This window comes from Candidatus Enterococcus avicola, assembly GCF_047470845.1.
GTDB classification, from domain to species: domain Bacteria; phylum Bacillota; class Bacilli; order Lactobacillales; family Enterococcaceae; genus Enterococcus_D; species Enterococcus_D casseliflavus.
Map to the genome: position 1 here is coordinate 113,897 of NZ_JBLGTY010000003.1, position 57,671 is coordinate 171,567.

Sequence of the window (57,671 nt, forward strand, 5' to 3'; positions counted from 1 at the left end):
TAATGGAATTAGCTGTTATTTTTAAAGTGTCGATCACTTTTGATAGCAGCTTTTTTTATTTTTTGTTTGGTTATTCTTTGAGAAATCTGTAAGTAGTGTTATACTAATTTTAGAGCATTTTAACGGAAAAAGGAGAGGTTATTTTATGGCATGGGAACAAACATTTCATCAATGGAAAAACAGTGAACACTTAGATCCACAATTAAAAGAACAATTGACCGCATTAGAAGCAGATCCTGCGATGTTAGAAGACGCTTTTTATATGCCTTTGGAATTTGGGACTGCTGGCATGCGAGGGATTTTAGGACCTGGTATCAATCGGATGAACATTTATACGATTCGTCAAGCAACGGAAGGCTTGGCTCGCTTTATGGATACACAAGATCCCGATACAAGACGTCGTGGCGTAGCGATTGCCTATGATTCCCGTCATTTTTCACCTGAGTTCGCGATGGAAGCAGCAAAAACATTGGCAAAACATGATATTCCAGCCTTTGTCTTTGAAAGCTTACGTCCGACGCCAGAATTATCTTTTGCTGTGCGTTACTTAAAAACCTTTACTGGAATCATGATCACTGCTTCTCACAATCCAGCCGAATACAATGGCTACAAAGTATATGGGGAAGATGGTGGGCAAATGCCACCAGCAGATGCGGATGCATTGACAAAATTTGTTCGGGAAATTGAAAATCCGTTGGAGATCCCTGTATTAAGTGAAGAAGAAGCCAAAAACAGCGGCTTGATCTCTATTATTGGCGAAGAAATCGATACTGCCTATCTGAAAGAAATCAAAGAAGTCACGATCGATCAAGAATTGATCGATACGGTGGGCAAAGATTTGAAACTTGTCTATACACCACTTCACGGAACAGGGCGGATGCTTGGCGAGAAAGCGTTGAAACAAGCTGGTTTCCAACAATTCATTATTGAACCCTCACAAGCGGTTGCTGATCCAAACTTCAGTACAGTAAAATCACCGAATCCAGAAGAGCACTCTGCCTTTGAATATGCGATTGCTTTAGGAGAAAAAGAAGGTGCTGATCTATTGATCGCAACAGATCCAGATGCCGATCGCTTAGGGGCTGCAGTAAGAATGCCAGATGGCAACTACCAAGTCTTGACAGGTAACCAGTTAGGTGCATTGATGATCCGTTACATTCTAGAAGCCCATAAAACAGCTGGAACATTGCCAGAAAATGCAGCAGTCTTAAAATCGATCGTTTCTAGTGAATTGCCAACAGCGATCGCTAAATCCTACGATGTTGATATGATCAATGTTTTAACTGGCTTTAAATTTATTGCCGAAAAAATCCAACAATTTGAAACAGACCATTCTCAAACTTTCATGTTTGGCTTTGAAGAAAGCTATGGCTACTTAGTTAAACCATTCGTACGGGATAAGGACGCGATCCAAGCGCTCGTTTTATTAGCAGAAGTGGCTGCTTTTTACAAACAATCAGACAAAACATTGTATGATGGTCTGCAAGATATTTTTGAAGAGTACGGCTACTATGCAGAAAAAACGATTTCTATAACGATGAGCGGCATGGAAGGGGCAACTAAGATTGCTGCCTTGATGAAGACTTTCCGTGAAAAAGCACCTTCCGTCTTCGCAGGAACCCCTGTCGTGCAAACAGAAGACTTTAAATTGTTGACTCGTGTGGGCTTAGATGGTCACCAACAAAAAATGACCACACCGCCTTCTGATGTTTTGAAATACACCTTGGAAGATGAAAGCTGGATTGCTGTTCGTCCTTCTGGGACCGAACCTAAAATCAAGTTTTATATTGGTGTAAAAGGCGATACGGCAGAAGCAGCAGAACAAAAAATTGCTGATCTGCAAGCAGCGATCGAAGAAATCACAGGTGAATAAAGTCATCTGATGTCTTCATAATCAAAAAAATTGCAATTGACTGAATGATCCGAGTGGTAGAAAAAGAAGCGTTCGCTTCCCTCAGCAAACAGGTGTTGAGGGACCGAAGCTTCTAAAGGGAGTTTTCTGACGCTTGGATCTATTCTTGTCTTTTAGCTCGTTTCTTCTCCTTGATCGTCGAGCATTGATTGACAAGCTGTCTATCAAGGGCTAAAATGCAAAAGGAAATAAGAGAGGATGTGGCGCGATGACTACGCCGAAACTAGAAGAAATTCAGCAAGTAACACAGATTTTTAAAATGCTTAGTGATCCCACAAGACTAAAAATTTTGTTGTCTCTTCAAGAAGGAGAGCGCAATGTCACTTCGATTGCAGAACAAGTACATATGGAACAATCAGCAGTTTCTCATCAGCTGAAACTTTTGAAAGATAATCGGATCGTAAAGTCGGAAAGACAAGGAAAAACCATCCTTTATAGTCTTGATGACAAACATGTTGTGGATATTTTGCAAAAAACATTCGAACATATCCATCACCGTTAAAACTAGGGCGAGAATTTCTCAAAAGTCCTAGTTTTTTCTTATTGTTTTTGGTATGCTAGTGGAAATATTAAAATTAGATGAACGGTTTTTAATAACGTTTTCAGTTAGGGGGCATTATGGGTAAGCAATTGAACATTGGATTATTAGGAATGGGTGTTGTCGGCAGCGGGGTATGCCAAGTGTTGGCAGAGCAAAAAGAAGCCATTCTGGCACGCACAGGAGTCAGTGTGCAAATCACAAAAGCATTAGCTTCGCCTTACGAGGATAAGTCTGCGTTAGCGGCTAAGTACGGGTTTGCGTTGACGAATGAGGCAAATGAGTTGTTTGAAGATGAGACCATCGACGTAATTGTGGAATTGATCGGGAAGATCAATCCGGCAAAAGCGTTTATTTCAGCTGCTTTAGAAAATAAGAAGCACGTTGTGACGGCAAATAAAGACTTGATTGCCACCCATGGACCTGAACTGCTGGCAATCGCTGAAAAAGCCGGGGTGTCTCTTTATTATGAAGCCAGCGTGGGTGGTGGCATTCCGATCTTGCGTACATTGAGCACCCACTATCTGCCTGATACCATCACAGGGATTTTTGGTATCGTCAATGGGACGACCAATTATATGCTGACAAAAATGACGGAAGATGGCATGACCTATGAAGATGCTTTGTCACAAGCCCAAGCAAAAGGTTTTGCCGAATCAGATCCTACTAATGATGTTGACGGTATCGATGCGGCCTATAAAATGGTGATCCTGACCAAATTTGCTTTTGGGAAAACGATCCATGTTGCTGATGTGGCAACAAAAGGCATCCGCGGCTTAGCTGTGGCAGATATTAAGCAGGCACAAGCCTTTGGTTATGAAGTGAAGTTGATCGGTGCAGCACAAAAGACAGTTGACGGTTCCCTTACTGTGTCAGTTGGACCTGTATTAGTGCCGAAAAACCATGCGTTAGCGACGATCCAAAACGAGTTTAATGGCATTTTTATCGAGAGTGAAGGCATCGATCAATCAATGGTTTATGGACCAGGAGCAGGATCACGACCGACGGCCACCAGCGTGGTAGCGGATTTGACCGTTTTAGCAAAAAATAAAAGCTTTGGGATCGTTGAACCTTTTCTAACTTTTGAAAAAGAAACAGCATTAGCATCTGTAGAAGAAGTGCCTAGCCGGCATTATGTGTCTTTTTCAAGTCAAGAGATCAAAGGGAACGCTCTTCCAGAATGGTTTGCGTTTGAGCAAACGGTGTTCAACGAAGCAGACCAACGAATAGCTGGAATCACCAATCCAATGAGCGAAAAAGAGTTAACAGAAAAACTCGCAACTTATACCGATGCACAAGACATACAAATAATGAAAGTCATGGAGGAATAAACATGTATCAAGGATTATTGCATCAATACAAGGAATATCTGCCAGTCAACGAAAATACACCAGCATTGTCGCTGGCTGAAGGCAACACGCCGTTGATTCCCTTACCAAGCCTTTCCAAGGAATTAGGGATTCAATTGTATGGAAAATACGAAGGGCTGAATCCGACAGGCTCTTTTAAAGACCGAGGGATGGTCATGGCGGTGGCAAAAGCGGTGGAAGAAGGTGCCAAAGCAATCGTCTGTGCATCGACAGGAAATACCAGCGCGGCAGCAGCAGCTTATGCGACCAGAGCGGGGATCAAAGCTTACGTTGTTATTCCAGATGGCAAAATCGCTATGGGGAAATTGGCGCAAGCAATCGTTTATGGAGCCGACATCATTTCGATCCCAGGAAACTTTGATGAAGCGTTAAAAGCAGTACGAGATATTGCAGAAACCGAAGCCGTGGCACTAGTAAACTCAGTCAATCCTTATCGTTTAGAAGGACAAAAAACAGCGGCCTTTGAAGTATGCGAACAATTAGGACAAGCGCCAGATGTTCTTGCGATTCCTGTCGGTAATGCAGGAAATATCTCGGCATATTGGAAAGGGTTCAAAGAATGGCATGAGAAAAAAGGCACCGCGTTGCCAAGAATGCATGGGTTTGAAGCTGAAGGTGCTGCTGCGATCGTCCGTGGTGAAGTCATCGAACAGCCAGAAACGATCGCTACAGCGATTCGGATCGGCAATCCAGCCAGCTGGCAGTTGGCAGAAGCCGCTCGTGATGAATCAAATGGACACATCGATGCAGTAACCGATGAGGAAATTTTGAATGCTTACCGTAAAATTGCTGCGCAAGATGGTTTGTTTATTGAACCAGGCTCAGCTGCCTCGCTGGCTGGTGTCATCCAGCACGTGAAAGCAGGGAAAATCAAACCAGGTGAGACTGTCGTTGCCGTCTTTACTGGAAATGGTCTGAAAGATCCTGATACAGCTATCAAAGCGACAGAAGTAACCATCAATAAGATGAGTGATTTAGAAGAAATGCGTCAGCATCTTCGTGAAGGAGTTGCCAATCTATGAAGATCCGCGTTCCTGCAACCAGTGCGAACTTAGGGCCTGGTTTTGATTCCTGCGGGATTGCCCTGTCAAAGTATTTGTTCATTGAAGTTTTAAAAGAAAACGATACGTGGGAAATCATCCATGAGCTAGGTTCAGAGATCCCAACGGATGAAACCAACTTGCTTTTGCGTGTGGCATTGAAATTAGCACCAAACATGAAGCCTTTGAAAATCCGAATGAGTTCGGACATTCCTTTGGCACGAGGCTTAGGCAGCAGTTCCTCGGTGATCGTCGCCGGGATTGAACTAGCCAACCGCATGGCCCACATGAATCTGAGTGCAGCACAAAAGCTTGAGATCGCAACTGCCATCGAAGGGCATCCTGACAACGTTGGACCAGCGATTTATGGAGATTTTGCGGTTGCTGCTTACGACCATCAGCACAAGCATACGTATTTAGTCAAGCATCATTTTCCAGAGTGCGAGATCATTGCCTATATTCCTCATGAAGAACTGTTGACTGAAGCAAGTCGTCAAGTCTTGCCGCAGACTCTTTCTCACGAGCAAGCTGTCGAAGCCAGTGCGATCGCCAACGTGATGATCGCAGCGGTCATCAATGGCAATCTGCCTCTTGCAGGAAAATTGATGCAACAGGATCGTTTTCATGAAGCCTATCGGGAAAAGCTTGTGCCGCACTTGTCGACCATTCGCCAAATCTGCGAAGAAGAAGGCGGCTATGGCTGTTTCTTAAGCGGCGCAGGTCCTACGGTCTTAGCGATCGTCCCAGAGGAACGGGCAGAACGAATCTCAAAACTTTTGCATGCCTTGGAGAGCAATGCGTATATCGAACAATTACAAATCGATCGTGAAGGGCTGCAAGTGTTCTAAAAGAGAATAATAAATGAGCCACAGACCAAAAACGGTGAGCAGAAGATTTTCTGCTCACCATTTTTCATTGCTTCATCGAGGTTAGTCTTTCGTTTCTGACGTGTAATAGCTATGATCTTCTAAGTTTAATGCATTTAAAATCATAGAGGCGGTTTCTTCGATGGAAAGAGAAGCGACATTGATAACGACACAGCCTAGTTTTTCATACAGATCATTGGCAAACGTCAGCTCCGCTTTGATTTTTTCGATATCGGAATACGCAGAATCTGGGTTCAAGCCGTAGGAGCGCATCCGTTCTTTGCGAATACTGTTTAACACATTCGGATCGTTTGTTAGCCCGACGATTTTTTTCGGATCGATTTCCCAGAGCTGTTTTGGGATGTGGGCTTGCGGTACTAAAGGCAGGTTAGCAACTTTTAAATTTTTGTTTGCTAGAAATAGACTCAAAGGCGTTTTTGACGTCCGAGAAACCCCTAGTAACACGACATCTGCTTCCAAGAAGCCACGAGGGTCTTTCCCATCATCGTACATAACCGCAAATTCCATGGCTTTGATGCGTTTGAAATAATTTTCGTTTAAGTGGTGCAAAGCCCCTGGCTCTCGTGAAGGTGCTACGCCAGTTCGTCGTTCTACTTCACTTACTGGAGGGGTCAATACGTCGAAATGGTAAAGGTCAGCTTCTTCACAAAAATGATTCGTCAAATCCACAAGCTCTTCTTTGATCAAGGTATGAAGAATAATGGCGTTGTGTTTTTTTGCATCAGACAAAGCTTTGATCAAATGCTCTTTTGTGTGGATAAACGTGCGTCTAAAAAGGTTAAATTCGACGCTGGGGTATTGGGCCATTGTCGCTTGTGCAAGCTTCGATGCCGTTTCGCCGGCAGAGTCCGACAACACGAACATCGTCACTGCGGCACTGGTTTGCAATTTTTCTTGCAAGTCTGGTTGTTCAGGTTCAGTTGGCTTCATAAGAAAAATCCTCTCTTGCTTTTTTATTGATTTCATTATACCATACTTAAGATCGATAGAATCGGAATGATTTTGATTTATCAGGAGGGCCTACGATGAAAAATCAAACACTTATTGAGCATGCCATGACTACATTGAAAGAAAATGGCTTTAAATACACCAAAAAAAGAGAAGCGATCATCACCTATTTAGTGAAACGCAATCGCTATTTGCCAGCAAAGGAAATTCATGAATACATGTCAGAAAAGTATCCGGGCTTGAGTTATGATACGATCTACCGTAATCTTCATGATTTTTCTGAGATCGGTATTTTAGAAGAAACAGAGCTGAACGGGGAGATGAAGTTTCGCTATAACTGCTGTGCAGAATTAGAGGACCATCATCACCATCACTTTATTTGCACGGTTTGTGGCAAAACAAAAGAACTGCATATTTGCCCGATGGACTTCTTCCAAGAACAGCTTCCTGGCTGCTTGATCGAGGGACATCGCTTCGAGATTTTGGGACGTTGTGAAGAATGTCAATGAAAACCCAAACAAACTTGATGGGATCGAAGACTTTTTTAACAGAATGCCTTGACACTTTTTCAGGGGTTAGCTATAATTTTTAAAGGACAGTCGTGTTTTTTGGGATTTTATTTCAATAACAACTACGGTTACTTTTTAAGCTCGGAGGGAGGGAATTTACATGTCAAAAACAGTCGTTCGCAAAAACGAATCACTTGACGATGCTCTTCGTCGCTTCAAACGTTCCGTGTCAAAAGCGGGTACTTTACAGGAATCTCGTAAACGTGAATTTTACGAAAAACCTAGCGTAAAGCGTAAGAAAAAATCTGAAGCAGCTAGAAAACGCAAAAAATTCTAATTTTCTACTGTTTTGAGAATTGGAGCTGGTAGTGTGACACTACTAAGTACACTGAATGATGACATGAAGACAGCGATGAAAGCCAAAGACAAGGAAACCTTGCAGGTGATCCGCATGTTGAAAGCATCAATTCAAAATGAGCAGATCAAAAAAGGTTCTGACTTGAATGAAGAAGAAGAGTTGACCGTTTTGTCTCGTGAGATGAAACAGCGTCGTGATTCTTTAAATGAGTTTGAGAAAGCTGACCGAAATGATCTAGCAGAGAAAGTCAAAGTTGAAATTGCAGTTGTTGAAAAATATTTGCCAGCACAACTCGATGAAGCGGAAATCCGCCAAATCGTCGCTGGAGCGATTGAAAAGACTGGTGCTTCTTCTTCCAAAGAATTTGGAAAAGTGATGGGTGCTGTAATGCCACAAGTTAAAGGCAAAGCAGACGGTAATCAAGTCAATGCGATCGTTAAAGAATTATTGGATCAAATGTAAGCTCACGCCGCAAGTATGGATGACATGCTTGCGGCTTTTTTTTCTGATTTCGAAAACTTAAAAAAAGCATAAGGACAAGTGGAAACGACTGTTGTGCTTGATAAGTAATTTTTCTTTTTTCCATCTTATGTTATTATTAATAAGAACGCCAAAAAAGGAGCTGTAACATATTTGACAGACAAAACAATAACGATCGAGATAACACTTAGTGAAAACGATGACGTTCGTTTATTATTAGGTGCCCACGATAAGAACATCAAAATTATTGAAGACTCCACAGGAACGGTCATTCACACTCGTGGTGAGCTGATCCAAATCGTAGGAGAAACTGAAGCCGCTGAAAAGGCACAATCCGTGATTCGGGCTTTGCAAGAGTTGATCAAACGAGGCATCAATATCAGTACCCCTGATGTGATCACTGCGTTGAATATGGTGAATAAGGGCAGTCTTGATTATTTCAAAGATATGTATGAAGAAGAGATCATCAAAGACCGTAACGGCAAACCGATCCGAGCGAAAAATGCTGGGCAAAAAAAATATATCGAAGCCGTCCGTAAACATGATGTAGTGTTTGGTGTCGGCCCCGCTGGAACCGGAAAGACCTTCTTAGCAGTCGTAATGGCAATTGCAGCTCTAAAGAAAGGCCAAGTGCAAAAAATCATTTTGACACGTCCCGCCGTTGAAGCAGGAGAAAATCTTGGTTTCCTACCAGGAGACTTGAAAGAAAAAGTTGATCCTTACTTACGCCCCGTTTATGATGCGTTGTATCAAATTTTTGGGATGGATCATACGAACCGTCTCATGGAACGAGGCGTCATTGAGATCGCACCATTGGCATATATGCGTGGACGTACGCTAGAAGATGCCTTTGTCATTTTAGATGAAGCGCAAAATACGACGATCGCTCAAATGAAAATGTTTTTGACCCGTTTAGGATTCAACTCTAAAATGATCGTCAATGGCGATACCAGCCAGATCGATTTGCCAAAAGGGACTTTAAGCGGCTTGATCCACGCCGAACGAACGTTACAAGAGATCCCTAAAATTGCTTTTGCTAATTTTGAAGCAGGAGATGTCGTGCGGCATCCAGTTGTTGCCGAGATCATTCGCGCATATGAAGAAGCAGATCTTAAAGACAAGCGCTGATCGTCTTTTAGGAGGAGAACTATGATCATTCAACCACTACGGAAATTTAGAGAAAGACTTGGGAAATTCTATCTACCAGTTTTGATGTTCCTTTTCTTTCTTTTTTCGATTGGTATCATGTACACCAGCGTCAAACAAAACAATGTCGATTATAGCGAAGGTCAAGTGGCGGAAGAAAATATCCGTGCCAATAAAACAATCGAAAATACCGCTGCGACGGAACAAAAACGTAAACTGGCTGCCGAAGCTGTACCACCAGAGTACACGTATCAGGATACACTGGCGCAAACGCAGCATGATCGTATCGATCATTTATTTGACTTAGTTGCTTCAGTCAAAAAATCAGTGGATGAAGCTCATGAAAAAAAAGTGGCTGAAGCCGATGAGGATGAAAATATCCCTAAACCTAGTACAGATGAATATATCGCAGCCTTAAAACAAGAATTTGAAAAAATGAGTGATGATGAACTAGATTTTTATCAGTCATTTACCAATAATTTTTTGACGACGATGTTCTCATTAAGTGATGATGAATTAAATACAGTGCGTACCTATGCGCTACAATTAATAGATGAACAAATGGCGAAACAGATCCGCCAAACGGAATTAAGTACGTTCCGTTCTGAGGCGGAAGATAAGATCCAGTTCTTAGATGTTAGCTCAGATATGGCTTCTGTCTTACGTTTCTTAGTCAATCAAGGAATCGTCGTGAACGATATCCCAAATGAAAAACGGACAGAAGAAGCACGGCAAACCGCCATGGATGCTGTTCCTCCAGTGATGATTTATCAAGGAGAGATCATTGTCCGTGAGGGCTCGCAGATCGATGCCAATGCCCTAGAGAAGCTGCAGCTTTTAGGAATGACTAATCAGACCTTTTCTGTTTTTCCATTGATCGCTTTAGTGTTAGCAACAGTCTTACAGATGCTGATGGTGTTTTATTACACGAAACAGACGAAAGACGTGGAAAAACGGATGAATGCGGTCACGTTTTATATTTTGGCAATGGCATTCAGTATTTTGATCATGAAGTTTTTCCAACTTTTCCAATCTGAATTAGTGACCTTTATCCCGCTGTTTTTCCCAGCTGCGTTTACACCGTTGATCCTGAGTATTTTCTCCAGCCGTCGTTTGGGGATTTTGTCTGCGATTTTCCAAGTAATCAGTGCACTCTTTATTTACTTTGATTCTAGCGGAACCAACTTGTTGACGACCGTCTTAGTCACCTATTTGTTCTCTGGCTTGATGGGAACGATGATCAAGCGCGCCCGCATCGCTAGTCAAGGGAAAACGGCAGTAGCGTGGGTGATCGTCTTTCCGCTCTTACTGAGTTTTGTGCTGGTGATTTTCCAAGGAATGGATTTTGCTCGCGGGAACACTTGGACCACGATCATTTGTGGTTTAGCAGGCTCTCTCTTAAGCTATTTGCTAACGATGGGACTACATCCTTACATCGAATTGTTGGTGACGGATGAGAGTATGATCGTGTTAAATGAATTGAGTAACCCGAATCATCCATTGTTAAAACAGTTGCTGGAAGAAGCGCCAGGAACGTATCATCACAGTATGATGGTTGCCAATCTTAGTGCCAATGCCGTTGCCGAAATCGGCGGGCAAAGCTTACTGACTCGTGTGGCTTGTTATTACCATGATATCGGCAAGGTCAAACATGCCAATTTCTTCGTAGAAAATTTACCTGCTGGTGCCGAAAACCCGCATAATTTCTTGTTGCCTGAAGACAGCAAACAAATTATCTTCGGTCACGTGATCGATGGGGCGGAAATTCTCGAAGAAGCCAAAATGCCGCGCATGGTGATCGACATTTGTCGTCAACACCATGGCACGACCTTGATGCGTTATTTCTACGTGAAAGCCAAAGAGCGTAATCCCGAGGTGACGGAAGAAGATTTCCGTTATCCTGGTCCAAAACCGCAAACACGAGAAGCTGGCGTTGTGAGTATCGCGGATAGTTGTGAAGCAGCTGTTCGAGCGATGGAAAATCCAACAAATCAAAAGATTCAAGAATTTGTTGCAAATCTCATCAATGATCGGATCTTAGACGGTCAACTGGATGAAACAGGCCTGACTTTGAAAGAAATCCGAATGATTGAAAAATCACTGGTCAACGGACTTTGCAGTACCTTCCATTCACGGATCAAATATCCAAAAATGAAGTCGGAAGCAGAGAAAATGAAAGAAGAACAAGAAAGAAGAGAGCGCTAATGGAGATTACCTTTTTAGATGAGACAAATTCAGTGGGGGAAACCAAGATCAAAGAGATCGAAGGACTGTTGCAATTTGCTGCAGGACATTTAGAACTTCCAGAGGATACAGAAATGTCCGTCACATTTATGGACAATGCGGCGATCCAAGAAATCAATCGGGAGTACCGCGGCAAAGATATGCCAACAGATGTCATTAGTTTTGCCTTTGAAGAAGAAACAGACGAAGAGCTGTCGATCATTTTTGACGAAGCCCTTGAAGAGCTGCCGCGTGATCTTGGAGATATTATGATCTCCATTGAACGAGCGAAAGAACAAGCTGCTGAATACGGACACACCTATGATCGGGAGCTGGGTTTCTTGGCGTTACATGGTTTCTTGCATATCAATGGCTATGATCATATGACACCTGAAGATGAAAAGGAAATGTTTGGATTGCAAAAGGAAATACTGGATGCCTATGGACTCAAAAGATAAGAATATTGGGAAAAACAAACAATTTATTTCGTCGATCGAATTTGCTTTCACTGGTATAAAAACCGTCTTTAAAGAGGAACGCAATATGCGTAAACATGTTGCACTAGGAATCGTTGCGATCATTGCGGGCTTTATTTTCCGTTTGAGTCAAATGGAATGGCTCTGGTTGCTGCTAGCTGTTTTCTTAGTCTGGATCGTTGAGATCATCAACACCGTCTTTGAAAACGTCGTAGATATGTTTACAGATTTCCATTTCCATCCTATCGGAAAAAAAATCAAAGATATGGCTGCTGGTGCCGTGCTGATGACTGCAGTTTTTGCGTTAGTCGTCGCAGCGATCATCTTCTTGCCAAAATTGCTGCAGCTCTTCTGATGCGCACCAAAACACAAGATAAAGGGGAACAACAATGACAACACACAAATCAGGCTTCGTTGCGATCGTCGGGCGGCCAAATGTTGGGAAATCAACACTACTAAATCGAGTCGTAGGACAAAAAATCGCGATCATGAGTGACAAAGCGCAAACGACCCGTAACAAAATCCAAGGGGTCTACACGACGGATGACGCACAGCTGATCTTTATCGATACACCAGGGATCCACAAACCCAAACACCGTTTAGGCGATTTTATGGTTGAAACCGCCTATAGTGCACTGCGAGAAGTTGACGTGACGTTATTTATGATCAGTGCGGACCAAAAGCGTGGCAAGGGCGATGATTTTATTATCGAACGATTGCGCCAAAGTCAGACACCGGTTTTCCTCGTGATCAATAAAATTGATAAAGTCCATCCAGATGCCTTATTGGCAATTATTGAAGACTACTCCTCACAAATGGACTTTGCTGAGATCGTACCGATTTCCGCAACAGAAGGCAATAATTTCGAAACGTTAATGAAGCTACTGATCGATGAAATGCCAGAAGGGCCTCAGTACTTCCCAGAGGATCAAATCACGGATCATCCAGAATACTTTATCGTTTCCGAATTGGTGCGGGAAAAAGTCTTGCTACTGACCAGAGATGAAGTACCTCACTCAGTAGCGGTCGTGGTTGACTCCATGAAACGAGACCACAATGACAAGGTGCATATTCAAGCGACGATCATTGTCGAACGTGACAGTCAAAAAGGCATTATCATCGGCAAAGGCGGAAAAATGCTGAAACAGATCGGTACGAAAGCTCGTTTAGACATTGAACACTTGTTAGATGACAAAGTCTTCTTGGAATTATGGGTAAAAGTTCAAAAAGATTGGCGCGACAAGCAAACATTCTTAACAGATTATGGCTATCGCAAAGATGAGTATTGATGACATGCAGATCAAACATGATCTGTTTTAATGAAGAAAAACTGATGCAGTTAGCGAACTGGATCAGTTTTTTTAAAGAAATGGGGTGCGACGATGAATCTTGTTGAAACAAAAGGAATCTTACTTTTTTCAAAAGACCATAAAGAAAAAGACAAGCTAGTCAAAATCTTTACGGAATCTGCTGGGAAGCAAATGTTTTATGTCAAGGGTGCCCATCGGAAAAACAACCCCTTGGCACCAGCGCTGCTCTCCTATACTGAAGCCACCTACATGGGAACCATCAAAACGGAAGGCTTGTCCTTTTTAAACAATGCCAAAGACATCCATCCTTTTCGTACGATCCAAAGTGATATTTTTATTGCTGGTTATGCAACCTACTTATTGAATTTGGCTGATTCTGCTATTGATGATCGGGTCTATGACCCACATCTATACCAATTTTTACATGAGGCCTTGCAATTAATGGACCAAGAAAACGACGCAGAGATCATCACCAATATCTTTGAGATCCAGATTTTGCACCGTTTCGGGATCACCCCGAATTGGACCCATTGTGCGATCTGCGGAAAAACCGACGGTCGGTTTGACTATTCCTCAAAATATAGCGGTATTTTATGTGAACAGCACTGGGGGATGGACGAACGTCGTTATCATGCTGATTCACGGGCGATCCATTTTATTCGCTTATTTTCGCAAATATCCTACGAGCAGATTGCTTCAATCAAATTAAAGCCAGAAACGAAAGCCGCGATCCGACGAGTGATTGATTTATTATATGATGAATATGTGGGCATTCATTTAAAAAGTAAGAAGTTTATCGATCAGATGGGGCAATGGCAAGACGTCTTAAAACCGAAAAATCAATGATAGAGTTGGCGAAACTTCAATGGAGTTAAGCCGACTCTTTTTTTGAATAATGCAGTAAAGTGACTTGCATCTTGAAACCCCACTGCGAAGGCAGCTTGTTGAATGGGCAGATCTGGCTGTGCCACCAAAAGCTCTTTGGCTCGGGTCATGCGGTAGTTCAATAGATATTGTGCAGTAGATTGCCCCAAAAAACGTTGGAACAAACGTGAGAGATACTGTGGTGACACATAGACGAGCCCTGCTAGTTCTTTGATCGTGATCGCCTGATCGTAATTCGTTTCGATTTCTTGTATAACGGGAACCAGATATTGTTGGAACAGCGGGTGTTTTTCTGTCGGATTCCCTGAGCGTTCTTGCATGATCGCCAATAAAAAGCGGTAGCATTCGCTAGAAGCCCGTAGCGGGTCCCAACTGATTTGTTGGTCTTCTTTGATCCGTTGATTGATCCAGGTGACATAAGAAAAGGTTTCTGACTCTTCAGCTAGTATATAGGGCTGATTCGTGTACTGCTTTAACACCTCAGCTGCCAAAGGGCCTTGGAATGTGGCGAAGGATGTTTTCCAGTTAGTCAATGGATAATAGCGATGGGGCGTAAAAGGAAAAATCAAAATGCCTTCATTCGGACGTAAGATAAACGATTCCTGACCAAATGTGATTCGGCCTTCCCCTTGCTCGGTTTGCAGCCAATGGAAGTAGGGATAGCCATCAGGACGAGCGACGTCATCTTGCGCCCAATCGTTGCCGATGCTTTCCAGAGATAAAGGCAGCTGCTGATTGGTTTGATAAAAGTAGATAGGCATAGTGTACCTCCGTGTTTCGAAAAGTTATAAAATAGTGTTTCATGTATTATACTACAACAGAATGAAAAGCCTTACAATAAGAGAGTAGAAATCATTTTATTTTAAAGGAGCGTTCACTTACATGACAAAATTTTTTGATAGAATTCTATTTGGCGGCGATTATAATCCAAATCAGTGGCCGAAAGAGATTTGGGAAGAAGACATTCGGATCTTTAAAAAAGCAAGTATCAATAGCGCGACCGTCAATGTTTTTTCATGGGCAAAGATCCAACCCTCTGAAAATTGTTATGATTTTGAGGAATTGGATCAAATCATCGAAAAATTAAGTACGGAAGGTTTCGACATCGTCTTAGCCACTTCCACAGCTGCTTTGCCAGCTTGGATGTTTAAGAAGTATCCAGAAGTCGCTCGCACCGATTATGATGGACGCCATCATAAGTTTGGGCAACGGCACAATGCCTGTCCCAACAGTTTGGTTTATCAAAAATACGCAGAACGCTTGGCAACGAAATTAGCCGAACGTTACGGCGAAAATCCACAAGTGACTTGTTGGCACATCAATAATGAATACGGCGGCGAATGTTATTGCGACAACTGTGAAAAAGCGTTTCGTGTCTGGTTAAAGGATAAATATCATACGATCGAAGCACTGAATAAAGCCTGGAATATGGAATTTTGGGGTCATACCGTGTATGAATGGGATGAAATCGTGTTGCCAAATGCGCTGTCAGAAGGAATCGGCTATGACAAGACGGCATTTGCAGGAATTTCTATTGACTACCGGCGGTTCAACTCGGATAGTCTTTTAAAAAACTACATGATGGAGCGGGACGCTATTCGGAAAATCGATCCCACAACACCGATTACAACGAATTTGATGGGAACCTTTAAAGGACTGGATTATTTCAAGTGGGCAAAGGAAATGGACCTTGTTTCGTGGGATAATTATCCATCGTACAATACGCCATGGAGCTTAGTAGCCATGACCCATGATTTGATGCGCGGGTTAAAACAGCAACCCTTTATGCTGATGGAACAAACACCTTCCCAACAAAACTGGCAGCCTTATAATTCATTAAAAAAACCAGGACAGATGCGGGCGCAAAGCTATCAAACGATTGCTCATGGGGCAGATACGATCCAATACTTCCAATTGCGACGTTCCATTGGTGCTTGTGAGAAATTCCATGGTGCGGTCATCGAACATGTCGGTCATGAAGACACGCGGGTTTTCCGAGAAACAGCAGCTCTTGGGGCTGAATTAGCGCAGCTTTCAGACATCATTGGCACGCAAACCCAAGCACAGGTTGCTGTGATTTTCGATTGGGACAATTATTGGGCTTTAGAATATACGAGTGGTCCAACCGTTGACCTGAAATATGTGGAACAGATCCATCGCTACTATCGCTATTTTTACGAACAAAATATTGCGGTCGATTTGGTTCCCGTGGATGCTGACTTATCAAAATACAAGCTAGTCGCAGCTCCGGTTCTGTACATGATCAAAGAAGGGATGCAAGAGCGGCTAACTGATTTCGTTATGCAAGGCGGTGCTTTACTTACAACGTATATGAGCGGCATCGTTGATCAATCAGACAATGTTCACTTAGGCGGTTACCCTGGCCCCTTGCGGGAGTTAGCTGGCATCTGGGTGGAAGAAATCGATGCATTAGCGCCAGAACAATCAAACGGGGTTTCGTTAGTTAATGAAGAACTTTCAGGAACAAGTAATTTAGTCAGCGATTTGATCCATTTAGAAAACGCCGAAGCGCTAGCGCATTACACGAGCAATTTCTATGCAGGAATGCCGGCAGTGACCAAAAATACATTTGGCGATGGAACCGTCTATTACTTTGGTGGACAGTTGGAAGATCAGCTGCAAGATCAGCTTTTCAAAACAATCGTCGAAGAGTCCGATATTACCCCAGTGATCGAGGAGGCAACAAAACTAGAAATTGCCTGTCGTGAAAATGCAGAGGCGAAATTTTTCGTCATCATCAATTTCCACGAAGAAGCACAACCGCTGCCAGAAATGTTTGTTGGAAAAACGAATCTTCTGACGGGCGAGGTTCTTTCTTCAGAAATGATGCTGACGCAATACACCACCTATATCGTCAAAGAGGGGCGTAACTGATGCGAACTTTTGCTATTGAAGATGACTTTTATTTAGACAACAAGCCTTTTAAAGTGATCTCTGGAGCGATCCATTATTTTCGTGTCGTTCCTGAATATTGGCAAGATCGCTTAGAGAAACTGCGCTTGATGGGCTGTAATACCGTCGAAACCTATGTTCCTTGGAATCTTCATGAAGCACAGGAAGGTGTCTATCAATTTGATGGGATCCTTGATTTGCGGCGATTTATCCAAACGGCACAAGAAGTAGGGCTTTATGTCATTTTGCGACCAGCACCTTATATTTGTGCGGAGTGGGAATTTGGGGGACTGCCTTATTGGCTATTGCAAGACCCTATGATGAAGCTTCGGTTTGATTATCCCCCATTTATGGAAAAAATCACTCGTTATTTCGCCCATTTGTTTCCACAAGTGCGGGATCTGCAGATCACCCAAGGCGGTCCGATTATAATGATGCAAGTAGAAAATGAATACGGCAGCTACGCCAATGATAAAGAGTATTTGCGGAAAATGGTGGCTGCGATGCGGCAGCATGGTGTAGAAACGCCGTTAGTGACCTCTGACGGACCTTGGCACGATATGCTAGAAAACGGCAGTATCAAAGACTTGGCATTGCCTACGATCAACTGCGGCTCCAACATCAAGGAAAATTTTGAAAAACTTCGAAAATTTCACGGAGAAAAACGGCCACTGATGGTCATGGAATTTTGGATCGGCTGGTTTGATGCCTGGGGTGACGACCAGCACCATACGACCTCAACACAAGATGCAGTAAAGGAATTGCAGGATTGTTTAACATTAGGTTCTGTCAATATCTATATGTTTCATGGCGGGACCAACTTTGGCTTTATGAACGGGTCAAACTATTACGAACGCTTAGCGCCGGATGTCACTAGCTATGATTACGATGCCTTGTTGACAGAATGGGGAGAACCTACTGCCAAATACCAAGCCTTCAAAAAGGTGATCGCTGACTATGCGGAAATTCCTGAGTTTCCCTTGAGTATGGAAATTGAGCGAAAAGCTTATGGAACATTCTCAGTGAAAGAACGAGTCTCCTTGTTTTCGACGATCGACACGATCAGTCAACCGATCATAAGTAATTACCCGTTATCGATGGAAGCCTGCAATCAAGCGACAGGTTATATCTATTATCGCTCACTGATTGGGCCTGCTCGGAAGATTGCCGACTACCGTCTGATCAATACGATGGATCGTGCCCATACGTTTATCAACCAGGAACTTTTGCGCATCGATTACGATCAAGAAATCGGTCAAACCTACAGTTTCGATTTATCAGAATCAGAAAACGAGTTGGGGATCTTGGTGGAGAATATGGGGCGGGTCAATTATTCCGTAAAAATGAACCATCAGCACAAAGGCATCAAAGACGGTGTGATCATCAATGGCGCCTTCCAAAGCAACTGGGAAATCTATCCCTTACCGATGGATAATTTGCATGCCATTGATTTCCAAGGAAAATGGCAAAAAGGACAACCAAGTTTCTCACGCTTTGAATGTGCTTTTGATGAATGTGCAGATACTTTTATCGAATTGCCAGGCTGGGGTAAAGGGTTTGTCCAAGTCAATGGTCATACGATCGGCCGTTTTTGGGAAAAAGGACCGCAGCAGCGCTTGTACGTCCCAGCACCGTTTTTAAAAATCGGAATGAATGAGATCATCGTTTTTGAAAGTGATGGAAAAATCGCTGATGAGATCGTCTTTCATGATCAGGCGGATTTAGGCCCAGAAGCATAAAAGTTCAAATTAATCATTGACAAACCCTAGCTTCAACTACTATCATAAGGGTAATCGAATCCGTGCTATGATCGGAAGAAAGAAAGAAGACCATTCCATGAAGCGAACTTGGGAGAGTGAAAGCCAAGTTGGAACCTTATTTCGCAGGCGTCCGTGAGCATGATCAATGAAGCTGCCGACTTGTCGGAAGTAGGGTGGAACCGCGAATTTATCGTCCCTATATCTATACACTTTGTATAGATATAGGGACTTTTTTATGTTTCACACCAAGAATAGCCAAAAACAAAGGAGGGTTTTTATGTTATTTGATATGACGATTCCAGCAAGTGCGTTTACCGAAAAAAAGCTCAAAGTATTAGCAAGTATTCCACTGCAAGTTCGCCTTTTAAAGGATGAACAGCTTTTACATGAATTTACAACGAGTCCAGACCAAATGCTTTACGACTTATCGGATGTTTTAGAAGCAGATGTCGTGGTCGAAGTGAAATTGATCCCTGGATCAGTTGTCGAATTTTATCCTGTCGTCAATGCGTTATAAGAAAGGAAGAAAAAGATGAGTAAACTAACTGTGCAAGAGATGATTTTGACCCTGCAAAAATTCTGGTCCGAAAACGGCTGTATGCTGATGCAGGCCTATGATACAGAAAAAGGGGCTGGAACCATGAGCCCATACACATTTTTACGTGCAATCGGTCCAGAACCATGGAATGCCGCTTACGTAGAACCTTCTCGCCGTCCAGCTGATGGCCGCTACGGGGAAAACCCAAATCGTTTGTATCAGCACCACCAGTTCCAAGTCGTGATGAAGCCTTCTCCTGAAAATATCCAAGAGCTTTATTTAGAAAGCCTGCGTCTTTTAGGGATCGATCCATTAGAACATGATATTCGTTTTGTCGAAGATAACTGGGAAAATCCTTCGATGGGTTGTGCAGGTCTTGGTTGGGAAGTGTGGTTAGACGGGATGGAGATCACTCAGTTTACGTACTTCCAACAAGTCGGCGGCTTAGCATGTAAGCCAGTGACATCAGAGATCACTTACGGCTTAGAACGTCTAGCATCTTATATTCAAGAAGTTGAAAGTGTCTACGATCTTGAATGGTCTGCAGGTGTCAAATATGGTGAGATTTTCCGCCAACCTGAGTATGAACATTCAAAATATTCCTTTGAAGTCAGTGACCAAGACTTGCTTTTAGGGAACTTCGATCGTTTTGAAAAAGAAGCAAAACGCTGTATCGATGAACGCTTAGTTCATCCAGCTTACGACTATATCTTAAAATGCAGCCATACCTTCAATTTGTTGGATGCACGTGGTGCAGTCTCCGTCACTGAACGTGCTGGGTACCTCGCACGTATCCGTAACATGGCACGTCAAGTAGCAAAACTATTTGTAGCAGAACGGGAAAACCTCGGTTATCCATTGCTTGATCCAGAAGTGGCGCAAAAACTGATTGAGGAGGGAAAATAAGATGGCACAAAACCTATTATTAGAAATCGGCTTAGAGGAATTACCTGCGCATGTCGTAACCCCAAGTATGAAACAATTACAAGAAAAAACGGCAGCTTTCTTAGATGCTCATGCGTTGCCTTATACAACGATCGAAGCCTATTCCACACCTCGCCGCTTGGCTGTCTATGTCACCGGTATTCCTGAAAAACAAGCGGATACGCAAGAAGAGGTCAAAGGACCAGCGAAAAAAATCGCATTAGATGATGCAGGCAATTGGTCGAAAGCAGCTCAAGGGTTTGTTCGTGGACAAGGATTGACAACCGATGACATCACCTTCCGTGAATTAAAAGGTGTTGAGTATGTCTATGTAACGAAACATACCCAAGGTCAACCAACCGTTGAGGTATTGAAAGGATTGCAGGAAGTAATCACGAGTTTGACGTTCCCAGTAACGATGCACTGGGCAGACTACGATTTTGAATATATCCGACCAATTCATTGGATCGTAGCACTCTTTGGTGAGCAAGTCATTCCTTTCCAAATCCTTGATATTGTTACCGGTCGCGAGTCAAAAGGTCATCGTTTCTTAGGTGAGGCGGTCACGTTTGATCATGCGGACGACTATTTGGAAAAAATGAAGCATCAATTTGTCATCGCTGATCCAAGCGAACGTCAACAAATGATCACCGCACAAATCAATGCGATCGCTCAAGAAAACAACTGGCGGATCGATTTAGATGAAGACTTACTAGAAGAAGTGACAAATCTGGTTGAATACCCAACAGCCTTTGTAGGAGACTTTGAAGAAAAATACCTTTCTGTCCCTGAAGAAGTATTAGTTACTTCTATGAAAGAACATCAACGTTACTTTGATGTCCGCACCCTTGACGGAGAATTGCTGCCGCACTTCATCTCTGCCCGCAACGGGGATGCTGTGAAGATCGATAATGTTATCAAAGGAAACCAAAAAGTCCTGACCGCTCGTCTAGAAGATGCTGAGTTTTTCTACAATGAAGACAAAAAGCTGACCATTGACCATTGCATAGAAAAACTTAAGCAAGTCACCTTCCACGAAAAAATCGGCAGCTTATATGAAAAAATGCAACGTGTCGGACTAGCAGCGCAAATCATCGGGAAGACCGTTGGTTTAACACAAGAAGAACTGACCGACCTTCAACGGGCAGCTCAAATCTATAAATTTGATTTAGTGACCAATATGGTAGGGGAATTCCCTGAGTTGCAAGGGATCATGGGGGAAAAATATGCCCTGATCCAAGGAGAGAAACCAGCAGTTGCCCAAGCGATTCGTGAACACTACATGCCGATCTCAGCAGAAGGCGAGCTGCCGCAATCAAAAATCGGGGCTGTTTTAGCGATTGCGGATAAATTAGACAGCTTACTTGCTTTCTTCGCTGTTGATATGGTTCCAAGCGGTTCAAACGATCCTTATGCTTTACGCCGTCAAACCTACGGGATTATCCGCATCTTAGCTGAAAAGCGCTGGTACTTCCCATTTGCTCAGTTGCAAGAAGAAATTCGTGAAGCCATTAATGCTCAACCAGAAGTTTTTGGGATTCAACTTGCCGCTGGTCAAGAACAAGTGACCGATTTTGTGAAAGGTCGTCTGCGTCAATTCTTACTCAGCAAAAATACGCGTCATGATGTCATCGAAGCTGTACTAGGCGCACGTCAAGCAGACATCAGTACGTTGTTTGAAACGGCTCAAATGTTAAGAGAACATCTGCAAGACACTGACTTCAAACCTTCGATGGAAGCTTTGACACGGGTGATCAATTTAGCGAAAAAAGCCGAATTGGATCAAGCAGCAATTGATCCTGCCTTGTTTGAAAACGACTCTGAAACTGCCTTGTATGAAGCGGTCTTAACAGTAGAGGACAAGTTCCCACATCAAACGATGGAAGAAAACTACCAAAGCTTAGTGGCACTGCGCCCATTGATCGAAGCTTATTTTGATCAAACAATGGTCATGGTGGAAGATGAACAGATTCGCCGCAACCGTTTTGCCTTGTTGGATAAAATCGCGAAGATGAGTCTGGCAGTGGCTAGTTTAGATGCTTTGATTACGAAATAAAAGAAGCTTGCAGTTGCACGTTTCTAAATAAAATAAGCTGGAACTGAAAGAATCAGTTCCAGCTTTTTTCTATGTTTCTCGATTTACTTGTGTTCAGTCCCAAGAAAACCGTCCTTTTCGTACAATGAAAGGACGGTTTTTGGTGTTAAATTTTATAGCCGATCCCCCAAACGGTTTTGATATAAGAGGACTTCTTGTGGGTATCGTGCATTTTTTCCCGAAGGTTTCGAACGTGGACCATGATGGTATTATTGGAAGACGTGTAATATTTTTCGCCCCAAACCTCTTGAAACATTTCCTCAGAGCTTACCACTTGGCCTTTTCGCTCCATCAATAATTTTAAAATGGAAAATTCGATGGGCGTCAGGGAAAGTTCTTCTTCTTGCAAGAAACATTTTCGCTTATTGACATCTAATTCCAACTCCCTCACGATCAATTTGTTTTGATCTGAGCCGTTGTATTGAGTCGAGCGGCGTATCTGAGCTTTCACCCGAGCGATCACTTCCAACGGACGAAAGGGCTTGGTGATGTAATCATCGGCACCAATTGTCAAACCAGTGATCTTATCGATTTCCTCAGATTTAGCTGTCAACATAATAATTGGGTAATGATGCTTTTTGCGGATGATTTTACACAGGTCAAAGCCTGTGATATCTGGCAGCATGACATCAAGAATCGCCAAAGAAAAGCTGTTTTGCTCGATCTGTACCTGAGCTTCATTCCCATCTGCACAAGTGATGACAGAAAAATTTTCGTTTCGTAAATAAAAGGCAATCAAATCTGAAATTTCTTTTTCATCTTCAACTAAAAGTATCTTTTCCACTCGTATTGACCTTCCTTTTCAGTTAACTGACTTTCTCGTTTTTTCATGTTGATTTGTCTCTACAGGCAATGTGACGATCATCTGAATCTCATTGTTCTTGCTAGCAGCTCGGATCGTTCCCTGATGCGCCAAAATAATTTCTTTGGCGATCGCCAATCCGAGACCTGCTCCACCTGTCTTGGTTGAACGAGCTTGATCCAGACGATAAAATTTTTCAAATAATGCCTCCAATTGTTCTTGTTCGATCGGCTCACTTTGATTCGCTAGGATAAAAGTTGCTGCTTGTTCGTCCACGGTTAGCTGCATTGTGATCGTGGTTTGATCAGGCGCATAGGCAATGGCATTTTTTAACAGATTGTTTAACACTCGCGCCAACTGTTCACTATCGGCTTTTAATTTCAAGCTCTCTGGTCCAGAGTAGCAGATGGTTTGTTCTTTTTCTTTCAGCAGCGGATAGAATTCTTCTTGGATTTGCTTCAGTAAGAAGACGAAATCAAGTTCCCGTTGATACAATTGGATGTCTTGCAGATTAAAACGGGTGATGTCGAAAAATTCATTCATCAGCGTTTCCAAACGCTCAGACTTTTCTAAAGCAATCGTCAAGGATTGCGTCATTTGTTCATTGGTCAAGTTTTTCGTATCCAACAATAGGTTGAGATAGCCGATCACTGAAGCCAAGGGAGTCTTTAAGTCATGCGCCAAATAGGTGATCAAGTCCTTGGTGCGCTGTGTTTCTTCCTTTAAAAGAGCCTCATTGCGGTTCATCGAATCTTTTATTTTTAATAATTCATGATCGATCGCTAGGCTGCCCGTCGAACTTGCTTCCGATTGAGAGAAAAAGAGCTGAATTCCTTCGGCGATCCTTGCAATTTTTTTCCTTGAAACAAAACGATAGATAAAATAGCAAATCAAGGTAACGGCAAAAACGAGGAAGAGGGAGAAAGCCAGGAACAATTGTTTAACAGGGCGCCAGTCGACAAATGTACCAAGGATCATCCCGCCTTCGCCATCACTTGATTCCACAACTTCCTGTAAAACGAGGTTTGAAAAAAAATTATCCAGCACCATTTGAATGAGTCTCGTTTCCTTTAATAGCCATAAGGCTCCTACCAATAAGAAGAAGCCAACCAGAAAAAAGACAAATGAAGAATATTTACTACGCATGAAACAGTCCTTTCTAACTCGTTCTTGATTCTTTCTTGATTATAGCAAAGAGGAGTAGGAGCGAATAGCTAATTCTTCTTAAGAATTCTTCATATTAATAAAAAAAGAATGGAAAAATTCTATTTTCTTAAGAAATCTTCAGCAGATATTAAGAGAAACGTTCAAAACGGAAATTGATTCAATGGTTAAATAAAGGTGGTCATTCGATTAACCAATCAGGAAGGTGAGATGTTTGAGAAAGCATATGAACAAATCAAAAAAGAGTTTCATGATCATCAGTAGTTTACTGATCATCGGCATTTTAGGCTGGACGAGTGCCTGGGGGATTGCTCGTCGTGAAGAACCTTCCATCACTCAAATAACTTTGCAAGATCTGCAACCGAGAGCAGATTTTTACTTAGTAGGAGTCGTTGAACCAGCAAGAACGGTTGAAGTCAAGGTGGATAGCTCAAGAGGATCAGTTGTTGAGAAAAAAGTAGAGGCAGGGGATCAAGTCAAAGCAGGGCAAGCTCTTTTTGTTTACTCTAATCCTGAGGGGGCTTTGGCCATTAAAGAAGCAGAACAGGCGACGGCAAATCGCTCGAGAGCTGTGGAACAAGCAAGACGGCAAACGAATCAAAAATGGGAACAATACAATAAGGTCACGAATCAGCTGGAGGAGACGAAACAAAAAATTGCCAGTGCGGAAGAAGAGGACAAAGAAGGGTTGGAAGATCGTAAAACCGATTTGGAAATGCAGCAAAGTCAATTACTGCTAGAAGCGCAAAACTTGGAAAGCAGCATTGGCGATGCCGAATTAGAGCTGGAACGGGCAGAATTAGAACTACGTTCAGTCAAAGAGCAACATGGCTCAGACGTCGTGGAAGCCGAAATTGATGGAATCGTTAAAGACGTGGACGAGCGACAAATGAATCGAAGCGCAAGTGAAGCGGCCCCAGAGAATCCTTTTATGACGATCGTTGATACCAGTCGGCTTTTTTTAAAAGGGACTGTGGATGAATTTCGCCGCAATCAACTTGAACCTGGTCAAAAGGTTGAACTTAGAGACCGTAATGGCGGCAGTCAGCGATGGACTGGAAAGATCACCCGAGTTGGGGATATGAAAGAGCCTTCGGTAGTGGTTGAAGAACAAGGCGCAAATCCCAATTTGTCGCAATTTAGTTTTGAAGTCGTTTTAGACGAAAGTGAAGAGCCACCTAGTATTGGTATCCATTGTTTTGTAGAACGCATTGAGGAAGAGCAAACTGCGATCAAGCTGCCCAAATCGTTCGTGTTTTATGAAGAAGATAGGCCCTTCATCTACGTCGTTGAGGACCATAAAATCAGTAAACTATCCGTGGAAATCATGGAAGATGAAACGGATGAAGCCATGTATCTGTTAGAAAGTGAACTGGATATGCAAGTGGCGCTCGTCTTCCCAACAGTTCGGATCCAAGAAGGAATGGATGTGAGACCAAATGATCCAACTGATTGATGTCTGCAAAACGTTCCCACAGGGCACTAGCGAAATTCAAGTTTTGAAAAAAATCAACTTAACAATCAATACTGGCGAATTTGTTTCCATCATGGGCCGATCAGGATCAGGCAAGTCGACCTTGATGAATATCATTGGCTGTTTAGACACGCCAACAACGGGCAGCTATCTACTCGATGGTAAAAATACCAGTCAATTGAGTGAAGATGAACTGTCCGAGATCCGCAATCAAAAAATCGGCTTCGTGTTTCAAAATTTTGAACTGTTGCCCAAACTATCCGTTTTACAAAATGCTGCCTTACCGCTCTTGTATGCTGGTGTCAATCAGGAAGAACGAACGACTCGAGCAATTCACGCCTTAGAAAGTGTCGGATTAAGGGATCGGATCGATTTTAGGATCAATCAGTTGTCAGGGGGGCAAAAACAACGAGTAGCGATCGCTCGGGCATTAGCAGGAGAAGCAAATGTGATTTTAGCAGATGAGCCGACAGGTTCTTTAGATACTGCTAATAGTCATGAGATCATGGCGCTATTTACTAAGCTGAACCATCTAGGAAAAACAGTGGTTTTGATTACCCACGAACAAGAAGTCGCGGACTATGCAAAGCGGCAAATCGTCATTAAAGATGGTGAAGTTGTTGAGGAGGGCACAAGATGACCGAAAATATTCGCTTAGCCATTCACGCAATCTACCAGCATCGTTTGCGTTCCTTGTTGACGATGCTAGGAATCATTGTCGGGATTGCCTCCATCATTTCCATTGTGAGTATCATCAACGGAAATACTGAGAACATGAAAAAGCAGCTGATTGGTGGTGATACTAACTCGATGCGGATTGAATATGACGCCAGAAGTGCTTTTTTAGCGGGCGAAAGCGGCAGAAATGATCGTTTGCCTGATTATGCCCCGCAACTATCAGAAGGAGAGCTGCAAAAGTTGCTGACCATTGATCACGCCAAGAACGTTAGCTTGTTCTATGAAGCCAATCTGACAGTTTTCCAAAGAGACCAGCAAACCGATACGACAGTGCTAGGCATGGATGGCGGGTTCTTTGAAATTTTGCCCCATACGATCCTTGCTGGCAGAGCAATGACTGAAACCGAATTGCAGACACAAAAACAAGTTGCGGTGATTACGAAAGATTTGGCGGAAATTTTTTTCTCGTATCGTGATCCTATCAATCAACTGATCGAAATCAATGGGACGCCCTTTCGCATCGTTGGCGTAGCTGTTTCTGACACGGAGCAACTGTTAGGGAAATATGTCTTCATCCCTCGAGGCAGCCAAAGTTTCGTCGAAGGAAAGCTCAACCAAAGGCCAACAGTGCTGTTTCAGGCAACGGATGCGAACGTCTTAGAATCAGCAGTCGTTCAAGCCAGCCATGAATTGACCAAGAATATTCCGCCTTCAGATTTTGTTTTTTCCATCCGCAACTATGATGAAGTGCAGAAAATGACCGATGATATCAATCGATCGAATATGATTTTACTGGGGGGAATTGCTAGCATTTCCTTACTCGTCGGTGGGATCGGTGTAATGAATACGATGCTGGTCAGTGTGACAGAGCGTACCAGAGAGATCGGTTTGAAGAAAGCATTGGGTGCCAAACGTAAAGTGATTTTGCAGCAATTTTTGACAGAAGCAATCGTTTTATCGGTGATCGGGGGGCTGATTGGCATCATCGTCGGTCTGTTGATCAGCCTGATCGCTTTGCGTCTGTTAGAGTATCCGATGACGATCTCATTGTTATCCATTTTGATCAGTGTGTCATTTTCAATGCTGATCGGTACGATTTTTGGTTACTTGCCCGCTTATAAAGCGTCGAAATTAAAACCGATCGAAGCATTACGCTATGAATAAAAGGAAGGTGTTTTTTATGATAAAAAAACAAACAGCAATTATCTTGTTTGTGGCATTACTTAGTGGTTGCGGTGTTGCTGCGAATGACCCACAGACAAACAACGACAACGTACCCATCAACAACCAAATCAATACGCCGCAAGCGCAAACACAATCGAGTCAAAGTGGAGACGAGACGCAAAATAATCACGATCAAACCGATCAGACAAAAGCGCAACAAGTGACTCAGACAGATGCAGAGCGAGCGAATGAGGAATTGGCACAAGCAGATGAAACGGGCACACTCATTCTTATTGATGGTGATCGTTTTGAGATGGAGTTGACGAACATTTCTCAAGGAACAGGGGAAGACGGCGAAGTCTTTGATATGGCGATCGCATCTGAGGAAAGATTATCCTTTACGATTACTAGCGAGACTGAGATAAAAGTAATTCTATATGATGCACAATCGCATAATTCTCGAATCGTGGAGGGGTCACGTGCGGATCTGCAGCTTGAACGATCGGTAAGTCTTTATGGGCAGCGAGTAGGGGATACCTTCATTGCCACGAAAGTCCTCGTCTTACAAATCAATTAATCGTTATGCTTAAAAGACAACGAAAACAATATTCGCCTGACAGATCACAAGATGATTTGTCAGGCGAGTGTTTATTTTCGGGTCAATTTTACCACTACTTCGCAGCGGGCGGTTTGTGGAAACATATCTACTGATTGCAGATATTTTACGTGAAACACTTTGGCTAATTGGACCAAGTCTCTTGCTAAAGTAGAAACATTACAAGATATATAGACCATCTTCTTCGGTGGTTGTTTCAGCAAAGCTTGCAATAATCGTTCATCCAAGCCTGTCCTTGGCGGATCAACAATGATGCTATCAGGTTTGAAGCCTTCATTAAACCATTTTGGTAAGAGCTCCTCAGCAGTCCCCGTTTCATAATGGGTATTTTGGGCACCAATGCGGCGTGCATTTTCTTGGGCATTTTCAATTGCTTGAGGAATAATGTCCATGCCGCGGACTTCTTTGGCATAAGGAGCCACGCTCAACCCAATCGTTCCCACACCGCAATAGGCATCAACGACTGTTTCATTTTTGCTCAAGTCAAGGGCTTTTAACCCTTCTTGATACAAGATGCTGGTTTGCTGTGGATTCAGCTGGAAGAATGCGCGGGCGGACAAGTCGAAGGTCAGTTCATTCAACCGTTCTTCGATCGCTTCTTTGCCCCAAAGATGAATCGTTTCCTCGCCCATGACGACGGACGTTTTTTTGTTTTGCACATTTTGCATGATGGAAACGACTTGCGGCAAGCGCTGATTGATCTCGCGAATCAGCGCATTTTTTTGCGGCAGTTTGACAGAGTTGGTAATAAACACGACTTGAACTTCGCCAGTCGCGATCCCGATACGAACCATCAATGTCCGTAGAATCCCGCTGTTCTTGCGTTCATCGTAAATCGGGATCTGGTATTTATTCAACAATTGGACGATGCCGTTGATCACTTTTTGCGTATCTTGTTCTTGTACGAGGCAATCATCAATGGCGACTAAGCGATGAGACTCCATTTCGTATAAACCCGCTTCGATTCGTTTGGTTTGACTGTTGTAACGCAATTGAAATTGTGCTTTGTTGCGGTAATGCCAAGGAACATCCATGCCTAAAGTATCCCTTAGTTCAAACTGTTGGTAGCCTTTTGGCTTAAATTTTTCAAGTGCTTGTTTCAATAGGTCTTTTTTGAAATCTAATTGTTTGTCGTAGACTAAGTGCTGCAATTGGCAGCCGCCGCACCGGTCGTAAAACTTGCAGGGTGGTTGGATGCGATCGCTGCTTGGCTTGATGATTTTGGTCATCTTGGCTTCAGCAAAGCGGGGAGATGCTTTGGTGACTTCGGCAATGACCTGTTCCCCCGGCAGAACACGGGGAACAAAGATGATCAGCTTTTTGTAATACCCGATGCCTTCTCCGTTGATCCCCAAGCGTTTGATCGTTAGTTGTAGTTTTTGTCCAAGCTGGACTTGTGTATTTGCCATGTGAACTCCTTAAATAAAATAGTCAGTTCATTTTACCACATTTTTTCAGCTTGATTAGAAGGAATTTCATCGTAGTTGTGGTAAAATAGAATGTACGTTCGCGAGGTGAAGAAGATGAATACAATTATTCGTATCAATAAAGGAAAAGGACCATTTTATGAAGTGGCGACATCAGAAGGTGAAACGCTGCGGGTCTCAGAAGATCTTTTGGTCCGTTTTCGGCTATTAAAAGGCAAGGAACTGAGTGAAGAAGAATTAAAAGAAATCAAAAAAAGTGCGGGGTTTGATTTAGGATTGCAGCAAGCCATGAACTATATCAGCTATCAGCTGCGTTCTGAAATGGAAGTCCGTACCTATTTGAAAGACAAAGAAATCGAAAAACAAGACCGAGACTTAGTCGTTGAACGTCTGAAAGAGTTGAATTTGATCGATGACAAAAACTACGGAGAAAGCTACATTCGCACCCAAGTCCGCATGAGTGATAAAGGACCCGTGGTCATCAGTCAGCAATTGAGAAAAAAAGGATTAAAAGATTCCGTGATTCAGGAAGTATTGCCTTTGTATACCGAGGAAATGCAGTTTGAAGTCGGTTATCATACGGCTGAAAAAGCGATGCGTCGTTTTCACAACAAAAGCCATAAAGAAATGATCCAAAAGATAAAAATGCATTTGATGCAAAAAGGTTTTCATCAGGGAGTCATTCAGATGATTTTGGATGAATTACCGATGGAAAAAGATGAGGACCAAGAAAATGAAGCGCTCCAAAGAGAAGGTGCCCGACTTATGCGGCGGCATCAGCGGTTACCGTTGATGAAACGAAAAATGAAAATCAAGCAAGGCCTTTATCAAAAAGGGTTTGCCATCGATGATATACAACGATTCTTAGATGAGGAAGTAATGGATGAGTAAGCAGTGGGAAACTTGGGATGAAGAAAAAATCAAGACGTTCCAAGAAACATTTTTAACTTGGTATCATAAAGAAAAACGCAATCTCCCTTGGCGGGCGACCAACGATCCGTATGCAATCTGGATCTCAGAGATCATGCTTCAACAAACACGAGTGGAGACAGTGATTGGCTATTTCTATCGTTTTATGGAACAATTCCCGACGATCCAAGACTTGGCGGCAGCCGAAGAACAAAAGCTTTTAAAGGTTTGGGAAGGTTTAGGTTATTACTCTCGTGCCCGTAACCTTAAGGCTGCCGCCCAGCAAATCGTTGCCGAATTCGACGGAGAAATGCCCCAATCAATTGAAGAGATTCGCTCATTAAAAGGAATTGGTCCCTACACAGCTGGAGCCATTGGCAGTATTGCTTTTGGCTTGCCAGAACCGGCAATCGATGGAAATGTGATGCGGGTCGTCAGTCGGTTATTTTGTATCGAAGCAGATATTGCGAAAGCCAGCAGCCGAAGACCATTTGACGAGGCGATGAGAACAATCATTTCCCCCGATGAACCTGGTGAGTTTAATCAAGCCTTGATGGATCTTGGCTCACGAATCTGTACACCCACTACACCGAAATGTGAAGAGTGTCCCATCAGTCAGTATTGTCTTGCTTATGCGGAGAATCGACAAACAGACTTTCCAGTGAAATCGAAAAAAGCAAAGCCAAAAGATGTCTATTACATCGCAGGCGCCATCGAAGATCAAGGCTCGTTTTTACTCGTGCAGCGACCTGAAACAGGCTTATTGGCTTCTATGTGGCATTTTCCTTTGGTAGAAGTGACGAAAGAACAGTACGAGGCTCTGCAGCGAACATGGGCAAAAGAGGAGCAGCTGCAGTTGGATTTGATTGCCGAAGATGATGCGCTCGAAATTTTTCCTGATCTGCCTGTCGTTTGGCAAAAACGACATTTTGGCGAAATCACTCATATCTTTAGTCATTTGAAATGGCACGTCCTTTTATTTTACGGCAGAAAACGTGGAGAGCTCACGTTACAAGACAGCGAATGGGCAGCAAAAGAATCCTTTCAAAACTATGTTTTCCCAAAACCCCAGCAGAAATTGGTGGATCAATTAAAGAAATATCAGAAACTCGATAAAGATTTCTAGGCAAAGCTTTCTTTTATTGCTATAATATTAACGATGTCGGTGTAATGAACACCCAAACAAAACGCAAGTTTTCTTGCTGAGGGAAGGGTTGCTATGCGAGTTCCAAAAGAAGGAGAGTTTGTCAGCATTCAAAGCTACAAACATGACGGCAATTTGCATCGAACGTGGCGGGATACGATGGTCTTAAAGACCAGTGAATTCTCAGTGATAGGGGTCAACGATCATACATTAGTGACCGAATCAGATGGAAGACGCTGGGTTACCCGTGAACCAGCAATTGTATATTTTCATAAAAAATACTGGTTTAATGTTATTGCAATGATTCGAGAAAAGGGGGTTTCCTATTATTGTAATCTTGCTTCACCGTATTTACTTGATGAAGAGGCATTGAAATATATCGATTATGACCTTGATATCAAAGTATTTCCTGATGGCGAGAAACGTTTACTAGATGTGGATGAGTATGAATTGCACAGTAAGATTATGCAATATCCGCAAGACATTGATTTTATCTTGAAAGAAAATGTCAAAATTTTAGTAGATTGGATCAATAATGGCAAAGGACCCTTTTCGCAAGGGTATGTGGACATTTGGTATGATCGCTACAAGCAGTTGTCTCAAAAATAAGTGAAATGGGTCGGATCGCTCATTTTTCCCGAGAAACTTCAACCATTTCGGTTGAAGTTTTTTTGTGCTGTGAGAGGGTTGCTTCTAGCAGTTGCCTTTAAGTTCTGTTTAAGCTGCTAGTCCCATGATAGAAAGACCAAGAAAAAAGTGGGGGAAGCAAATGAAGAAAAAAGGGAAGCTTGTTATCGGTACTACCATGATTCTACTTTTTGCGGCAGGTTTTGCTGTGTTGAGAAATGATCATTTTGTTCAAGAAGAGACCCAAGAAAGCACGGCTCAAACCGAGTCGGACGCTCAAGCAGAAGAGGTCGCACAAACGGCAAGCATGGTCCAAATTTACGTGGATCCCTCAGAATACGATGCAGCGATTGAAAGTGAGAACGATTATGTATCGATTTATCAGACAACAAGTCAAGAAACCGTCATCGGGAAGATCCACCGTGGAAGTTGGGCAACCGTACTTAGTCAAACAGAAGAGATGGTTGAAATCCAAACAGACGATGGAATAACAGGTTACATTGAAAAGCATTCTGCATCCATCCAAGAAGTTCCACTTTCGGAGACTCCAATAAAATTGTCAGACTTTAAAGTCGTTCTTGATGCGGGGCACGGCGGCGAAGATTCTGGGGCACTGTCAACGGATCAAACGATCATGGAAAAAGATTTGACGTTAGCCACCGTCCAAACCATCGGCGAAGTACTGACCCAAGCGGGAATTCAAGTCAGATATACACGCACCGAAGATCGCTATTTAGCGCTGTCTGAAATTACTGCAGCTTCACTCTCGCAGGAACCAGATCTATTTATCAGCATTCATTTCGACAATTCAGAGCTACCAAACAGCAATCAAGGACTGACAACTTACTATTACTATACTGGGGCAAAAGAGATGGCAGAAACGATCACTTCCAGTTTGAGTAGTTCAGTGGCATTGAGTTCCAACGGCACTCGTTTTGGTAACTATTATGTTTTACGAGAGCAATATATTCCAGCAGTTTTGTTGGAGTTAGGTTATTTGAACAGTGACACTGATCTGGCAATGATTACAAGTGAAGGCTATGATCAAAGGGTGGCGCAAGCGTTGCTGACAGCGATTGAAGAGATCGTTGAAGCAGAGGAATAAAAAGCAGCGACCCCAAAACAGAGGAAGAATCTGTTTTGAGGTCGCTGCTTTAAGTAATCACTGCTCGTTAAAAGGTTTTGCTCATTTTGATATGGGGCATATCCGCGTCTAAAAAGACATCGCCTTCAGGCTGATAGCCTAACTTCAAGTAAAATTCTTTGGCAGTTAACTGTGCCCCTAACGTGACTTTTTTGATTCCTTGTTTTTGAATGAAAGCTTCCGCTCCCTCGATCAACTGCCTGCCGTAGCCTGAACATCGATGAGCAGCTGGCACCGCCATTCGCTGTAATTTCACCTCATGATCAGAGATCGGTAAAAAACGTAAGGTTGCGACTGCTTCATTGGCATCGTCATATAAGACGAAATGAACAGCCAATGCCTCATTTTCATCTACTTCTAATGCTAATGGAACCCCTTGCTCTTTTACAAACACTTGATTTCGTATTTTCAATGACGCTAAATAGATCTCACTTAGCGTATCTTTTGTTTGTGCGATATGCATAAAAAAACTCACCTCAGCTATGATTTCTCCGTTATTTTTATTAGTATACCACTTTTTTTACAAATTTCTTTTTTTTGCGGCTAAAGTCGCAAGCTTTTTTTTACAAAATCAACTATAATGTTATAAAAAAGGGAGGGAATCTTTTGTTCGACAAATTCAAACAATCAAAACTGTTCTTTTGGTCATTGGAAGCATTGGTTTTAGTGACACTCGTGTTTGTGTTAAGTAAAGTCAATTTTCTATTTGCACCGATCGGCACGTTTTTTTCTACTTTATTTGCACCAGTATTGATTGCTGGCTTTCTGTATTATTTGCTAAATCCAATCGTCCTATTTTTGATGAAAACCACAAAAATAAAACGACTGTTTGCTGTCATATTGGTTCTATTGTTATTAGTAGCAGCAATCATCTTGATTTTCGTCAGCGTTATTCCTAATCTGGTGAGTCAGATTACTTCATTGGCGGAAAATATTCCAACATTTGCCAAAAATATGGAAAGCTGGATCTCAAGGATCGCAGATGATCCATTTTTCAAACAAATCGATATCGCGCAGCAGTTAGAAAACCTAAATCTTTCTTATGGTTCTTTGCTGCAGCAGTTTCTTAGTGGGTTATCCACTAGCTTAGGATCGATCGTCAGCACGATTGCTTCCGCGACGATGATCATCGTTACAGTCCCATTCATCCTTTTCTACATGTTGAAGGATGGAGAAAAGCTAGTTCCTAATCTGAAAACAGTCTTTCCAGAAAGAAGACGCGAGCAGATTGTTGGGTTGCTAGGTGACTTAAACAAGACACTATCCAATTACATCAGTGGGCAAGCGATCGAATGTATTTTTGTCGCTACCTTCACGTTTATTGGGTACTGGATGATCGGCGTCAACTATGCCTTTCTTTTTGGGGTGATCGCAGGGGTCACAAACTTGATTCCTTATTTAGGTCCGTATCTTGGCTTGATTCCAGCAGTCTTAGTGACGGTGTTTGATGAACCGTTCCGCGCATTGCTGTGCTGTGTCGTGGTACTAGTCGTCCAACAATTAGATGGAAATGTTATCTACCCGAATGTGATCGGAAAATCATTAGCGATCCATCCATTAACGATCATCTTGGTTTTATTGGTCGCTGGAAATCTGGCAGGTTTGCTGGGAATTTTCTTAGGAGTACCGTTTTACGCAATTTGTCGGACGATCGTGGTCTTTATTGTTCGTCTGATCAAAGATGACAAAATCAAGAAAAATCAAGAACGGTTGATCGAGTAATCAATGACTGGTGTTTTTTATTGCAAAGAAAAAAACTTTGTGATAGGATTTTATCGTGGGCTAAGCCCACGATTTTTTTTAGAATATGAAAAAATAAGGAGAGAATGCTATTATGAATGCTGACCCCGAGAGTCAGTCGCTTCTAGCGCAAATTTTATTATTGATCGTTTTGACATTGATCAACGCTTTTCTAGCGGCCTCTGAGATCGCAGTCGTCTCAGTCAACAAAAACCGTGTGGAGCAAAAAGCGGAAGAAGGAAATGTCAAATCACAAAAATTATTGAAAATCATTGATAATCCAACAAATTTCTTGTCAACGATCCAAGTTGGGATTACCTTGGTGAATATCTTATCTGGGGCATCTCTGGCAGATACCTTGTCGACCCGTCTGGCACCTTTATTAGGTGGAGGAACGGCGGCTAAAAGCTTAGCGAACATTATCGTTTTAGCGATCTTGACCTATGTGTCGATCGTTTTCGGTGAGTTGTATCCAAAACGTATCGCCATGAACAAATCAGAAGAAGTTGCCCAGTTCACTTCTGGTGTGATTCGAACGATCGGGATTATTGCAAAACCCTTCGTCTGGTTCTTATCTGCTTCAACAAGCTTATTGGCGCGGATCACTCCAATGGAATTTGACGATGAAGACACAAAGATGACCCGTGATGAAATGCGGTATATGTTGGAAACAGAAGGAGTCTTCGAAGAAGATGAATTAGAGATGCTGCAAGGGATCTTTTCATTAGATACGAAAGTCGCCCGTGAAGTCATGGTTCCCCGAACCTCTGCCTTTATGGTGGATATCAATGACTCAGTAGAAGAAATTTTGACTGAAATTTTAGCAGAAAATTATTCTCGTATTCCTGTATATAATGAAGATAAAGACAAAGTCGTTGGGATTTTGCATACCAAAAACCTTTTGAAATGTGCCTACAAATACGGCTTTGAAACAATGGACATCAAGCAGATCTTGCAAGAACCACTGTTTGTTCCAGAAACAGTCTTTATCGATGATTTGCTTTATGAATTAAAGAAAACCCAAAACCAAATGGCGATCTTGCTTGATGAATACGGCGGAGTCGTTGGGTTAGTTACGTTAGAAGACTTGCTTGAAGAAATCGTCGGTGAGATCGATGATGAATCCGATGAGGTCGAAGAGCTTTATGAAAAAATCTCTGATAAAGAATACGTGATCCAAGGTCGGATGCTGATCGATGATTTCAATGAAGCTTTCAATATGAGCTTGCATATGAGCGACGTCGATACGATGGCAGGATACCTGATCACTGCTTTAGGAATGATTCCAGATGAAGGAGAAAAACTTTCCTTTGAAGTGGATAACGTGAAATTGATTTCTGAAGAAATGGAAGGATCACGTGTCTTGAAGATCCGTGTAATCTTCCATGATCCAGAAGAAGGCGAAGTGGAACCAGAAGAAGAACGCCGCTATTTCCGCAAAGATTTTGAGGAAGATGAGCCTCGCCGTTAAAGTTCCGCATGAATGAAATGAGAAAGACCAAGGCAACTGCTTTGGTCTTTTTTGTTCCTTTTTTTTACTTATTCCCCTTGATTTGTTTGTAAGAAACGGTTACGATAAATCTAATCAATAATACAGTTTAAAAACAGATAAAAAAACACTTGTATCTTATCGTTAAGCACTTTGATTGCAATTTTCCGTAAGAAAAGCGAGAATATCCATAGAAATCTAATGAGAACGAGGGGCTTGAAATGAAATTTTACCGTATGCTTAGTGATGATATCCGTTACAATTTGGCAACTGAAGAGTATTTAATGAATAACGTAGATGTTTCGGAACCTTGTCTTCTGTTATACATACAAAAACAATGTGTTATAATCGGCAGAAATCAAAATGCGTATCAAGAGATCGATTTTGACTATTTAAGGAGTCGCAATATCGTGTTGACTCGCAGGACATCTGGCGGTGGAGCAGTTTATGACGATCTAGGCAACATGAGCTTTAGTTTTGTCACCAAAAAAGATGCCACGAGTTTTGGTGACTACCAAAGTGCAACACAACCGATCATGAAAGGCTTAGCGGCAATGGGAGCCAAGGAGGTAGAAGTACATGGCCGCAATGATCTGTTCATTGATGGGAAAAAGTTTTCTGGCAATGCGATGTATACAAAAAAAGGTCGAACGTATTCTCATGGCACATTGATGTATGATGTGGATCTAGAAGAATTAACAAAAGTCCTACACGTTGCCCAAGAAAAAATTGCCTCTAAAGCAACGAAATCCGTACGTAAAAGTGTGACGAATATCAAACCGTATTTGGCAGAACAATACCAATCAATGGATACCAAGGCATTTCGAGACACACTCCTTTGCCGAATCTATGAAGTAGAATCGATTGATGAAATCAGTGAGCAAGAGATCGTCTTGACGGATGCGGATCGCCAAGCAATCCAAACGTTGTTTGAAGAACGTTACGCGAACAATGAGTGGATTTTTAATGAAGCGCCTGCTTTTGAATGGCAAAAAAGAAAGCGGTTTGCGCAGGTTGGGATCGTTGAAGTCGATTTTACTGTCAACAAAGGCAAGATTGCAGCGATTCAAATTACCGGTGATTTTTTTGGACAAAAAGAGATCAGTGAACTTGAAGCGATGCTGCAAGGTATTGATTTTGAACAAAACACCATCAGCCGCTTGCTAAAGGATATTGCCATCGAGCAATTTATCCATCAGATGACTAACGCTGAATTTCTTGCGTTGCTGTTTGATTAGGAGGGAAAAAGATGCTAGAAGCGATCAACATCACAAAGCGTTACGATCGAAACGTCCTAGATGGTCTTTCTTTTGCTGTTCAGCCGGGGGAAATTGTTGGGGTCGTCGGCAAAAGCGGCTCGGGGAAATCAACGTTGCTTCGGCTTTTGAACTTAATTGAGACACCTGACAGTGGGGAGCTGCTCTTTGACGGGAAACGAATCGATCCCTTAAACAAAAAGCAACTGCTACATGCGCAGCAGGAAATCGGCATGATTTTTCAAAATTACAATCTGCTACACAATCGAACCGTTTTTGAAAATGTCTATTTGCCCTTGAAGTTAATGGGGAAATCATCGGAGAAGGTGTTGGAGATGCTTTCATTTGTTGGGATGGAAGACAAAGCCGACATTTATCCAGCCAAGTTGAGCGGTGGGGAGAAACAACGAGTAGCTATCGCACGGGCGTTGATCCGTGAGCCGAAAATCTTGCTGTGTGACGAACCCACTAGTGCGCTGGATGAAGATACGAAAGCCGATGTACTTGCTTTACTGCAAAAAGTTCAACAGACGTTTCAGCCAGCAGTCATTTTCGTTAGTCATGAGCTAACCGCAGTCAGACAAATTTGTCAACGTGTGTTTGTATTGGAAGATGCCGTCTTTGCGGCGGAATTTGTCAATCATCCGCAGCCAATTGTCCGCAAAGAAAGCTCTTATGTGGACAAAGTGGAGAGGAGTTTGCTGCATGACGATCAGTGAGAGTATTTTGTATTATCTGCCTGAATTACTTCAGTCTTTGAAAGAAACAGCGATCATGATGGGGATTTCGATGCTCGCAGCCATTGCCTTAGGACTACCGCTAGGTGTCTGGCTCTTTCTTAGCCGCAGTCGTGGGAAAAAAATCTCATTTCTTTATGAGGGTTTGAATCTCGTTGTGACGATCATCCGCTCGTTTCCGTTTCTATTATTTGTCGTAGCGTTGATCCCACTGACGCGAATGCTTTTAGGTAGCTCATTTGGACCGATTCCCGCCAGTTTCCCTTTGAGCATCGTTGCTATGAGTATTTTTGCTCGCTTGACGGAGCAAGTACTGCTGGATGTCCCCGAAGAAGTTTCTTATTTGGCGAAATCCCTTGGCGTCAGTCAATGGCAATACGTTTGGTCGTTTTTACTGGTGGAAGCTAGAAGCGGCTTGATTTTATCTTTAACGACGACAGCAGTCAGTATGGTTTCTTATTCGACGGTGATGGGGATCGTCGGCGGTGGTGGTATCGGCGATTTTGCGATCCGCTATGGCTATCAACGCTATGAATATGGCGTCATGTATTTTGCAATTATCATCATGATTCTTTTGGTCTTTATCCTGCAAGGGATTGGCAATCAAGCAGCAAGAAAACTTGATAAACGAAAATAGGAGGAATGAAAGTGAAAAAAGGATTTGTTTTAGGATTGAGTGTATTGGCATTAGGTGTATTGGGGGCTTGCGGTACGGGTACGGATGAGGCGAGCGAAGAGAAAATCATCAAGGTCGCTTCGCAAACGACGCCAATGACCGATGTCGTAAAAGTTGCAGCGGAAGCAGTGGAAGATGGCTGGGAAATCCAGTTGGTCCAAGTCAATGACAATATCCAGTACAATGAGCTGCTGAATAATGACGAGGTCGATGCCAACTTTGCGCAACATGAACCATATATGCAAATGTATAATGAAGAAAAAGATGCAAACCTAGTGGCATTAGATAAAATCTACAACGCAAAAGTCGGTTTTTATTCCAAAGAGTATACGGATATCAATGATATTCCAGAAGGAACAAAAGTTGCATTGCCGAATGATGTGTCTAACGAAGGTCGAGCGTTAGCGATTTTAGCAGAAGAAGGATTGATCACCCTTAAAGATGGCGTTGGTGTTAATGGAACACTTAAAGACGTTACCGAAAATCCGAAAAATTTTGAATGGTTATCTGTTGATTTACTGAATCTTGCGGAAGCCTATGATGAACCGAATGTATCCTTGGTATATAACTATCCAACCTATATCGCGAAAATCGGTTTGAAACCAGCCGATGCCCTTTTCTTAGAAAAAACGATCGATGATCGCTTTGCTATCTCATTGGTTGCTCGAGAAGACAATCAAGATTCTGAAAAAATCGCCGTTTTGCGCCGTGCCATGACTAGCGATAAAGTTCGCGAATTTTTAGAAAACGACCATAGCGATACCTTATTGCCAGCATTTTAATTTATTTCCATCAAATGGAAAGAACGCCCTTTGCCTAACTCTGTAAAAGAGAGTAGTCAAAGGGCGTTCTTGTCTTTTTTTTGCTTTTTTATCACCCTTATCCATGATATACTGATTTGGTCAGAAAACTAGCGACAGTCTAAAATGGTCACTGTTCGCATTGTAAATACAAGAAATGGAGCAATAAAATCAATGGATAATCCAAAATTAAAACAACAAGTAGATAGTCGCCGTACCTTTGCGATTATTTCCCACCCGGATGCGGGGAAAACAACCATCACAGAACAATTATTATTATTCGGTGGCGCGATTCGCCAAGCTGGTACAGTCAAAGGGAAAAAGACTGGGAATTTCGCAAAGTCCGACTGGATGGAAATTGAAAAACAACGGGGGATCTCCGTTACCAGTTCTGTTATGCAGTTTGATTACCAAGGCAAACGGGTCAATATTTTAGATACCCCTGGGCATGAGGACTTTTCTGAAGATACCTACCGTACCTTGATGGCGGTGGATAGTGCGGTCATGGTGATCGATAGCGCAAAAGGGATCGAAGCGCAAACGAAAAAACTCTTCCAGGTCGTTAAAAAACGCGGTATTCCGATTTTTACCTTTATCAATAAACTCGACCGTGATGGCCGCGAACCATTAGAATTATTAGAAGAACTAGAAGATCTTTTAGAGATCGAATCATTTCCAATGAATTGGCCGATCGGCATGGGGAAAGGCTTAGAAGGACTGTATGATATCCATAACCAACGGGTCGAATTTTATCGTCCAGACAATCACGGTGGGGAACGTTTAGTTGCCCTAGATGAAAATGGTCAATTTCCTGCAGACCATCCATTTGCCGAAGATGGGCTGTTCCAACAAGTTTTAGAAGAAGTGGAACTGTTGCAAGAAGCTGGTGATGCCTTTGATACAGAAAAAATCGCACGAGGCGATCAAACACCCGTGTTCTTTGGTTCCGCCCTTACGAATTTCGGCGTGCAGACCTTTTTGGAAACCTTCTTGTCCTTTGCACCAGCGCCTTACGGTCACAAAACTTTGGCTGGTGATGAAGTCAGTCCTTATGAACCAGAAATGTCTGGGTTTGTGTTCAAGATCCAAGCAAATATGAACCCTGCCCATCGTGACCGGATCGCCTTTGTCCGTATTTGTTCAGGAACCTTTGAACGAGGCATGGACGTGACACTTGAGCGTACTGGCAAAAAAATGAAACTCAGCAATGTGACACAATTTATGGCAGACACCAGAGAAAATATTGAAGAAGCAGTCGCTGGGGATATTATCGGGGTTTATGATACGGGAAATTATCAAATCGGCGATACGATCTATGAAGGAAAACTAAAAGTTGCTTACGAAGAGCTACCATCCTTTACTCCGGAACTCTTTATGAAAGTCACTGCAAAAAATGTGATGAAGCAAAAATCATTCCACAAAGGAATCTATCAGTTGGTCCAAGAAGGGGCTATCCAGTTGTACAAGACGTATCTTAGTGATGAGTATATCATCGGTGCTGTCGGGCAACTGCAATTTGAAGTTTTCCAATATCGCATGATGAATGAGTACAATGCCGAAGTCATTATGACCCCAATGGGCCACAAGATTGCCCGTTGGATCGATCCGAAAGACTTGGATGAGCGTATGAGCTCCAGTCGTAATATTTTAGCGAAAGACCGTTTCGACCAGCCATTGTTCTTGTTTGAGAACCAATTTGCGATGCGCTGGTTCGCAGATAAGTACCCAGACGTCGAATTGAAGAGTTTGATGTAAGAGTCGTTTCCCGCGAGACTGTCTAGGTATGCGCAACATTGTACGTAAGGCTGATCTTTTTTAATTGAACGATCGTAGAAAGTCCTTTCTTATCCAAATGGATAAGAAGGGGCTTTTTTGCTGAAAACATGCTTTTGATACAGAAGGAAGGTTGCATGATTGGGGGCAATCGTCCAATGATCAGACAATTATCCTAATTTATAACCATTCTTTTAAAAGAAGATAAAATGAGTTGGAAAAAGAGCGTAGTATTAAAGGTGACCACAAGGAAATGCACTTGAAATGAATAGAAAAATATCATAGGCACATTTGATGGTTCAGGAAATTTTCACCTTGTTTGAAAGTAGGGGGAAAGCAGAGAATAGATTGCCAGTGATAGAGGTCGTTTAATCATTTGATCGAGGGACATGTTCTTTTTGTCAGATGCTACTAGTGAAGCCTTAGCTTTCTTTATCTGAGCATGAATCGGTGATTGCCCTTGAAACTTCATTTGAAGCACTTCTAACAGATGGTTTAAGTTTTCAGTTGGTGTACCATGGCTTCGGCACGCCAAAATGAATTAGTCTTATTGCTAGTCTACTAATTATCTATCTATCGATTTTGCTAAAGCAAATGATTATTTATTAAATAAAAGTGTTTTCTGAAAGCAGAAAGGGGACCATGTAGTGCTAAAAAGTTTGTTATTCATTTTTTCGGTGATGTTTTTCTTTCCAACAGTAGAGGCTATGGCTGATGACGTTTCCGAAACGTTGATTTTTGATTTAAACACGATTGACTTTAAGGATGAACACTATTATTTGTTGAAAACCACACAAGATCTTCAGCTGACCGTCGATAGCAACGGCAGTGAAGGTGCTTTTGGCGTAACAATCACGGCTGTCGGGGAAGCATTTTCAGCAGAACTAAACAGCGTGAACGGATCGGAAGAGATGATCATTCAGATCGAGGATGCTGATGAAGCATCAATGATTCTTAATGTAGATGCAACATTGAACATAAAGGAATATCTTGATTCTAACTCTGAGTACTACCTATCAGTCACTTTTACAGCAATTGATGATTCAGAGACCTTTACGAAAGAGATAAAAATGAATCAGACGGATGAGGAAAAAGAAGAGATTCCGGATGAAAATCTGACAGATGAAGACCAAGACGATGGAAAACAAGAAGACGATGGCATCGAAGATGAATCCGAGAGCCAAAAGGAAGAAGCAGAATCTAATTACGACGAGCAAGCAAACTTGGAAGAAGACACCCTTGATAATGATTCTACCAAACTAGAAGATTCGATCAGTGATGTCGAGGATGAGGCTAGTGCTGAGTTTTTTTTAGGGAAGAAAAGCCAGTACGAGACAGCACCTTTTTTTTCAAAAGAAATGATCGTTGAAGAAAAAATATTTAGGCATATATCAGGAAAAACCGCTTATTTGATATGAGCGGTTTTTCTTGTCCCACTTCGGCGAGGAGATACTCAACATTACTTTAAAAAGGAAGCTATCAATAATTGATGAGCAGTGGAATAAGCAGAAACAGCACAAAAGAGAGGAACTAGCCCTCTCTTTTTCTTTTTGATTTTAAAATGTAAAAGACTGCAGCTGCCAACGCTGCAACAAGAACAAAGATGATCCAGATAAGGATTTGATTATTTGTCTGAACATCGGCAGTGTTCGTTGGACGGTTCTCTTTTTTGAAGTTATCCAAGTCTTCTTTCTCATAAGAAAAAGTAGTGGTGATCGCTTTTCTAGTTGTTTCTATTGTCAAACGGTATTCGCCTTCAATAAGTTCACTATTGTCTATTAAAGGAATCTGCATTCTTGATTTGGTTAACGGCGTTAAAAGAACGGAATCTGCTAACTTTCCAGAGGCAATTGTTTCTCCATTTGGGTTTATTAGTTCGTAGAGTGCATTGTTCAAGTTGCCTAAAATAGGATTATAGTTGAGGGCATAAAATTGTAGATTTACCGTGTCCTGAAGAGCAACAAAGGAGAAGTCTTCATAAACGACGTCTTTGAGCTCTTCCACTTCACTAAAAAATAAGTTGATAAAAATAAGTGACTCATACACAGATTTGATACCAACTGAATCTTCTGCTGTTTCAAGACCCATGATCTGACTAAAATTGATTGCCCCCATCACGGTTCCTTCACGTGCAGGCTCCTCTGGAAGAGTGATTGTAACGGTCACAAGAACGGATTCATTCGGGAGAATCTCAATTTGATCATCATCATCTAATGCTTCTGATTCGATCAATGCATAATTTGAAAAGTTATACTTATCATCTAGCAGTAAAGTCAAGTCATCGCTATAGATGATAGCCGATTCTCGTGAGAGAGCAGTAGAGGTGTAGGGCGTGACAACAATGGATGAGTCACCAGATCCAACATTTTCTAGTGTAATTTCAACAATATACGTCGTCTCCATCTCAGGAGAAATACTCAAGGTATTATCAGAAGTTTTGTATTCTGTTTCTCTCAGAGTAAGTTTCAGTGAGTTCGTCGTCTCATCGGCATTTGCATTACGGATGTTTGTATTGCTGATCAGTGTCAGTAAGAGAAGCAACACAGAAATCCTTAGAAAAGAATTTCTGTGTTTGAATGTATGATTCATGAAATTATTCCTTTTAAAATTTATAGTGATAGATTGTCACCGTTATCAGGATTACCTTCTTGTGCTCTTATTGTAATTACAGGTTTCTCATCACCTTCTTCTAATTCAGCAAATTTTTGTGCAAATTCTCGATTGATCGTAAATTTTATGTTTGTTCCTTCAGGAGTGGAAGCTGTATCAACGGGTGCAGCAGTCAAATCGTCTACTAGATTAGAGGAGTCTATTTGGATTCCATTAAAACCAACAGGTGCTTCTACAACAAAAGTAACGATTGCTGTAGAAGCAGTTAAATTGGTCAAAGTACCACCTACATTTAAGATAGTTCCTTCCACAGTTCCGTCGGTTAATAAATCTTTAGTAATCTGTACAGATTCTTCTAATTCGATGTCGTCATTAAACTCGAATGTTGCTGTTTCTTCATAGGCAAGTTCAATCGGAATCGTTTTCGAGTCAGGGACACCTGTCACAGCAAACGCGTTGACTCCTCCGGCTAACAACAAAGATGCAATGAATGTAGTACCCAAAATAACTTTTTTCATAATAAAACCTCACTTTAATTTTTGCAGATGATTTACTGCTTAAATAAAGTATACAATGATGGTGTAATAAATTATTATCCGTTTTTGCGCTATTTTTAATGAAAAAGTAGAAAGTATTTTATTAATCTGATTTTTTTATAAAATAATTTAATAAAATATTCAAGTGGTCAAATCATGTTGATTATCAAGTCGACCGATCTTTCTGTCTACGAATTATCAATTCGGTAATAATCACTATGAAAGTAAATTTGTTGCAGGGTTATATTTTGGCTTTTATTTTAAGTCAACGTCTTCTCAGAATTGAAAGAATTGTCGTTCCAACTAGGATGGGACCTAAAAAACGAAAAAAATGTTATTCGTAGTCTCTGAGAATTTGCTCTGAATCAGTTGCTGTCAGAGAAACCAGTTCTGAAAATTCATGTCTGATATTTCTATAGTGAACCCCTGCAATTCAATAAAAACCAACTTTCTATCATTTTTAAGAAACTATTTTGGCAGTAGCTTTACGCGTATGAACAGTTGCGTAGGGTGGGGATTGAAAAGTATGATTCTATTTATGCGTTCCTATTGGATAGGTATATCGAAGTTACTTATGAAAAAATATCAATTAACGTTTTCATTCAATTAGTAATCTGCACCTACAATTCTTCTAGCTTCAAGCGACAGAGACATCAAGGGTTACTCCTGTGTTAATAAACGTTCATGTTTGTTTCATTATAAAGAAATCTCAAAAAACTAACTGTGTGGGATGGCTATCTCATCAACCGTAGATTTTAATAGGAAGCATATTTTTTTAGGAATATACAATCAGACTCTTTGAAGAAAGCTTTGAAAGAGTTTTTTTGTCTTTCTTAATTATATGAAGTTGCTACTCGTTTCTAATCGACAGGTCTTTTAGTCAGTAGAAAGAAAAAGAGTGACAATGATTATTTTATTTGTAGTTTTTTTGAAAAAAAGACGATAAAAATCAGCTGGTTCTTACTATATCCTTAATAGCAGAGGATCAAAGTTCTTTTAAGGAGTGAATCAAAATGCTGCAAACCAGAATAAATTTCAGTGGACAAAAGAATGCTACCATGTTGACTGTGCGCTTTTTCAGCAACAAGACGAACACGATTTTAGAGAGAAATTTAATTGTGGATCAAGAAGATGATCGGCAATCGGTTCTTGACTACTTAGCAGAATCACTAGGGGAAATCAACATCTTGCAATACTCTTCGAAAAACGTTTTGTGTATCGCTGAACGTTCAAGGCTAGAAAAAGCAGGAGGCACGCATCGATTGGAACATTTTTGGGGAGATGTCATCAGTTATATCGTTGAGTGCGTGGATAAATCGGGTATTCATTATGATTTGCATGTCATTGGCAATGTTGATTCGGATGATGAAGAAATTATGCGGTCAATTAATGAGATGAGTGATGAATTGTCGATCATCAACATTTATGAATACAAAGATTGCTGGCTAAAAAGAGAAGATATTTTATTACAATCTCTTTGAAATGAACTTGATTCCTCAAAGAAGTTTGTCCAGCTAGAAAATGATTTTACTCTCCAAGTCACTTACCAATCAATGAAAGAATACGAATTTTTTTCTAAGTCTATGGAAACAGCTAATTCACAGGATCTTTTTAATGGTTTCCAACACTTTTTTGTTACAAAAGGTAAGAATCGTTTTACAAGTTTTTCTCACCCGTTCTGTTTTAAAGAAGCGGGGATTTTTCTGAAGTTTTTATTAAAATTGTCCGTTTAATGAAAAAAGAGGCTCAAATTTAAGTTTATTTTACTATAATTGGAAACTAGGATACTTTTTAAATAAGGCGGGTAAAAAATTTTGGAGTATATAGAAAAGTTGTATAGGTTTTATTTAACCAAAAAACAAGTAGATAAATTAACTATTATTAGAAATATCATTTTGGAGAAGCAGCTGTCTCTTGATAAAATATGTGAAACGATAAACAAATCTTTGTATCAGGTGAAAATATTGATCAATGAAATCGCCGAAGATATGAGAGAGTTTACGACCTTTGACGAGTCTATTTTTTTGTTGAAAAAGAGAACCGTTTATTTGTCACGAGAATTAAACGAAGAACAAAGCCTGCATATTTTTGTGAATCTAAAGAAGAAGTATTTCTTAGAATCTCCTTATTATCGTCTATTATCCTATTTGTTAAGAAAAAGAAAGACCCGTATGGTGGACATCTCAGAAGAATTGATTTTTAGTATTTCTTATTGTTATAAATTGATCAGCTATCTGAAAAAAATGCTGGTTATCCAAAATGTCCCGATTACTATCAATAACAATACAGATTCCATTGATCTAACAGGGGCAGAGCCTTGTGTGCGGATGTACCACTATTTAGTTGAGATCATGGCTTGTAATGTTTACATCAATCAGCGCACCCGTGCAAGCGTTGAATTAGCTGCGAAAGAATATGAGCCGTTGAAAACTACAAAAGTGAAGCACGACATTATGTTTTCAATCATTGAAAATGCGGTGTTGAGGGGCTATATCGTCAATGAATTAGACGAAGCTTCCATCGCTATTTATGAGCAAATCAAGCAACTCAATGGGGAAAAACAAGTGATCAAGCTGCTGCCGATCAGAAGTCAGCAAGATATCGAGAAAGAACAGATTTTTTATCACTTCTGGGTTTTTCTCTTCATACCTGAAACGATCTCGGATCAAGAGAAACTTCTTTTGGGGAAACAGCTGCGAAACCTCTCGGGGAATCCATTGGTCGAATTTTCTGCCGATGTTGTGGCTGTCTTGTCGCAAAAGTATGATCTTTCCAAAGCGATCGAAGCGTTTCTTACCTATGAATTAGTGATGAATACATGGGGCTGTCTTCATCTCTTTTTGGATAGTTTTGTGTCTACTGAAGATTTGTCCTCTACGAACGAACGCATATTAGAGGTGGAGGAGCTGATTGCGACCGTCTTGCAGCGCCATTCGTTTGTAATAGAAAAAGAAGCCCTTTTCTTAAGGAAAATCGCTCAGATTACAGCATCTTATTTACCTATCCAAAAAGAGGAACCGATTCGCATTGGTATTTCTCTTTTGAACCACCCTGAATATATTCCGGTCATTAAGAACAAACTATTAAAAATTTACAATGAAAATGTGATTCACTTTAGTTCGAACTTAGGAGACTCAGACATACTGGTTTCTGATGGCGTGCTGATCCATAATGAGTCACAGAAATTTACATTTTTTGGCAATGTTCATAGTACCAAGGATTGGCACAATCTACATGTGATGATCCAGTCGATGATTTCTAATAAATATACTTGAAAAAGAGAGCGTAACGCTCTCTTTTTTTTGCTTGACTATCAGGTAGCGTTGGTCGAAGTACTAGGCGAAAGAAGGAGGAGAGAAGACAAAAAAAGATATCTATAAAAGAGGGCTGCGACAGTCACCTTTTATAGATATTTTTTAAACACGTGATTAGGCAAAGCTAACGTGAGGAAGACAACGTTTTTTTGATGGAGATTTCTACCACTTCGGGCATTTGGATCACAGAGATCGTAGCAGGATCATAGGAGCCATCAGGTAATTTTTTCAAGAAGTAATTTTTGATTTCTTCTACTTCCGTCGGGCGAATATTCCGTTTTTTATTGATCAGCAAAATTTCATTGTGGTTCGGCGCTGAGGTAAAGATCACGGTCGTGTCTCCGGCAGTGTAAACCTTTACAAGTTCTGCGTCGGTATTTTCAAGTTGATTCAATACTAGTCGAGAATGGCTGTTTGTAACGTTGATTAATTTCACCAGACTCACCTCACATTCTATGTATTTATTAATAACATTATAGGTCGTTTTTTTTCAAAAGAAAAGCCAGACAACTCGGAATTACCCAATTTTTTGGCAAAACATGGTTGTCTGGCAAAACGAACAGTTTGGTCACCGTTTTGACACGTTATTGCTCATCTGTTTCCGATGGTTTTTCCTCTTCAGCGGAAGATGTTTCTTCAGGAAGTGCAGAGGATTCAGCTGAAGTTACAACGATTTTATCGGAATCCTCCAATTGTGCTTTTAATTGACGAACTTGAGGATGCTCAAGATAATATTCAGCAATCCCGTCTTCGATTTGATCTTGGATGGTCCTGCGCAATGGGCGAGCACCCATCGTTGCACTGTAACCTAGATCGACCAGTTTTTCTTGCACGTCTTGTGGAACATCGATATGCAATTTTTGATGACTAAGTGTTTGATTAACATCATGCAGCATAAGGGACACGATCGATAACAAGTTTTCCTTGCTTAGTGCCTTGAATTCGATGATCCCGTCAAAGCGATTGAGAAATTCTGGCGTAAAGTAATTGTTCAATTGATTTAACACGGAACGAGTGATGCCTTCACGCGCTGCGCCAAAGCCGACGTTGGCTTCAACTTTGCCAGTTCCAGCATTACTTGTCATGATGATCAGGGTATCTTTAAAGCTGACTGTACGTCCTTGGGCATCCGTCAAACGACCATCATCGAGAATTTGCAAGAACATATGCAATACATCAGGATGGGCTTTTTCCACTTCGTCTAATAAAATTAGGCTATATGGATTCCGACGAACTTTTTCCGTCAATTGACCCGCTTCTTCATAGCCAACGTAACCAGGAGGAGAGCCAATCAGTTTGGATACACTGTGTTTTTCCATGTATTCTGACATATCGAAACGAATCATCGATTCTTCAGAACCAAACATCTCATAGGCTAATTGTTTTGCTAATTCGGTTTTCCCGACACCGGTTGGCCCGACGAATAGGAAGGAGCCGATCGGACGATTTTGTTTGCCTAAACCGACCCGATTTCTGCGGATCGCTTTGGCTACTTTATCGATCGCTTCATCTTGTCCGATAACTTTAGCTTTCAAGTCATCCGCAAGATTTTTCAATTGCGTTTGTTCTTTTTCTTTCAATTCACCAACTGGAATATTTGTCCGTTCTTCAACGATTTGTTCCATGTCTTTTTCGGTAATGACTGGCGTTTCTTCTTCGCTGATTTGGCGTTCCTTCATTTTTTGCAATTTATTGATTTGATCGCGATAGTAAGCAGCTTTTTCGAAATCTTCTTCTCGAGAGGCAGCTTGTTTTTGCTCTTCCGCTTCTTGTAATTTCTTTTCGATCGTTTTTGGATCAACGATTTGGATCGTTAAGTTTTTCTTAGAACCTGTTTCATCTAGTAGATCGATTGCTTTATCAGGCAAGAATCGGTCTTGGATGTATCGGTTAGAAAGGGTAGCGGCAGCTGCGATCGCTTCATCAGTATATTTCACATGATGATAATCTTCATAACGTGGTTGCAAACCTTTTAAGATACGGATCGTTTCTTCCACAGAAGGTTCATCCACACGTACTGGTTGCAAACGGCGTTCTAAAGCAGCGTCTTTTTCGATGATGCGGTATTCATTTAACGTCGTTGCTCCGACCATTTGTAGTTCTCCACGAGCAAGAGCTGGTTTTAAGATGTTTCCAGCATCCATATTTCCGTCGCCAGCTGCACCAGCGCCAACGATTTCATGGACTTCATCAATAAACAAAATCACGTTTTCTGCTTGCTTGATTTCTTCAATCAATTTTTGGATGCGTTCTTCGAATTGGCCACGAATACCTGTGCCTTGAACAAGAGACGCAACGTCCAAACGAATGACTTCTTTATCCATTAGTTTTTGTGGTACATCACCATCAACGATTTTTTGGGCTAACCCTTCAACGACGGCAGTTTTCCCAACCCCAGGTTCACCAATAAGCACAGGGTTGTTTTTTGTTCGACGATTAAGGATCTCAATCACTCGTTTGATCTCTGAATCACGACCAACGACTGGATCGACTTCGCCATCACGAGCCATTTGGGTAATATTGATACCGTATTCTCCTAACAGACCTGCAGGTGCTTGGTTATTGCGTGGAGGCTGACCGCCAACAAAACCGTTACCGCCGGTTTGCGTCGGAGGGGTTTGTTCATAAGGGGTATTTCCTTGCTGCATCTGGCGAGACATTTGACGAAATAGATCATCAATATTGCCGAATCCAAAAGGATCTTGCGCCATTGCAGCTGCAGCATTCCCAGATTGAGCTTTTAATTTTTGGTAACAACTTTGACAATAATCGAGTTGTTTTCTTTGACCATTGACACTGGCATATAAATGAATAGACGCTTCATTTTTGCCGCAATTTTGACAAAGCATAGATTCACGACCTTTCATATTTGTTCCAACACCCTTATTTTACGGCGCTTTTTTACACTTGTAAAAGAAAAGGGGCTGTGTGCATAGAAACGGTCATCTTCAAGGTAATGTGTCATTGACCTTTACTGACCATAGTTCTATTATACTAACTTTTTGTCAGACTGCAAGAATTTTACTCGTAAAAATTTTTGCCGCTCTTTCATTAGCAGAAGCGTCTTTTAAATAAAAAATAATTCCATTATAATAGAAAGAAAGAGGTGAGAATTGACGATGGAGAACAGAGATTTTGCTTCAGAAATAACGCGTTTGCGCAATGGAGAGATCCAAGAATTGATTGTCCAACAGCCAGAATTCCTGGCGTTTAGAGATGTCTGGCTCCAGTTGGAAGATCGGTCTTCTTTTGTCGGAGAAGCGGGCTTAAATGGGAAGATCATCTACCGTTATGTGCAAGAAAATAAATAGGACATTTATTTCAATCGTTTATTTAAGAGAAAACGGTTGTCTATCGAGGAAAAAAATGGTAATCTTAACAGTTGAAAGGGCGATTTTTTTCGGGTGTCATTGCATGCATGGAAATTTTGCCTTCACACAAAAAAACGTATCATAAAGGAGATTGATCAATATGGAAAAGAAAGATTTTCACGTAGTTGCTGAGACAGGGATTCACGCACGTCCAGCTACATTATTGGTTCAAACAGCAAGCAAATTCAACTCTGATATCAACTTAGAGTACAAAGGTAAATCAGTAAACCTTAAATCAATCATGGGCGTAATGTCATTAGGTGTTGGCCAAGGTTCTGATGTAACTATCACTGCCGAAGGTGCTGACGAAGCAGATGCAATCGCTGCAATCGTAGAAACAATGAAAAAAGAAGGTTTGTCTGAATAATGGTTGAGATGCTAAAAGGAATTGCTGCTAGTGATGGTGTAGCCGTTGCGAAAGCCTACCTGTTAGTACAACCTGATTTATCTTTTTCAAAAGTATCAGTTGAAGATACTGCAGCAGAGGAAGCACGCTTAGATGATGCGTTAGCGAAGTCAACAGCGGAATTACAACAAATCCGTGACAAAGCAGCGCAAACTTTAGGTGAAGCAGAAGCACAAGTATTTGATGCTCATTTAATGGTTCTTTCAGATCCTGAGATGATTGGTCAAATCAAACAAAACGTGACAGATAACAAAGTCAATGCAGAAGCTGCGTTGAAAGAAGTTACTGACATGTATATTGGTATGTTTGAAGCAATGGATGACAATGCTTACATGCAAGAACGGGCAGCTGACATTAAAGATGTCGCAAAACGTATCTTGGCGCATTTGCTGAATGTGACTTTGCCTAATCCTTCAATGATCAACGAAGAAGTAGTCGTTGTTGCGCATGACTTGACACCAAGTGATACTGCACAATTAGACCGCAACTTTGTAAAAGCTTTTGTAACAGATATCGGTGGACGTACTTCTCATTCCGCTATCATGGCACGTTCTCTTGAAATCCCAGCAATCGTTGGAACAATGGAGATCACTGCAAAAGTGAAAGCGGGCGACATCTTAGCTGTTAACGGTATTATCGGTGACGTTATCGTCAACCCGACAGATGACCAAGCAGCTGAATTTGTTGAAGCTGGGAAAGCCTACGCAGAACAAAAAGCAGAATGGGAAAAATTGAAAGATGCTGAAACAGTTACCGCTGATGGTAAGCACTTTGAATTAGCTGCGAACATTGGAACGCCAAAAGATTTAGAAGGTGTCCACAACAATGGTGCAGAAGCAGTCGGTTTATACCGTACTGAATTCTTGTACATGGATTCTCCTGATTTCCCAACAGAAGAAGACCAATACAAAGCATACAAAGCAGTTTTAGAAGGAATGGCTGGCAAACCAGTGGTTGTCCGTACAATGGATATCGGTGGCGATAAAGAACTTCCTTACCTAAAATTGCCTCATGAAATGAATCCTTTCTTAGGCTATCGTGCATTGCGTATCAGCTTATCTGAACTTGGGGATGACATGTTCCGTACCCAACTTCGTGCGTTGTTACGTGCTTCTGCTCACGGCAACTTACGTATCATGTTCCCAATGGTGGCAACATTGAAAGAGTTCCGTACTGCGAAGAAAATGTATGAAGAAGAGCGTCAAAAATTGATTGACGAAGGCGTTGAGGTTTCTAACGAGATCCAAGTCGGAATCATGATCGAAATTCCAGCAGCTGCTGTTTTAGCAGACAAGTTTGCGAAGGAAGTTGACTTCTTTAGTATTGGTACCAATGACTTGATCCAATACACCATGGCTGCAGACCGCATGAACGAGCGCGTGTCTTACTTGTACCAACCATACAACCCATCAATTTTACGTTTGATCAAAAACGTGATCGATTCAGCGCATGCTGAAGGCAAGTGGGCTGGTATGTGTGGAGAAATGGCGGGCGATCAAACTGCTGTGCCGCTTCTTGTAGGTATGGGCTTAGATGAGTTCTCAATGAGTGCAACATCTGTTCTGAAAACACGTAGCTTAATGAAACGCTTGTCAACGACTGACATGCAAGAATTAGCAAAACGTGCTTTAGAAGATTGCGATACAATGGAAGAAGTTGTTGAGCTAATCGAACAGTATGTAAACTAATCATTTCTAGGCAACAAGCAATTTTGCTTGTTGCCTTTTTTTTTGTTATAAGAAGCCTTCTTGTTCGATTTGACTTGCAATAGCCTGCTCGTTTTTTCAGAAAACGAACAATTTTGTCATATCTTTGTATAAAGCTATGATTCCGTAAGTTTTTCACGTATCATGATTAAATGGGGAACAAAATCTAGGACCATGGTAGGAGTATGTCTCCGATTGCCTATGGTATACTAATATCAGATATAAGCATTTCCAAGGAGGAATCATCTTTGAAAGTACTTCTTTATTTTGAAGGAGAAAAATTATTAGCTAAATCAGGTATCGGTCGAGCGTTGGCCCATCAGCAACGAGCACTGACATCTGTCGGGATTCCTTTTACTCTTGATAAAAATGATGAGGACTATGATATCCTTCATATCAACACGTATGGGATCAATAGTATGCACATGGTCAACAAAGCCAAAAGACAAGGGAAAAAAGTGATTTACCATGCCCATTCTACAGAAGAGGATTTTCGGAATTCATTTATCGGCTCAAACCAGCTTTCGCCATTATATAAAAAATATTTGATCAATCTTTATTCTAGAGCCGATCAGTTGATCACACCGACTCCTTATTCGAAAGAACTTTTGGAAGGGTATGGTATCCAAGTACCGATCGAAGCGATCTCAAACGGCATCGATCTTGACAAATATCAGCCGGATCAAGAGAAAGAAAAAGCCTTTCGTGAGTATTTCAATCTCTTACAAGATCAAAAAGTCATTATATCCGTCGGTTTATTTTTTGAACGAAAAGGCATTCTTGATTTTGTAGAGATAGCTAGACAATTGCCTGAGTATACGTTTATCTGGTTTGGTCATACACCAATGATGACGATTCCTAAACAGATCCGCGACCTCGTCAATGAAGACCATCCAGAAAATGTGTTGTTTCCAGGTTATATCAAAGGGGATATCATCGAAGGTGCATATTCCGCTGCCGATTTATTCTTCTTTCCTTCTTATGAAGAAACAGAAGGGATCGTAGTCCTTGAGGCGTTAGCCAGCCGCCAAAATGTGCTCGTTCGGGATATTCCTGTTTATAAAGGGTGGCTAAGTAATGGGCACAATGCATACATGGAAAAAAACAATGAAGGATTTATTGAGAAAATCAAAGGAATCGTGGAGGGCACGTTGCCACCATTGAGTGAAGCGGGTTATGAAACAGCAAAGCAAAAGAGTATTGATGAAATTGGGTTTAAATTACAAGAGGTTTATACAAAAGTGATGAATACGGAATGAAGAAACTAATGTAAAGTTTGGAGGTACCGTTTTGAAAATCGGATTTTTTACTGACACCTACTTCCCCCAGGTAAGTGGTGTGGCGACATCGATCAAGACATTGAAAGAAGAGCTTGAGAAAAAAGGCCATAAAGTGTATATCTTTACAACGACTGATCCAAATGCTGATCTGGACGAAGAAGATATCATTCGCATGCCAAGTGTCCCGTTTGTGTCCTTCAAAGATCGGCGAATCGTGGTTCGCGGCATGTTGTATGCCTATTTGATCGCCAAAGAATTAGAATTGGAATTGATCCATACCCATACAGAGTTTGGTTCTGGGATGTTGGGGAAAATGGTGGGGCGTAAATTGCAGATTCCTGTGATCCATACCTACCATACAATGTATGAAGATTACTTGCACTACATCGCAAACGGAAAGGTCTTACGACCATCTCACGTGAAATATCTTTCACGGCTATTTGCCAACCACTCGACAGGTGTTGTTTGTCCAAGTGAACGGGTCATCGATACGCTGAGAGGGTATGGTGTGGTTTCACCAATGCGGATCATCCCCACAGGGATCGAAGTTGAGAAGTTTCGCCGACCGGATATTACAACTGACATGAAAAAAGAATTGCGGGAGAAATTGGGCATCACTGAGAATCAACCCATGCTGCTTTCCCTCAGTCGTATTTCTTATGAAAAGAATATCCAAGCAATCATCGACGGCATGCCAGAAATTTTAACGAAGATTCCTGATGCGCAATTAGTGATCGTTGGGAAAGGTCCGCATAAAGAAAAATTAGAAGAAAAAGTGGTGGATATGGCTCTATCTGACCATGTTCAATTTGTCGGTGAAGTGGCAAATGATAAAGTGGCGATCTATTACCATGCTGCCGATTACTTCGTCAGTGCCTCCACATCAGAAACACAAGGACTGACTTACACGGAAGCAATGGCTGCTGGAACACCGTTAGTCGTTGAAGGCAATGACTACTTAAACACCTTGATCGATGATCCGTCTTTAGGCGTCACCTATGAGAGTGATCGGGATTTCGCAAAAGCATTTATTGATTATTATGAACGAAAGATTCCTGCTGATCCCGAAGTTCTTGCTAGAAAAATGTACGAGATCTCGGCATTGCGCTTCGGTGAGTCGATGCTATCTTTCTACCATGACATGGTCGCTTATTATGAAACAGAACGCATCGAAAAAGAAACCGAGCAGACGCTAGAAAAATTCAAAGTAAAATTAAAGGCCTTTCGCCGAACGATCGATTAAACAGAAAATTTTCGCAAGTTCATGTTTTTAGCGTATACATGAATTCTATGTGATTTATAGCAAAAAACCTTTAATATCAACGTTTCTATAAAATCTGTTTTGTACAAATATAAAGAAAATATCAGTTTGGTTCTCAAAATGTTCTCACGCCTATTATAAAAACAAGACAAAGAGTATTATCATGATGATAGTACTCTTTGTCTTGTTCAGACAGCAAACAAAATTTTGTTAATATTTTAATAATATATAATAAAGAATATCGTTATTAATTATTTAGACATCTTATTAATTTTAGGATTACATAGTTTATTGACTAAATTTTTGCTATTATTAAATTATATATTTTGATATTTTTCTGAATTATTTATTAATTGTATAAATAACAGGTTTAATATTAATTAACTACTATAAATTTTTAAAGTCATATAAAAAATTTTAGAATTATTTTAAGGGAGGTCTATTTAATGAAGATGCAAGTGGAAAGCACTATTGAAATGGATGTCTACTTTGACATTGAAAGAATTTATTTTGAGCAAGAAGCTAATAAATTAATTAGTGAAAGAAATTTTTCGAATAAGAACTTGATTTATGTGATGCGTAAAAAATATGTTGATTATACTATTGAACAACTTAACCATCATCCTCTTAAAGATGATTAACTTGCTAACTGCTTTGTTGAATTCTATTCGTTGGTCGTTTCTGCCTGACTGTTTCTCTGAGAATATCTTACGACAATCTTGCAAAGCTTCTATCTGGACTTCTAGTCCTAAGTTTTGTTCTAGGGTTGAGGTCGAGCGTAACCGATTTTTACTACTTCCAGCTTTTCTAATTTAGCCATTTCCATATTTTTCCTTTGTCTTACCATATGTGAGACCTCCGTATTAGTTTTGCGTCACTTATATATAGTAAGACGATAAGAAGAAAAAATCTAAAAATGGTATACAAAGAAGCCTGTAAACTAGAAGGATACAAATTTATTGATGCTGTATTTTTTATTGTAACTCCCCTAAAATTATTCTAAATACTCCCTTAAAGGATGGATTTTATTAATAAAGCCCGCACACAACACAAAGTGATCATAATCGTAAATTTGTTTTATAAATAGATACTTTCATGATAAAATTAGACTATAAGTAAAGAGTGTTATCAAATTTGGAGGTAGCGATTATGAACGAGATAAAATGCCCACATTGCCACAAGGTTTTTACTGTTGATGAGTCTAGCTATGCTGATATTTTAAACCAAGTTCGCACTAAAGAATTTAATGAAGAAA

At 41.3% G+C, this 57,671-nt stretch carries 54 protein-coding genes (1 of these 54 cut by a window edge); 44 read left to right on the forward strand and 10 right to left on the reverse strand.

Going from position 1 to position 57,671, the window contains the following annotated elements; translation table 11 throughout:
- Window positions 1–145 precede the first annotated feature (145 nt).
- The 5 genes from ACI3E5_RS04130 to thrB all read left to right on the forward strand — a co-directional run bounded on the left by ACI3E5_RS04130 (window position 146) and on the right by thrB (window position 5,708).
- Window positions 146–1,873, forward strand: coding sequence for a phospho-sugar mutase (locus tag ACI3E5_RS04130; protein WP_194185279.1), 1,728 nt, complete (start codon window positions 146–148; stop codon window positions 1,871–1,873).
- A 247-nt stretch (window positions 1,874–2,120) separates the two neighbouring features.
- Window positions 2,121–2,414, forward strand: a complete 294-nt coding sequence (locus tag ACI3E5_RS04135; RefSeq protein WP_005225828.1) for an ArsR/SmtB family transcription factor — start codon at window positions 2,121–2,123, stop codon at window positions 2,412–2,414.
- Between the two features lie 116 nt (window positions 2,415–2,530).
- Window positions 2,531–3,781, forward strand: coding sequence for a homoserine dehydrogenase (locus ACI3E5_RS04140; RefSeq protein ID WP_194185280.1), 1,251 nt, complete (start codon window positions 2,531–2,533; stop codon window positions 3,779–3,781).
- 2 nt (window positions 3,782–3,783) lie between these two features.
- A complete protein-coding gene (gene thrC / locus ACI3E5_RS04145; RefSeq protein WP_194185281.1) occupies window positions 3,784–4,842 on the forward strand; it encodes a threonine synthase in 1,059 nt (352 codons plus the stop codon).
- Entirely contained in the window at window positions 4,839–5,708 is an 870-nt protein-coding gene (gene thrB / locus ACI3E5_RS04150; protein WP_005225831.1) for a homoserine kinase, read from the forward strand. Before thrC ends, thrB begins: the two co-directional genes overlap by 4 nt.
- An 81-nt stretch (window positions 5,709–5,789) precedes the next feature.
- Here the strand turns inward: thrB and ACI3E5_RS04155 are convergent, their stop codons facing one another.
- Entirely contained in the window at window positions 5,790–6,677 is an 888-nt protein-coding gene (locus tag ACI3E5_RS04155; RefSeq protein ID WP_010748043.1) for a pyruvate, water dikinase regulatory protein, read from the reverse strand.
- A 95-nt stretch (window positions 6,678–6,772) separates the two neighbouring features.
- Between ACI3E5_RS04155 and ACI3E5_RS04160 the strand changes: the two genes are divergently transcribed.
- The 9 genes from ACI3E5_RS04160 (at window position 6,773) to recO (ending at window position 14,043) form a co-directional block, all read left to right on the forward strand.
- Window positions 6,773–7,204: a Fur family transcriptional regulator gene (locus ACI3E5_RS04160; RefSeq protein ID WP_005225833.1), complete on the forward strand. Its 432-nt coding sequence runs from the start codon at window positions 6,773–6,775 to the stop codon at window positions 7,202–7,204.
- A 160-nt stretch (window positions 7,205–7,364) separates the two neighbouring features.
- Entirely contained in the window at window positions 7,365–7,541 is a 177-nt protein-coding gene (rpsU, locus tag ACI3E5_RS04165) for a 30S ribosomal protein S21 (RefSeq protein ID WP_002356740.1), read from the forward strand.
- Window positions 7,542–7,574: 33 nt separating this feature from the next.
- Window positions 7,575–8,024, forward strand: coding sequence for a GatB/YqeY domain-containing protein (locus ACI3E5_RS04170; protein ID WP_005225841.1), 450 nt, complete (start codon window positions 7,575–7,577; stop codon window positions 8,022–8,024).
- A gap of 171 nt (window positions 8,025–8,195) precedes the next feature.
- Window positions 8,196–9,170, forward strand: a complete 975-nt coding sequence (locus ACI3E5_RS04175; protein WP_005225842.1) for a PhoH family protein — start codon at window positions 8,196–8,198, stop codon at window positions 9,168–9,170.
- Window positions 9,171–9,191: 21 nt separating this feature from the next.
- A complete protein-coding gene (locus ACI3E5_RS04180; protein ID WP_005225843.1) occupies window positions 9,192–11,393 on the forward strand; it encodes an HD family phosphohydrolase in 2,202 nt (733 codons plus the stop codon).
- A complete protein-coding gene (ybeY, locus tag ACI3E5_RS04185; protein WP_005225844.1) occupies window positions 11,393–11,869 on the forward strand; it encodes an rRNA maturation RNase YbeY in 477 nt (158 codons plus the stop codon). Before ACI3E5_RS04180 ends, ybeY begins: the two co-directional genes overlap by 1 nt.
- Window positions 11,853–12,242, forward strand: a complete 390-nt coding sequence (locus ACI3E5_RS04190) for a diacylglycerol kinase family protein (RefSeq protein WP_016610244.1) — start codon at window positions 11,853–11,855, stop codon at window positions 12,240–12,242. The genes ybeY and ACI3E5_RS04190 overlap by 17 nt, the downstream gene beginning before the upstream one ends.
- Before the next feature lie 34 nt (window positions 12,243–12,276).
- A complete protein-coding gene (era, locus tag ACI3E5_RS04195; protein WP_005225846.1) occupies window positions 12,277–13,176 on the forward strand; it encodes a GTPase Era in 900 nt (299 codons plus the stop codon).
- 93 nt (window positions 13,177–13,269) lie between these two features.
- Window positions 13,270–14,043: a DNA repair protein RecO gene (recO, locus tag ACI3E5_RS04200; RefSeq protein WP_005225847.1), complete on the forward strand. Its 774-nt coding sequence runs from the start codon at window positions 13,270–13,272 to the stop codon at window positions 14,041–14,043.
- On the opposite strand, the gene ACI3E5_RS04205 is transcribed toward recO, so the two are convergent.
- Entirely contained in the window at window positions 14,037–14,843 is an 807-nt protein-coding gene (locus ACI3E5_RS04205; RefSeq protein ID WP_005225848.1) for an AraC family transcriptional regulator, read from the reverse strand. The genes recO and ACI3E5_RS04205 overlap by 7 nt on opposite strands.
- A gap of 121 nt (window positions 14,844–14,964) precedes the next feature.
- Here ACI3E5_RS04205 and ACI3E5_RS04210 point away from each other — a divergent pair, with 121 nt between their 5' ends.
- From ACI3E5_RS04210 to glyS, 5 genes are all read left to right on the forward strand, one after another.
- Window positions 14,965–16,977 (forward strand): beta-galactosidase, encoded by a 2,013-nt coding sequence (locus ACI3E5_RS04210; RefSeq protein ID WP_194185282.1) that lies wholly within the window; start codon window positions 14,965–14,967, stop codon window positions 16,975–16,977.
- The gene (locus tag ACI3E5_RS04215; RefSeq protein ID WP_194185283.1) at window positions 16,977–18,734 is read left to right on the forward strand and encodes a glycoside hydrolase family 35 protein; all 1,758 of its coding nucleotides are present in this window, start codon (window positions 16,977–16,979) and stop codon (window positions 18,732–18,734) included. Before ACI3E5_RS04210 ends, ACI3E5_RS04215 begins: the two co-directional genes overlap by 1 nt.
- A gap of 298 nt (window positions 18,735–19,032) precedes the next feature.
- Window positions 19,033–19,272: a hypothetical protein gene (locus tag ACI3E5_RS04220; protein ID WP_015509542.1), complete on the forward strand. Its 240-nt coding sequence runs from the start codon at window positions 19,033–19,035 to the stop codon at window positions 19,270–19,272.
- 15 nt (window positions 19,273–19,287) lie between these two features.
- Window positions 19,288–20,199, forward strand: a complete 912-nt coding sequence (gene glyQ / locus ACI3E5_RS04225; RefSeq protein ID WP_005225852.1) for a glycine--tRNA ligase subunit alpha — start codon at window positions 19,288–19,290, stop codon at window positions 20,197–20,199.
- Window position 20,200: 1 nt separating this feature from the next.
- Window positions 20,201–22,273 carry a glycine--tRNA ligase subunit beta gene (gene glyS / locus ACI3E5_RS04230; protein ID WP_498820863.1) on the forward strand — a complete coding sequence of 691 codons (2,073 nt, stop codon included), beginning with the start codon at window positions 20,201–20,203 and terminating at the stop codon, window positions 22,271–22,273.
- 145 nt (window positions 22,274–22,418) lie between these two features.
- Here glyS and ACI3E5_RS04235 read toward each other — a convergent pair whose 3' ends face one another.
- Together ACI3E5_RS04235 and ACI3E5_RS04240 are read right to left on the reverse strand one after the other, a co-directional pair.
- Complete coding sequence (locus ACI3E5_RS04235; RefSeq protein ID WP_016610236.1) at window positions 22,419–23,096, reverse strand: response regulator transcription factor; 678 nt, start codon at window positions 23,094–23,096, stop codon at window positions 22,419–22,421.
- A gap of 18 nt (window positions 23,097–23,114) precedes the next feature.
- Window positions 23,115–24,260, reverse strand: coding sequence for a sensor histidine kinase (locus ACI3E5_RS04240; RefSeq protein ID WP_194185285.1), 1,146 nt, complete (start codon window positions 24,258–24,260; stop codon window positions 23,115–23,117).
- A gap of 244 nt (window positions 24,261–24,504) precedes the next feature.
- On the opposite strand from ACI3E5_RS04240, the gene ACI3E5_RS04245 reads away from it, so the two are divergent.
- From ACI3E5_RS04245 to ACI3E5_RS04260, 4 genes are read left to right on the forward strand one after another with little or no spacing between them, the layout of a single operon-like run.
- Window positions 24,505–25,734, forward strand: a complete 1,230-nt coding sequence (locus ACI3E5_RS04245) for an efflux RND transporter periplasmic adaptor subunit (RefSeq protein ID WP_194185286.1) — start codon at window positions 24,505–24,507, stop codon at window positions 25,732–25,734.
- Entirely contained in the window at window positions 25,718–26,392 is a 675-nt protein-coding gene (locus ACI3E5_RS04250) for an ABC transporter ATP-binding protein (RefSeq protein WP_194185287.1), read from the forward strand. Before ACI3E5_RS04245 ends, ACI3E5_RS04250 begins: the two co-directional genes overlap by 17 nt.
- The gene (locus ACI3E5_RS04255; protein WP_498820867.1) at window positions 26,389–27,594 is read left to right on the forward strand and encodes an ABC transporter permease; all 1,206 of its coding nucleotides are present in this window, start codon (window positions 26,389–26,391) and stop codon (window positions 27,592–27,594) included. The genes ACI3E5_RS04250 and ACI3E5_RS04255 overlap by 4 nt, the downstream gene beginning before the upstream one ends.
- Window positions 27,595–27,610: 16 nt before the next feature.
- Window positions 27,611–28,171: a hypothetical protein gene (locus ACI3E5_RS04260; protein ID WP_015509549.1), complete on the forward strand. Its 561-nt coding sequence runs from the start codon at window positions 27,611–27,613 to the stop codon at window positions 28,169–28,171.
- Between the two features lie 71 nt (window positions 28,172–28,242).
- On the opposite strand, the gene rlmD is transcribed toward ACI3E5_RS04260, so the two are convergent.
- Window positions 28,243–29,619 carry a 23S rRNA (uracil(1939)-C(5))-methyltransferase RlmD gene (gene rlmD, locus ACI3E5_RS04265; RefSeq protein WP_060792780.1) on the reverse strand — a complete coding sequence of 459 codons (1,377 nt, stop codon included), beginning with the start codon at window positions 29,617–29,619 and terminating at the stop codon, window positions 28,243–28,245.
- A gap of 114 nt (window positions 29,620–29,733) precedes the next feature.
- On the opposite strand from rlmD, the gene recX reads away from it, so the two are divergent.
- The 4 genes from recX (at window position 29,734) to ACI3E5_RS04285 (ending at window position 33,422) form a co-directional block, all read left to right on the forward strand.
- Window positions 29,734–30,528, forward strand: a complete 795-nt coding sequence (gene recX, locus ACI3E5_RS04270) for a recombination regulator RecX (RefSeq protein WP_034858009.1) — start codon at window positions 29,734–29,736, stop codon at window positions 30,526–30,528.
- Entirely contained in the window at window positions 30,521–31,672 is a 1,152-nt protein-coding gene (mutY, locus tag ACI3E5_RS04275) for an A/G-specific adenine glycosylase (RefSeq protein ID WP_016610228.1), read from the forward strand. The genes recX and mutY overlap by 8 nt, the downstream gene beginning before the upstream one ends.
- Window positions 31,673–31,765: 93 nt before the next feature.
- Entirely contained in the window at window positions 31,766–32,299 is a 534-nt protein-coding gene (gene ntdP, locus ACI3E5_RS04280; protein WP_005225863.1) for a nucleoside tri-diphosphate phosphatase, read from the forward strand.
- A gap of 160 nt (window positions 32,300–32,459) precedes the next feature.
- Window positions 32,460–33,422 (forward strand): N-acetylmuramoyl-L-alanine amidase, encoded by a 963-nt coding sequence (locus ACI3E5_RS04285; RefSeq protein ID WP_034868516.1) that lies wholly within the window; start codon window positions 32,460–32,462, stop codon window positions 33,420–33,422.
- A 67-nt stretch (window positions 33,423–33,489) separates the two neighbouring features.
- On the opposite strand, the gene ACI3E5_RS04290 is transcribed toward ACI3E5_RS04285, so the two are convergent.
- Window positions 33,490–33,924 (reverse strand): GNAT family N-acetyltransferase, encoded by a 435-nt coding sequence (locus ACI3E5_RS04290; protein ID WP_005225865.1) that lies wholly within the window; start codon window positions 33,922–33,924, stop codon window positions 33,490–33,492.
- Window positions 33,925–34,067: 143 nt separating this feature from the next.
- Here ACI3E5_RS04290 and ACI3E5_RS04295 point away from each other — a divergent pair, with 143 nt between their 5' ends.
- The 8 genes from ACI3E5_RS04295 (at window position 34,068) to ACI3E5_RS04330 (ending at window position 43,350) form a co-directional block, all read left to right on the forward strand.
- Entirely contained in the window at window positions 34,068–35,183 is a 1,116-nt protein-coding gene (locus tag ACI3E5_RS04295; RefSeq protein WP_005225866.1) for an AI-2E family transporter, read from the forward strand.
- Between the two features lie 112 nt (window positions 35,184–35,295).
- Window positions 35,296–36,672, forward strand: coding sequence for a hemolysin family protein (locus tag ACI3E5_RS04300; protein WP_005225867.1), 1,377 nt, complete (start codon window positions 35,296–35,298; stop codon window positions 36,670–36,672).
- Window positions 36,673–36,911: 239 nt separating this feature from the next.
- Complete coding sequence (lplA, locus tag ACI3E5_RS04305) at window positions 36,912–37,928, forward strand: lipoate--protein ligase (RefSeq protein WP_005225868.1); 1,017 nt, start codon at window positions 36,912–36,914, stop codon at window positions 37,926–37,928.
- An 11-nt stretch (window positions 37,929–37,939) separates the two neighbouring features.
- Window positions 37,940–38,665: an ATP-binding cassette domain-containing protein gene (locus ACI3E5_RS04310; RefSeq protein WP_194185289.1), complete on the forward strand. Its 726-nt coding sequence runs from the start codon at window positions 37,940–37,942 to the stop codon at window positions 38,663–38,665.
- Complete coding sequence (gene emtB / locus ACI3E5_RS04315) at window positions 38,652–39,320, forward strand: metal ABC transporter permease EmtB (protein ID WP_005225870.1); 669 nt, start codon at window positions 38,652–38,654, stop codon at window positions 39,318–39,320. The genes ACI3E5_RS04310 and emtB overlap by 14 nt, the downstream gene beginning before the upstream one ends.
- Before the next feature lie 5 nt (window positions 39,321–39,325).
- Complete coding sequence (locus tag ACI3E5_RS04320) at window positions 39,326–40,141, forward strand: MetQ/NlpA family ABC transporter substrate-binding protein (protein WP_005225871.1); 816 nt, start codon at window positions 39,326–39,328, stop codon at window positions 40,139–40,141.
- A 192-nt stretch (window positions 40,142–40,333) separates the two neighbouring features.
- Window positions 40,334–41,914 carry a peptide chain release factor 3 gene (locus ACI3E5_RS04325; RefSeq protein ID WP_005225872.1) on the forward strand — a complete coding sequence of 527 codons (1,581 nt, stop codon included), beginning with the start codon at window positions 40,334–40,336 and terminating at the stop codon, window positions 41,912–41,914.
- 665 nt (window positions 41,915–42,579) lie between these two features.
- The gene (locus ACI3E5_RS04330) at window positions 42,580–43,350 is read left to right on the forward strand and encodes a hypothetical protein (RefSeq protein ID WP_325845458.1); all 771 of its coding nucleotides are present in this window, start codon (window positions 42,580–42,582) and stop codon (window positions 43,348–43,350) included.
- 112 nt (window positions 43,351–43,462) lie between these two features.
- Here ACI3E5_RS04330 and ACI3E5_RS04335 read toward each other — a convergent pair whose 3' ends face one another.
- Window positions 43,463–44,521, reverse strand: coding sequence for a hypothetical protein (locus ACI3E5_RS04335; RefSeq protein ID WP_194185291.1), 1,059 nt, complete (start codon window positions 44,519–44,521; stop codon window positions 43,463–43,465).
- 20 nt (window positions 44,522–44,541) lie between these two features.
- Entirely contained in the window at window positions 44,542–45,060 is a 519-nt protein-coding gene (locus ACI3E5_RS04340) for a hypothetical protein (protein ID WP_194185292.1), read from the reverse strand.
- 1,031 nt (window positions 45,061–46,091) lie between these two features.
- Here ACI3E5_RS04340 and ACI3E5_RS04345 point away from each other — a divergent pair.
- Together ACI3E5_RS04345 and ACI3E5_RS04350 are read left to right on the forward strand one after the other, a co-directional pair.
- A complete protein-coding gene (locus ACI3E5_RS04345; protein WP_194185293.1) occupies window positions 46,092–46,559 on the forward strand; it encodes a hypothetical protein in 468 nt (155 codons plus the stop codon).
- A gap of 474 nt (window positions 46,560–47,033) precedes the next feature.
- Window positions 47,034–48,353 (forward strand): helix-turn-helix domain-containing protein, encoded by a 1,320-nt coding sequence (locus ACI3E5_RS04350; protein WP_270288188.1) that lies wholly within the window; start codon window positions 47,034–47,036, stop codon window positions 48,351–48,353.
- Window positions 48,354–48,516: 163 nt separating this feature from the next.
- Here ACI3E5_RS04350 and ACI3E5_RS04355 read toward each other — a convergent pair whose 3' ends face one another.
- Both ACI3E5_RS04355 and ACI3E5_RS04360 read right to left on the reverse strand, forming a co-directional pair.
- A complete protein-coding gene (locus tag ACI3E5_RS04355; protein ID WP_005225878.1) occupies window positions 48,517–48,828 on the reverse strand; it encodes a DUF1827 family protein in 312 nt (103 codons plus the stop codon).
- A gap of 148 nt (window positions 48,829–48,976) precedes the next feature.
- Window positions 48,977–51,241 (reverse strand): ATP-dependent Clp protease ATP-binding subunit, encoded by a 2,265-nt coding sequence (locus tag ACI3E5_RS04360; RefSeq protein ID WP_194185295.1) that lies wholly within the window; start codon window positions 51,239–51,241, stop codon window positions 48,977–48,979.
- Window positions 51,242–51,511: 270 nt separating this feature from the next.
- Between ACI3E5_RS04360 and ykzS the strand changes: the two genes are divergently transcribed.
- The 7 genes from ykzS to ACI3E5_RS04395 form a co-directional block, all read left to right on the forward strand.
- Window positions 51,512–51,703: a protein YkzS gene (gene ykzS, locus ACI3E5_RS04365; protein ID WP_005225880.1), complete on the forward strand. Its 192-nt coding sequence runs from the start codon at window positions 51,512–51,514 to the stop codon at window positions 51,701–51,703.
- Between the two features lie 160 nt (window positions 51,704–51,863).
- On the forward strand, window positions 51,864–52,130 hold the full coding sequence (locus ACI3E5_RS04370) for a phosphocarrier protein HPr (protein ID WP_003126335.1): 267 nt from the start codon (window positions 51,864–51,866) through the stop codon (window positions 52,128–52,130).
- Window positions 52,130–53,857 carry a phosphoenolpyruvate--protein phosphotransferase gene (gene ptsP, locus ACI3E5_RS04375; protein ID WP_005225882.1) on the forward strand — a complete coding sequence of 576 codons (1,728 nt, stop codon included), beginning with the start codon at window positions 52,130–52,132 and terminating at the stop codon, window positions 53,855–53,857. Before ACI3E5_RS04370 ends, ptsP begins: the two co-directional genes overlap by 1 nt.
- Before the next feature lie 266 nt (window positions 53,858–54,123).
- Window positions 54,124–55,134 (forward strand): LTA glycolipid anchor biosynthesis glycosyltransferase, IagA/BgsA family, encoded by a 1,011-nt coding sequence (locus ACI3E5_RS04380; RefSeq protein WP_194185296.1) that lies wholly within the window; start codon window positions 54,124–54,126, stop codon window positions 55,132–55,134.
- Window positions 55,135–55,165: 31 nt separating this feature from the next.
- Complete coding sequence (locus tag ACI3E5_RS04385) at window positions 55,166–56,398, forward strand: glycosyltransferase family 4 protein (protein WP_005225884.1); 1,233 nt, start codon at window positions 55,166–55,168, stop codon at window positions 56,396–56,398.
- 464 nt (window positions 56,399–56,862) lie between these two features.
- Entirely contained in the window at window positions 56,863–57,057 is a 195-nt protein-coding gene (locus tag ACI3E5_RS04390) for a hypothetical protein (protein WP_498820882.1), read from the forward strand.
- A 508-nt stretch (window positions 57,058–57,565) separates the two neighbouring features.
- Window positions 57,566–57,671, forward strand: partial view of a DUF2130 domain-containing protein gene (locus ACI3E5_RS04395; RefSeq protein WP_498820884.1) — the 5' portion only. 1,265 nt of this gene lie beyond the right edge of the window; only the first 106 of its 1,371 coding nucleotides appear in the window; the start codon lies at window positions 57,566–57,568; the stop codon falls past the right edge of the window.

Coding starts and splice junctions, on each gene's coding strand:
- recO (WP_005225847.1), top strand. CDS start 13,270: ATGAATCTTGTTGAAACAAAAGGAATCTTACTTTTTTCAAAAGACCAT.
- glyS (WP_498820863.1), top strand. CDS start 20,201: ATGGCACAAAACCTATTATTAGAAATCGGCTTAGAGGAATTACCTGCG.
- ACI3E5_RS04250 (WP_194185287.1), top strand. CDS start 25,718: ATGATCCAACTGATTGATGTCTGCAAAACGTTCCCACAGGGCACTAGC.
- mutY (WP_016610228.1), top strand. CDS start 30,521: ATGAGTAAGCAGTGGGAAACTTGGGATGAAGAAAAAATCAAGACGTTC.
- ACI3E5_RS04180 (WP_005225843.1), top strand. CDS start 9,192: ATGATCATTCAACCACTACGGAAATTTAGAGAAAGACTTGGGAAATTC.
- ntdP (WP_005225863.1), top strand. CDS start 31,766: ATGCGAGTTCCAAAAGAAGGAGAGTTTGTCAGCATTCAAAGCTACAAA.
- emtB (WP_005225870.1), top strand. CDS start 38,652: ATGACGATCAGTGAGAGTATTTTGTATTATCTGCCTGAATTACTTCAG.
- ACI3E5_RS04370 (WP_003126335.1), top strand. CDS start 51,864: ATGGAAAAGAAAGATTTTCACGTAGTTGCTGAGACAGGGATTCACGCA.
- thrC (WP_194185281.1), top strand. CDS start 3,784: ATGTATCAAGGATTATTGCATCAATACAAGGAATATCTGCCAGTCAAC.
- ACI3E5_RS04260 (WP_015509549.1), top strand. CDS start 27,611: ATGATAAAAAAACAAACAGCAATTATCTTGTTTGTGGCATTACTTAGT.
- ybeY (WP_005225844.1), top strand. CDS start 11,393: ATGGAGATTACCTTTTTAGATGAGACAAATTCAGTGGGGGAAACCAAG.
- ACI3E5_RS04325 (WP_005225872.1), top strand. CDS start 40,334: ATGGATAATCCAAAATTAAAACAACAAGTAGATAGTCGCCGTACCTTT.
- ACI3E5_RS04135 (WP_005225828.1), top strand. CDS start 2,121: ATGACTACGCCGAAACTAGAAGAAATTCAGCAAGTAACACAGATTTTT.
- ACI3E5_RS04345 (WP_194185293.1), top strand. CDS start 46,092: ATGCTGCAAACCAGAATAAATTTCAGTGGACAAAAGAATGCTACCATG.
- ACI3E5_RS04130 (WP_194185279.1), top strand. CDS start 146: ATGGCATGGGAACAAACATTTCATCAATGGAAAAACAGTGAACACTTA.
- ACI3E5_RS04160 (WP_005225833.1), top strand. CDS start 6,773: ATGAAAAATCAAACACTTATTGAGCATGCCATGACTACATTGAAAGAA.
- ACI3E5_RS04335 (WP_194185291.1), bottom strand. CDS start 44,521: ATGAATCATACATTCAAACACAGAAATTCTTTTCTAAGGATTTCTGTG.
- ACI3E5_RS04310 (WP_194185289.1), top strand. CDS start 37,940: ATGCTAGAAGCGATCAACATCACAAAGCGTTACGATCGAAACGTCCTA.
- ACI3E5_RS04255 (WP_498820867.1), top strand. CDS start 26,389: ATGACCGAAAATATTCGCTTAGCCATTCACGCAATCTACCAGCATCGT.
- ACI3E5_RS04140 (WP_194185280.1), top strand. CDS start 2,531: ATGGGTAAGCAATTGAACATTGGATTATTAGGAATGGGTGTTGTCGGC.
- ykzS (WP_005225880.1), top strand. CDS start 51,512: ATGGAGAACAGAGATTTTGCTTCAGAAATAACGCGTTTGCGCAATGGA.
- ACI3E5_RS04155 (WP_010748043.1), bottom strand. CDS start 6,677: ATGAAGCCAACTGAACCTGAACAACCAGACTTGCAAGAAAAATTGCAA.
- ACI3E5_RS04245 (WP_194185286.1), top strand. CDS start 24,505: ATGAACAAATCAAAAAAGAGTTTCATGATCATCAGTAGTTTACTGATC.
- ACI3E5_RS04300 (WP_005225867.1), top strand. CDS start 35,296: ATGAATGCTGACCCCGAGAGTCAGTCGCTTCTAGCGCAAATTTTATTA.
- ACI3E5_RS04190 (WP_016610244.1), top strand. CDS start 11,853: ATGGACTCAAAAGATAAGAATATTGGGAAAAACAAACAATTTATTTCG.
- ACI3E5_RS04340 (WP_194185292.1), bottom strand. CDS start 45,060: ATGAAAAAAGTTATTTTGGGTACTACATTCATTGCATCTTTGTTGTTA.
- rpsU (WP_002356740.1), top strand. CDS start 7,365: ATGTCAAAAACAGTCGTTCGCAAAAACGAATCACTTGACGATGCTCTT.
- ACI3E5_RS04285 (WP_034868516.1), top strand. CDS start 32,460: ATGAAGAAAAAAGGGAAGCTTGTTATCGGTACTACCATGATTCTACTT.
- ACI3E5_RS04360 (WP_194185295.1), bottom strand. CDS start 51,241: ATGCTTTGTCAAAATTGCGGCAAAAATGAAGCGTCTATTCATTTATAT.
- ACI3E5_RS04210 (WP_194185282.1), top strand. CDS start 14,965: ATGACAAAATTTTTTGATAGAATTCTATTTGGCGGCGATTATAATCCA.
- recX (WP_034858009.1), top strand. CDS start 29,734: ATGAATACAATTATTCGTATCAATAAAGGAAAAGGACCATTTTATGAA.
- ACI3E5_RS04390 (WP_498820882.1), top strand. CDS start 56,863: ATGAAGATGCAAGTGGAAAGCACTATTGAAATGGATGTCTACTTTGAC.
- ACI3E5_RS04220 (WP_015509542.1), top strand. CDS start 19,033: ATGTTATTTGATATGACGATTCCAGCAAGTGCGTTTACCGAAAAAAAG.
- glyQ (WP_005225852.1), top strand. CDS start 19,288: ATGAGTAAACTAACTGTGCAAGAGATGATTTTGACCCTGCAAAAATTC.
- ACI3E5_RS04240 (WP_194185285.1), bottom strand. CDS start 24,260: ATGCGTAGTAAATATTCTTCATTTGTCTTTTTTCTGGTTGGCTTCTTC.
- ACI3E5_RS04215 (WP_194185283.1), top strand. CDS start 16,977: ATGCGAACTTTTGCTATTGAAGATGACTTTTATTTAGACAACAAGCCT.
- ptsP (WP_005225882.1), top strand. CDS start 52,130: ATGGTTGAGATGCTAAAAGGAATTGCTGCTAGTGATGGTGTAGCCGTT.
- ACI3E5_RS04320 (WP_005225871.1), top strand. CDS start 39,326: ATGAAAGTGAAAAAAGGATTTGTTTTAGGATTGAGTGTATTGGCATTA.
- rlmD (WP_060792780.1), bottom strand. CDS start 29,619: ATGGCAAATACACAAGTCCAGCTTGGACAAAAACTACAACTAACGATC.
- ACI3E5_RS04290 (WP_005225865.1), bottom strand. CDS start 33,924: ATGCATATCGCACAAACAAAAGATACGCTAAGTGAGATCTATTTAGCG.
- era (WP_005225846.1), top strand. CDS start 12,277: ATGACAACACACAAATCAGGCTTCGTTGCGATCGTCGGGCGGCCAAAT.
- lplA (WP_005225868.1), top strand. CDS start 36,912: ATGAAATTTTACCGTATGCTTAGTGATGATATCCGTTACAATTTGGCA.
- ACI3E5_RS04205 (WP_005225848.1), bottom strand. CDS start 14,843: ATGCCTATCTACTTTTATCAAACCAATCAGCAGCTGCCTTTATCTCTG.
- thrB (WP_005225831.1), top strand. CDS start 4,839: ATGAAGATCCGCGTTCCTGCAACCAGTGCGAACTTAGGGCCTGGTTTT.